Genomic DNA, 56642 nt, shown 5'->3' on the forward strand with positions numbered 1-56642 from the left:
TCCCCGGCGCCTCCGCCGTCCTGCAGGGCGGCATAGTCGCCTACCAGGTCCCCGTCAAGCAGAACCTCCTGAACGTCGATGCAGGCCTTCTCGCGACGGCGGGCGCCGTCGACCCGCGCGTCGCCGCGGCCATGGCCGACGGCGCCCGCACGGCGCTGTCCGCCGACATCGGTATCTCGACCACCGGTGTGGCCGGTCCTGCGTCGCACGAGGGCAAGCCCGTCGGCACCGTCTTCACGGCGATCTCGACGGCGTCCGGCACCCGCGCCTTCGAACACCACTTCACCGGCGGGCGGGAAGAGATCAGGTGTGCGTCCCGCGACGCGGTGCTCACCGAGCTCCTCGGGGAGTTGTCCAAGGGAACAAACAGTGGCCGGGGGTAGTTATAAACTGTGCCGGCCGTTGATAGGGTGGGCGACTTAGGCTCAAGCAGATCGGGCAGGTCATCATCACGTGGCACGGCCCGACCGGGGCGGTGCCGCATACATGAGGGAGCAAGGCGATACAGATGGTAAAGCAGCCCGTATCCGTAAACGGCGTGGTCCGTTGGCGTGATGTGGGGTTGGTAGAGGATGCACAACGCAAGCCCAAGGAGCGCAAAATGGTAGTTCTTCGCCATGAGATCGGCGACGTCCTCCGTGACGTCCGCCAGCGCCAGGGCCGCACCCTGCGTGAGGTGTCGCACAGTGCGAGGGTTTCCCTCGGATACCTCAGCGAGGTCGAGCGTGGTCAGAAGGAAGCATCCTCCGAACTCCTCTCATCAATCTGCAGTGCACTCGAGGTCCCGCTTTCCTCGATGCTGCGGGAAGTCAGCGACCGCCTGGCAGAAGCAGAAGGCGTGTCCATCCCGGACACCATCCCCCAGGACTTCTCCCGTGAATTCGGGGAAGGCCTCACCGACGAACTGAACGACGACTTCCGTCGGGGACTCGCGGCGACGAACCGATAGTTCCCCACGACAAGGAAGGCCCGTCCCCGAAGGGACGGGCCTTCCTGCTGTCTCCTACCAGTTGTCCTTGGTGTAGGTGTTGTTCAGCTGCGCGATGAGCGTGCCGAGACGCGTCAGGTCCTCGACATCCCAGTCGTCCATGAGCTGGTGGAACGCCTGCTTGCGCGCGGTCTGCGCAGCGACGAGCTGCCGTGTCCCCGCCTCCGTCAGCGAGATGGCCTGGGCCCGCCCGTCCAGCGGATCCGCTTCCTTCTGGACGAGTCCGAGCTGTTCGAGCATCGCGATCTGGCGGCTCACCGAGGGCTTTCCGACACCCACGCTGGCGGCGATGTCCGTCAGGCGCATGGATCCCTCGCGCTGCAGGATCACGAGAAGCCCGTAGGCGGCCGGCTCCATGTCGGGGTGCACGCGGCGCGCCACCTTGTACGAGTTCGATCGGGCCCGTCGCCACAGCATGCTCAGCTGCTGCTCGAGGGCCTCGATGGCGGCGTCGGTGTCGGCATCTTCCCCGGGATAGGCTGCAAGGCCCGGGCCGGGGTCGGTTGTGCTCGGCTTCGCGTTCATGGGCCAATTGTAGGGTTCCGCAGGGGCGGAGACACCATGCAACATCATTCGTTTCCTCGGATCGAGTTGCTTCGTGCAGGAAAGGCCGGTAAAAGGCGTCCGCCGCTGCGCAAGCCGTCGTGGAGTTCGCCGGGCTGACGGACGATGCCGGCCCCAGCACGCAGAATGGAGGGGGCGCGGCGGCACGGATGGTGCACCGCGTCCCGATCGGACGATGAGAGCAGGGACACGACATGCGGTTGAGCGACTTCTGGCGACTGATGGACGACGAGTTCGGTGAAGGGTACTCGCGAACCCTCGCCCGTGACCTCGTCGTGGACCAGCTGGGCGACAGGACCGCAGCCGAGGCCCTCGGTTCCGGCGTGGATCCGAAGGCCGTGTGGGAGGCGGTGTGCCGCGCGCAGGACGTGCCGCGGGAGCGCTGGCTCGGGCGGGATGTGAAGCCCCGCTGAGCGGTATCCCGGGCGCTTCCGGCGCGGCCGTGGACACGCTGGGCTCCCGGTGGATAATCGAATACCTGTTCGGATCGGGATATGATGGTGGTGGAGGCGGCGCGCTCTTGTGCACATAGCGGCGGACCCACCTCAAACTGTCGGCGCAGGCTACTACAGTCGAAATCGAACATACACACCGGCCATTTGGGCCATGAACAACCGAGGTGAAGAATGGCCGCTCCAGACCGCGAGAAAGCCCTTGAAGCTGCTCTCGCCCAGATCGACAAGCAGTACGGCAAGGGTTCCATCATGCGTCTCGGCGACGAGACCCGGGCGCCGATCGAAACCATCTCCACGAGTTCCATCGCCCTGGATGCCGCACTCGGCATCGGTGGTCTTCCGCGCGGCAGGATCGTCGAGATCTACGGACCGGAGTCGTCCGGTAAGACCACCGTCGCCCTGCACGCTGTCGCCAGTGCACAGCGCAACGGAGGCATAGCAGCCTTCATCGACGCCGAGCACGCCCTCGACCCGGAGTACGCGAAGAAGCTCGGCGTGGACACGGACGCGCTCCTCGTGTCGCAGCCGGACACGGGCGAGCAGGCGCTCGAGATCATGGACATGCTGATCGGCTCCGGCTCGATCGACATCGTCGTCATCGACTCCGTCGCCGCGCTCGTACCCCGTGCCGAGATCGAGGGTGAGATGGGTGACAGCCATGTGGGCCTGCAGGCCCGCCTGATGAGCCAGGCCCTCCGGAAGATCACCGGCCGCCTGAGCCAGACCAAGACCACCGCCATCTTCATCAACCAGCTGCGCGAGAAGATCGGTGTGTTCTTCGGAAGCCCCGAGACCACCACGGGTGGCAAGGCGCTGAAGTTCTACGCGTCCGTCCGCATCGACGTGCGCCGCATCGAGACCCTGAAGGAAGGCGTGAACCCGGTCGGCAACCGGACCCGCGCCAAGATCGTCAAGAACAAGATGGCGCCGCCTTTCAAGCAGGCCGAGTTCGACATCCTGTACGGTCACGGGATCTCGCGTGAAGGCGGCCTGATCGACGTCGGCGTCGAGAACGGCCTGGTCAAGAAGTCCGGTGCCTGGTTCACCTACGACGGGGACCAGTTGGGGCAGGGCAAGGAGAATGCCCGGAAGTTCCTCAAGGACAATCCTGATCTGGCCGATGAGCTGGAGCAGAAGATCAGGGTCAAGCTGGGCATCGGAGTGCAGGCTGAAGAGCCGGAAGCTCCCAAGCTCAAGGCCGTCAGCGGCGAGTAGCCCGCGTGTCATCGGATACCGGGCCGGAGCCGGTCGGATGGGGAACCTCGTTCGGCCGGTTCGGTTCGGACAGTTCGGCTGATGCCGCCGGCTCCCAGAAGTCGGCCCGGGGGCCGGCCGCGAAGCGACAGGGACTGACCCGGTCCGCTTCGTCATCGTTCGGTGATCGCCGTGCGAGCGGAGCGGGGTGGGGTTCTCCCCCCACTCCTGGCCGTCGCCGGAGAGCTTCGGGACGCCCGCCTGCGGATGATCCCTTCGGTCCGGTCGTCGGGTCGCCCGCCGACGGCGCTGATGACCCCGACGGCGTCTCGGGCGACTCCCTTCGCCAGGCCTCCCGGCGGGAATCGACCTCGGGCGGCAGGTCCGGGGGCGGGCGGTCCGCGCGCAGCAGGACAGGTGAGGGCACCGCGGGCGGGTCCCGCGCACGGCAGCGCTCCGGCGGACGCAGAGGGTCCCTGCCGGCGGAGTCCCCGTCCGACGGTGCGGGGCCGGAGGGAGCGGAGCAGCACAGGAGCGATGAGGAATGGGCGTCCTTGGCGCGCTCGGTCCTGCTGCGGCAACTGGCTCTCGGCGCACGGAGCAGGCACCAGCTCGACCGGAAGCTCGCCGAGCGGGATGTCCCACCGGCGGTGGCCTCGGCACTCCTGGACCGTTTCGAGGAAGTGCAGCTGATCGACGACGCCGAGTTCGCGCGGATGTGGGTGCGTACCCGCACTGCCGCGAAGTCCCTGTCGCGGTCCTCCATCCGGCGTGAGCTCTCCGAGAAGGGCATCGACGCGGAGCTCGCGGAGAGTGCCCTCCTCCAGATCTCCGACGAGGACGAGCACGACCAGGCGCGCGACGTCGTCCGCCGGAAGCTCCGGAGCGGAGCCGACCTCTCGGATCGTGCAGCGCGGGACAAGGAGGTGCGCCGGCTCGTCGGCGTGCTCGCCCGCAAGGGATACAGCCCCGGAGCTGCCTTCTCCATCGTGAAGGACGTCCTCGCGGATGCCGGGGGGTCCGATGGCTAGGGCCGGCGATTGTGGACGTCCATGCCGCCGGTCGTAGGCTTGGAAGCGTGAGCATGACACTTCCCGTCTCCTCGGATGAGACCACCGGCGCCGAGGGCGCCGGTTCCGCCGACCGGCGCACCTACGAGGTGCGCACCTTCGGCTGCCAGATGAACGTGCACGATTCCGAGCGCATCTCCGGACTGCTCGAGGGTGCCGGCCTCGCGCGCGTCGAGGGCGGCCAGGCGGACGTCGTCGTCTTCAACACCTGCGCCGTCCGCGAGAATGCGGACAACAAGCTGTACGGAAACCTCGGGATCCTCAAGGCGGTCAAGGAAGCACGCCCCGGCATGCAGATCGCGGTCGGCGGTTGCCTCGCGCAGAAGGACAGGGAGACCATCCTCAAGAAGGCGCCCTGGGTGGACGCCGTCTTCGGGACGCACAACATCGGCGCCCTGCCGGCCCTGCTGCAGCGGGCGCGCCACAACCAGGACGCGCAGCTCGAGATCCTCGAATCCCTCGACGTCTTCCCCTCGACACTGCCGACCAGGCGCGAGTCCGTCTACGCCGGCTGGGTCTCCATCTCCGTCGGCTGCAACAACACCTGCACTTTCTGCATTGTGCCCTCGCTCCGCGGCAAGGAGCGGGATCGCAGGCCGGGGGAGATCCTCGCCGAGATCGAGGCACTCGTGGCCGACGGCGCCGTAGAGGTCACGCTCCTCGGACAGAACGTCAATTCGTACGGTGTGGAGTTCGGGGACCGGGGGGCCTTCGCCAAGTTGCTGCGGGCCTGCGGGTCCATCGAGGGCGTCGAACGGGTGCGCTTCACCAGCCCCCACCCGGCAGCCTTCACCGATGATGTCATCGAGGCGATGGCCGAGACGCCGAACGTGATGCCCCAGCTGCACATGCCCCTCCAATCGGGTTCGGACCGCGTGCTGAAGGCGATGCGCCGCTCGTACCGCTCCACCCGCTTCCTGGGTATCCTCGAGCGCGTCCGGGACCGCATGCCCCATGCCGCCATCTCGACCGACATCATCGTCGGGTTCCCGGGCGAGACCGAGGAGGACTTCCAGGCCACGCTCGACGTCGTCGCGGAGTCCCGGTTCGCCACGGCCTTCACCTTCCAGTACTCCCGCCGTCCCGGTACGCCCGCTGCGGACCTGCCCGACCAGCTGCCCAAGGCCGTCGTGCAGGAGCGCTTCGAGCGGCTGACCGCCCTCCAGGACCGCATCGCGCGCGAGGAGAACGCCCGCCAGGTCGGCAGGCTCGTCGAGGTCCTCGTGACCGACCAGCAGGGCCGGAAGGGCGGCGAGACCCACCGGCTGACGGGCCGCGCGCGCGACCAGCGCCTCGTCCACTTCACCGTCCCGGACGGCGCCGACGTCCCGCGGCCGGGCGACTTCGTGACGCTGCCCGTCACGGAGGCGGCGTCGTTCCACCTGCTCTCCGATCCGGCGCTCCACGAGTACGCGCTGCGCCGCTCGCGCGCCGGCGACGCGTGGGACAGGAGCCAGGCGGACTCGTGCGGCGTCCCGGTTGCGACGGAGGGTGGTCCCCGCGCCGTATCCCTCGGCATGCCGGCACTGCCCGTGCGGGGAAGCGCCCTTTGACCCTTCCCGTCGTCGCGGTCGTCGGGCCCACAGGATCGGGCAAGTCCGAGCTCGGCATCGCGCTGGCGCACCGCCTGGGTGGGGAGGTCGTCAACGCCGACGCCCTGCAGTTCTACCGGGGCATGGACATCGGCACGGCCAAGCTGTCCGTGGAGGAGCGGCAGGGCGTCGAGCACCATCTCCTCGACATCCTCGACGTCACCGAGGAAGCCAGCGTCGCGGCCTACCAGGCGGAGGTCCGAAGGATCATCGACGGGATCCGGGATCGGGGACGCGTGCCCATCGTCGTCGGCGGCTCCGGCCTGTACGTGCGGGCGGCGCTCGACCGGCTGGAGTTCCCGCCCACGGATCCGGCCGTCCGGGCCCGCCTCGAGTCCGAGCTCTCCGCCGAGGGCAGCGCGACCTTCCGGGAGCGTCTGCGCGCCGTCGATCCCGCGTCGGCCGAGAGGATCGACGACGACCGCCGGCTCATCAGGGCGCGGGAGGTGTACGAGATCAGCGGGCGCCCGTTCAGCGCCTTCATGCCGCGCCGCGAGTACCAACGGGCCACCGTGCAGATCGGTCTCGCCGTGGACCGCGAGATCCTGCGCGAGAGGCTCGCCGAGCGCGTGCACGCGATGGTCCGGGACGGCCTGGGGGCGGAGGTCGAGCGCCTTGCGGCCGTCGGGATCAGGGATGGCCGCACGGCGTCCCGGGCGCTCGGCTACGGGCAGTTCCTCCAGGTCCTCGATGGTTCCCTGACGGAGGCGGAGGCCGTCGAGGAGACCATCGCCGCGACGCGGCGCTTCGCCAAGCGCCAGCTGACCTGGTTCCGGGGCGATCCGCGCGTGGCGTGGACGGATTGGCGGGCGCCTGGGCTGACGGAACGGGCGGTCGAGCTCGTCCGGCGGCACGGGGACATATCCTAGGACGGTGACCGTCCTCCCTGCCGACACCGCCGTGCCCGCCGTCGAGCCCTCGGGCCTGACCTTCACGAAGGGCCACGGCACGGGCAACGACTTCGTCCTGACGCTCGACCCCGAGGGCACCGGCCCCATCGACGCCGCCTTCGTCTCCGCCCTGTGCGACCGCCACCGCGGCATCGGGGCCGACGGGTACATCCGCGCCGTGCGCTCGTCGACGCTTCCCGAAGGCCGCGCCCTCCTGCAGTCCGAGCCGGCCGCCGAATGGTTCATGGACTACCGCAACGGCGACGGGTCGGTGTCGGAGATGTGCGGCAACGGCGTGCGGGTCTTCGCGCACTTCCTCCTCGCCCGGTCCGTCGCCGAGCTGCCCGAGGGCGGCGAGCTGGCCATCGGCACGCGCGCCGGTGTCAAGCGCGTGACCCGGTCCGGCGACGGCTACGCGGTGGACATGGGGCCCTGGGAGTTCATCTTCCCGGAGGCTGCCGTGGCGCGCGGGATGGATTCCCTCGTCGCCATCGGCGGCCTCGACGTCGACCGCCCCGCGCTGTCCGTGAGCATGGGTAATCCGCACACCGTCGTCGCGCTTGCCGAGCACGCCGAACTCGAACGGACGGAACTGCACCGCGCACCGGCCGTGCAGCCGCTGCCACCCGCGGGAACCAACGTCGAACTCGTGGTCCCGTCCGAACCGCTCGTGGGGGACGACGGCGTCGGGCGCCTCACGATGCGCGTCCACGAACGGGGAGTCGGGGAGACGCAGTCCTGCGGTACCGGGGCGTGCGCCGCGGCCGCGGCCACGAGGTTCTGGGCAGGCCGGGACGCGCCCTCCCGGTGGCTCGTGACCGTTCCCGGTGGCGTCGTCGGAGTGACTTTCTTCGATGGGCCCGAGGGCCGCGAGCACGTGCAGCTCAGCGGGCCGGCCGTCCTCGTGGCGGACGGCATGCTGCTGCCCGCGGGCTGACGGACGCGGGACGGCCCCGGCTCAGCCTGCCCGGTGCACCTCGAGGATGCGGAACGACTTGGAGGTCTCCGCCCGCCGGACGCCGAATCCCTCCGGCAGTTCCTCCGCGAGCCAGCGCTGCAGCGAGTCGGCCCCCAGGTTCTTCTGGACCACGAGCCACGCGCGTCCTCCCGGGGCGAGGCGTGGCAGCCAGCGGAGCAGCAGGGCGTGCAGTTCCTGCTTGCCGATGCGGATGGGCGGATTCGACCAGATGGTGTCGAACTCGAGTTCCTCGTCGACGGCGTCGGGGAGACCGGCGGTGACGTTGCCCAGCCCCAGCCGCGCCGCGTTCTCCGTGGTCAGTGCGATGCACCGCTCGTTCACGTCGACGGCGTACACCTCGGCACCGGGGGACAGCAGCGCCATCGTGAGGGCGATCGGCCCCCAGCCACAGCCGATGTCCAGCAGGCGCTGCCCCTCGGGACGGGGCACGGTGTCGAGGAGGATCGCCGTGCCCTTGTCGACGCCGTCGGGACTGAACAGGCCGGACGACGTCACGAGCTCCCGGGATGCGCCGGCCAGGACGACGGAGAGTGGCCGGCGGGTGTCCGGTCCGGCCGGCTGGGCGCTGAAATAGTGCTGTGGATCCATGGAGGAAAGCCTAGTGGCACCGTCGAAGCACCCAGGGCAAGGCGGTTTTCGCGCTGGGAGAATACGCCGCTGCGCGTCCGTGGTCGGCCGTAGAATTGACGGACATCCATTGAGGGAGACTATGACCACGAACAACGGACATTCCACCGGAGCCGACATGGGCCCGGAGGAGATCCAAGCCGTCATCGACCGGATCCTCGCCAGCGACGAAGCTGCCGTGGCGAAGGCGAAGAACGGGACGACGAAGCCGGAGGCGACCGCCGCGCCGATCGACAGGACCTGGCGATCACGCGCCCTGGCCCTGTCGCAGGATGAGCAACCATCCGAGTCGGACGGCGACCAGCAGGACCTGTCCGAGCGTCGGGCCCTCCGCCGTGTCGCTGGGCTGTCCACCGAGCTCGAGGACGTCACCGAGGTCGAATACCGGCAGCTGAGGCTGGAGCGGGTCGTCCTCGCCGGACTGTGGAGCGAAGGAACGGCGCAGGACGCCGAGAACTCGCTCCAGGAGCTGGCGGCCCTCGCGGAGACCGCCGGATCCGAGGTGCTCGACGGTATCGTCCAGCGCCGCCTCAAGCCCGACCCCGCGACGTTCCTCGGCTCGGGCAAGGCCCAGGAGCTCAAGGAGATCGTCCAGGCGACCGGCGCGGACACGGTGATCGTCGACAGCGAGCTGTCGCCGTCGCAGCGCCGTGGCCTGGAGGACATCGTCAAGGTCAAGGTCATCGACCGTACGGCCCTGATCCTCGACATCTTCGCCCAGCATGCCAAGAGCCGTGAGGGCAAGGCCCAGGTCGAACTCGCACAGCTCGAGTACCTGCTCCCGCGCCTGAGGGGCTGGGGCGAGTCCATGTCCCGCCAGGCCGGTGGCCAGGTCGGAAGCGCCGGCGCCGGTATGGGTTCCCGCGGGCCCGGTGAGACGAAGATCGAACTCGACCGACGCAAGATCCGTACCCGGATGGCCAAACTGCGCCGCGAGATCGCCGGCATGAAGCCCGCTCGCGAGACCAAGCGGTCCAACCGACGGCGCAACCAGGTGCCCTCGGTCGCCATCGCCGGCTACACGAACGCCGGCAAGTCGTCCCTGCTGAACCGGCTCACGGACGCCGGCGTGCTCGTCGAGAACGCCCTGTTCGCCACCCTCGATCCGACGGTCCGCAAGGCCGAGACACCGGACGGGATCGGCTACACGCTGGCGGACACGGTCGGATTCGTCCGTTCCCTGCCCACGCAGCTGGTCGAGGCGTTCCGGTCGACGCTGGAAGAGGTGGCCGACTCCGACCTGATCCTGCACGTCGTCGACGCGTCCCATCCGGATCCGGAGGGACAGATCGCGGCGGTACGCACCGTGCTGACCGAGGTGGACGCCCGCAAGGTGCCCGAGATCATCGTGCTGAACAAGGCCGACGCCGCCGATCCGTTCGTCATCGAGCGCCTGAGGCAGCGCGAACCCAGGTCGGTCGTCGTCTCCGCCCGCACCGGAGCTGGGCTGACCGAACTCCGTCAGCTGATCAGCACGAACATCCCACGCCCCGGCGTGAAGCTGGACATCCTGGTGCCCTACGAGCGGGGCGAGGTCCTCAGCCGCCTCCATGAAGAGGACGTGGAGATCCTCGGCATGGAGCACGTCGACGACGGGACGCGCCTCGAAGTGATGGTCCGGGAGGGCCTGGCAGCCGAGCTGGAGCCCTACGTCCGCAATGACTGACAGCCCGCGGTCCGGCGCCGCCGTCGCGGCGCCGGGCGCGGCGCGCTCCTCCGCAGAGGCCCGGCAGGCCCTCGACCTGCTCGACACCGCCGTGGGGGCGATGGGCGGGGAGATGCGCGCCGGCCAGCACGAGATGGTGCGCCAGGTCAGCGAGGCCATCCGCACGGGCGACCACCTCCTCGTCCAGGCCGGTACGGGAACGGGCAAGTCCCTCGCGTACCTGGTCCCACTGATCGCCCATGCCATGGACAGTGACCGCCCGTCGGTCGTCTCGACCGCGACGCTCGCCCTGCAGGCGCAGATCGTCGGCCGGGACCTGCCGCGCCTCCTCGATGCCGTCCGGCCGGCGCTGGCACGGCCTGTCGACGTCGCGCTCCTCAAGGGCCGCTCGAACTACGTCTGCCTCCACAAGACCGGAGGCGGCTTCCCCGAGGAGGACGCCCCCGACACCCTCTTCAGCCTCGGCGAGGACGCCGCGCCGCATCCTGCTCCGGCGTCGGGCGGTGCGCCCGCATCGGCGCTCGGCCGGGAGGTTGTGAGGCTCCGGGAGTGGGCGGAGGAGACGACGACGGGCGACCGGGACGACCTCGTCCCGGGCGTGAGCGACCGCGCGTGGCGCCAGGTGTCCGTGTCCAGCATGGAATGCCTCGGTGCTGCCCGCTGCCCCGTGGCCCAGGAGTGCTTCAGCGAGAGGGCTCGCGCCGCCGCCGCGGACGCGGACATCATCATCACCAACCACGCGATGCTCGCGATCAGTGCCTTCGAGGGCCTCGCCGTGCTGCCCGAGTACGACGTGGTGGTCATCGACGAGGCGCACGAACTCCACGACCGCGTCACGGGGGCCGTGTCGGGCCAGCTGTCGGCCTCGATGGTGAGCGCCGCGGCCACGGCGCTGCGGCGTCACGCGTCGATCGGCACCGCGGCCCTCGATACCGCCGCGGCGGCCTTCGAGTCGGCATCAGAACTCCTGTCCTCCGGACTGCTGCCGGGCGGCCTGCCGGACGACGTCGAGCAGTCGCTCTCCCAGGTCCGCGACGCGGCGCGCGCTGCGCTCTCCGACACGAAGACGGAGGGCAAGTCGGAGGCCGACGTGGACGGCGGCCGGCAGGTCGCCCGGTCCCGCGTGACCCTGGTCTTCGAGCTCGCGGAGCGGATCCTGGCGGCCTCGGACCTGAACGAGGTGGTCTGGGCATCCCGCCCCAGTACCTTCACGCCCGGCTCGGGGTACGAGCAGCCGGACGAGAGCTCACCCGCGACGCTGAACGTGGCTCCGCTCTCCGTCGCCGGGCGCCTGCGGGAAGGACTGTTCGAGGACCACACGGTGATCCTGACCTCGGCGACGCTCGCGATCGGCTCCGAGTTCGGACCGGTCGCGGGATCGCTGGGCCTCAGCGGTCCCGGCGCGCCCGCGTGGACCGGCGTCGACGTGGGGAGTCCCTTCGACTACCCCCGGCAGGGGGTCCTGTACGTGGCGAAGGACCTTCCGAAGCCCGAGCGCGGCACCTCCGACGCGCAGCTGGCGGAGCTCCTGACGCTGCTCACGGCCTCCCGCGGGGGAGCGCTCGGCCTGTTCTCGTCCAAGCGGGCCGCCGAGGAGGCGGCGGAGGCGCTGCGCCCGAAGGTCGACTTCGAGATCCTGTGCCAGGGGGACTCGTCCCTCAGTGCGCTCGTGACCCGGTTCGCGGACGAGCCGGACACGTGCCTTTTCGGCACCATGTCGCTGTGGCAGGGGGTGGACGTGCCGGGCTCGTCCTGCCGACTCGTGGTCATCGACCGCATCCCGTTCCCGCGGCCGGACGATCCGCTGATGACGGCGCGGACCAGGGCCGTGGCCCGGAACGGCGGCAACGGCTTCATGAGCGTCTCGGCGACGCACGCCGCGGTGCGGCTGGCGCAGGGCGCCGGTCGCCTCATCCGCGCTGCAGGGGACAGGGGGGTGGTGGCCGTCCTGGACAGCCGCCTCGCCAACGCCCGGTACGGCGGGTTCCTCCGGGCGGCGCTCCCGCCGTTCTGGGCGACGACGGACCGCGAGACGGTCACCGGCATCCTGGAGCGGCTTTCGGGACGCTGATGCGCCCGCCGGGCGGGCATGCACTCCGCCGGGCGCGTCGCGATCGACGGTCGGCTGCGCTCGGCGCACCGCCGTCGCCCCGGTCGGCCGTCCGGCCGTCGAACCCGTAAGGGACGCGCTACAGGGCGCGCATCACCGAGACGACCTTGCCCATGATGCTGGCGTGGTCGCCGAGGATCGGCTCGTAGCGCGTGTTCTGCGGCAGGAGCCATGTGTGGCCGTCCCGCTGCCGGAAGGTCTTGACGGTCGCCTCGTCATCGAGCAGCGCCGCCACGATGTCACCGTTCTGTGCACTCTGCTGCTTGCGGACGACGACCCAGTCACCGTCGCAGATCGCGGCATCCACCATGGAATCCCCGGAGACCCTCAGCATGAACAGCTCGCCATGGCCCACGAGCTGCCGTGGCAGGGGCATGACGTCCTCGACGACCTGGTCGGCGAGGATGGGCCCGCCCGCGGCGATCCGTCCCACGAGCGGCACCAGGGCGGTGTCGACGGCGATCTGGTGTTCCCCGGGCTTCCGGTCCGACGACGAGCCGGCCGCATCCGCCGACTGCTCGGAGGCAAGCGTCAGTGGCAGCAGTACCTCCATGGCCCGGGGGCGCTTCGGATCGCGCCGCAGGTAGCCGAGCCGCTCGAGCTGTGACAACTGGTGGGTCACGCTCGACAGGCTCGCAAGCCCCACGGTGTCACCGATCTCCCGCATGGAGGGCGGATACCCCTTGTCGGCGATCGAGCGCTGGATCGTCTCGAGGATCGTCAGCTGGCGGGCGGTCAGGCCCTTGGACACGGAGCGTCCGCGCGGACGTCCGCGGCCCGCGGAGATGGGCACGGCATCGGCCGGACCGGCGGCGGTGTTCGATTCCTGCCGGACTGCCGGGGTTGGTTCCGCCACTGGTGTGCCTTTCGCCTGGGACGTCGATCCCGTCGTGTCCGCCGATCGGCTCCCGGTGGACCGGAAGCCGATATGTCAGTGGCGGGTGGTTGTCTGGAGCACATCGACGGTTCGCCTGCCGCTGGGGAGCGGCTTCCACCGGTGATGCACTCTCCTGCTCACGCTAGGACAGTCCGGGGCAGTTATCAAACATATGTTCGAGCGAGTCTCGACAACGGTCGTTCGTAGGTGCTAGAAATAGGCAGACACGAATTAGAACGTATGTTCGAAAAAGGCTCCAGGCCTGCATCGGACATTCGAAGGGAAAGAGGATACGCAATGGCTGAAGCACTGCACGGCAGCACGGCGCTGTGGGCGCTCACGCCCGCTCGGTCCGGGGCGACCCTTCGGAGCGTCCCCGCCCTCCCGCAGGCCACCGCACCGTCGGGGGACGGGCAGCGGAGCACCCAGCGCCCCCTGACCCTCACCCGGCGGGGCAGGCTGCTGCTGGTCGGTCTCCCGATCGCCCTGGGTGTGGCCGCGCTGATCCTCCTCGGCGCATTCCTGACCTCCCAGGCGCAGGCGGGCGAGTCCGCGCCGACGACCTCGCAGACGCTCGAGGTGAGCATCGCCGCGGGAGAGTCGCTGTGGGACCTCGCGGTCCGGTACGCCCCGGAGCGGGACCCGCGCGACGTCGTCGCGGAGATGGTCGAACTCAACAACCTGGGCACCTCCATCGTCCAGGCGGGGCAGCGTATCTCGGTACCCGCCGAGGGATAGGCGTCCACCTCGTCGACCACGGGAGCAATCTGCCGGTCGGTTCGCGATCCGCCCGGGGGACGGCGCCCGTATTCGCTGGTATTCGCCGCTGAAGTCCGCATCCCTTAAACTGGAGGAGTGCCATCCTCCGTCGACGCCCTTGCGAACCTTCCCCTGCGTGATGACCTCGTGGGACTCCACCCGTATGGTGCCCCGCAACTGGATGTGCCCATCCTGCTGAACGTCAACGAGAACACGCACGGCGTCCCCGCCGACGTGCACGCAGCCATCGTCGAGGCTGTCGCCGAGGCCACCCAGGGCCTGAACCGCTATCCGGACCGCGAGTTCACCGAGTTGCGGAAGAACCTTGCCGACTACCTCGGGCACGGACTGACGCCGGATCAGCTGTGGGCCGCGAACGGCTCGAACGAAGTGCTGCAGCAGGTCCTGCAGGCCTTCGGCGGGCCGGGGCGCACGGCGATCGGCTTTCCGCCCACCTACTCCATGTACCCGCTGCTGGCCAGCGGGACCGGAACACGCTACGTCACGGCGGACCGGGGAGCAGCCTATGCCATGACACCCGAGGCGACCGCCCGTGCCGTCCGCGAGTCCGCGGCGAACGTGGTGTTCCTGTGCTCGCCCAACAACCCGACCGGCACGGCGCTCGGCCTCGACGTCATCGAAGCCGCCTACGAAGCCGGCGAGGCCGCCCGCGCCATCATCATCGTCGACGAGGCCTACGGAGAGTTCGCGCAGAAGGACACGCCGAGCGCCCTGACGTTGCTTGCCGGCCGACCCCGCCTGCTGGTGTCCCGCACCATGAGCAAGGCCTTCGCCCTGGCCGGGGCGAGGATCGGCTACCTCGCGGCCGCGCCGGAGGTCACGGATGCCCTCCGACTGGTCCGCCTGCCGTATCACCTCTCCGCCATCACCCAGGCGGCGGCCAACGCAGCGCTGACCCACGCGGACACCCTGCTCTCGAACGTCGAGGCCATCAAGGTGCAGCGGGACCGCATCGTGCGGGAACTCGAGCTCCTCGGCCTCTCACCGGCGCCGTCGGACGCCAACTTCGTGTTCTTCTCGGGACTCGACGATCCGCGCCGCGTGTGGCAGGGCCTGCTGGACGCGGGAGTGCTCATCCGCGACGTCGGCATCCCGGGTTCCCTGCGGGTGACCGCGGGAACAGAGGAGGAGACGACGGCGTTCCTCTCCGCGTTGGGGAAGTTGCTCTAGCCCCCAGGGGCGGTCCGCCCCAGGGCAACGTCTCCTAGACTTGGAGGGCACGACGCCTGACACACCGCGCCGTGCACCACCTCCAGCCCGCCCGACGCCACGCCGAACCGCGCCCGGATGACCGGTAGCGCACAGAAGGAATGCAATGACAGTTGATGCCGCCCGCGGCCGTACGGCCCGCATCGAGCGCGTCACGAGCGAGTCCAGCGTCCTCGTGGAACTCGACCTCGACGGAACCGGTGTGTCCTCGATCGACACCACGGTGCCGTTCTACGACCACATGCTCACGGCCCTGTCGAAGCACTCACTGATCGACCTGACCATCCGGTCCTCGGGTGACACGCACATCGACGTGCACCACACCGTCGAGGACACGGCCATCGCCATCGGCGAGGCGCTCCGCCTCGCGCTCGGAACGAAGGCAGGCATCCGCCGTTTCGGCGAGGCGACGGTTCCCCTGGACGAGGCACTCGCGAACGCCGTCGTCGACATCTCCGGCCGCCCGTTCCTCGTGCACGGCGGCGAGCCCGCAGGGCAGGAATACCACCTCATCGGCGGCCACTTCACGGGATCCCTGACCCGGCACGTGCTCGAGGCCCTGGCGCTGCACGCCCAGATCTGCCTGCATGTCACCGTCGTCGCGGGCCGGGACCCGCACCACATCGTCGAAGCCCAGTTCAAGGCCCTTGCCCGGGCCCTGCGCGCCGCCGTCGAGCCGGATCCGCGGGTCGACGGCATCCCGTCCACCAAGGGGGCACTATGACACCGCGCACCGTCACGGTCCTGGACTACGGATCGGGCAACGTCCGCTCCGTGGTGCGAGCGCTCGAACACGTCGGCGCCGAGGTGGTGCTGAGCGCCAAACCCGATGACGTCCTGAACGCCGACGGGCTGCTCGTGCCCGGGGTGGGCGCCTTCGCCGCGGTGATGAAGGGTCTCAAGGATGTCGATGCCCTCCGCATGATCGGACGCCGGGTGGCCGGCGGACGTCCCGTGCTCGGCATCTGCGTGGGACTGCAGGTCCTGTTCGACGAGGGCGTGGAGCATGGAGTGCGCACACCGGGTATGGCCGAGTGGCCGGGGACGGTCGAACGGCTGAAGGCCGATGTCGTGCCGCACATGGGCTGGAACACCGTCCAGGCGCCGGAGGACACGGTCCTCTTCGACGGGATCCGCGACGAGCGCTTCTACTTCGTGCACTCGTACGGCGTCCAGGACTGGTCCTTCGACGTCACCCAACCGGCGATGAAGCCTCCGCAGGTCACCTGGTCCGATCACGGTGGTCCCTTCATCGCCGCGGTCGAGAACGGGCCCCTCAGTGCCACGCAGTTCCACCCCGAGAAGTCCGGGGACGCGGGAGCGCAGCTCCTGCGGAACTGGATCGAGGGCCTCCGGTGAGCCGATGCTGAGTGTCGTCCTCATGGGCGTCGCCGGCCTCCTGGTCGGCGGAGCGTTCTCGCTCCGCAGCCAGAAGTTCCCCCGCTGGGTGTGGATCGCCTTCCTCGTGCTGGCCGGTCTGTCCCTCTTCGCCGCGTACCTGTTCACGTTCTCCGGCGGATAGCCGGACCACCCTCTCCCGACCGCCCGGCCATCCCGGCCCCCGCCGCCCGCAAGAAAGCAGACCATGAGTCCCTTCTCCGAATCACCCACCCTCCAGCTCCTTCCCGCCGTCGATGTCGCCGACGGACAGGCCGTCCGGCTCGTCCAGGGGGAAGCGGGCAGTGAGACCAGCTACGGCGATCCGCTCGACGCGGCCCTCGCCTGGCAGGAGGACGGCGCGGAGTGGGTGCACCTGGTGGATCTCGATGCGGCATTCGGCCGGGGCTCCAACCGGGACCTGCTCGAACGCGTGGTCAAGCACCTCGACATCAAGGTCGAACTCTCCGGGGGCATCCGCGACGACGCATCGCTGGACGCGGCCCTCGAACTCGGGGCAACCAGGGTGAACCTCGGCACGGCCGCGCTGGAGAACCCGGAGTGGACCGAGCTGGCCATCGCCCGGTACGGCGATGCCATCGCCGTCGGGCTCGACGTCCGCGGCACCACCCTCGCGGCGCGGGGGTGGACGGAGGACGGCGGCGACCTGTGGGAGGTGCTGCAGCGCCTCGAGGACGCCGGCTGCGCACGCTACGTCGTCACGGACGTGACGAAGGACGGCACGCTCAAGGGACCGAACCTCGCGCTCCTCCAGGAGGTCCTGGCCAGGACCTCGCGTCCCGTCGTCGCCTCGGGCGGCATCTCCAGCCTCGACGACATCGCGGCACTCCGCGACCTCGTGCCGAGCGGTCTCGAGGGCGCGATCGTCGGCAAGGCCCTCTATGCCGGAGCCTTCACCCTGCCCCAGGCGCTGGACGTGGCAGGGCTGCCCGCCGCGGACGCGTGACCGCCAGGCAGCTGCCCGCGCACATCGCAGCGGCACTGGCGGGCAACACCACCGACTCCGCCGGTCGGCCGTGGGCGGGCCGGGACCTGTCCGGTCCGGCCAACCCGCTGCACGCGTTCGACGACGACGACGGCTCGGCCGACGCACGGCTCGCCGCCGCGGTGGCGGGGCTCCTCGGAGCATCCGGCCAGCCGGGCCCGCACGAACAGGCCGTCTTCGCGGCGCTGACGACGGCACGGGTGTTCATCCCCATCGTCGCGCAGCTCAGCCAGGGAGGGGACGCGGCGTCCGGTCTGCAGGCCGACAAGGAAGCCGACATGGCGCTCGTCACGCTCACGGCACCGGACGGACGGAAAGCGCTGCCGGTGTTCTCCTCGACGCAGGCGCTGGCACGCTGGCACCCTGACGCCCGGCCCGTGGCCGCCTACGCGGCACGGGCCGCCCTCGCCGCAGCGGCGGAGCAGGCAGAGCTCCTGGTTCTCGACCCGGGTGCGGAGGTGACCTTCGTCCTCCGGCGTCCGGCCGTCTGGGCCCTCGCCCAACAGGCGAGCTGGACGCCGTCCTACGAGGACCAGGAACTGGCCGCGCTCATCGATGCGGTCGCACGTGGGCAGGAGGGCATCCTGTCGGTGCAGTTGAGGCCCGGCGCGGGAGTCCTCACGCGGGCCGCCGACGGTAGCATTGCCTTCGGTGGGGGACCGGGCCCCGAGCTGCGCATGGATCTCCAGCTCCGCGGGGGGCTTCCTCCGCAGGACGTGCGGGACATCGTGTCCGCCTTCCGTGCCAGGCTCCTCGACCTCACCGAATTCGTGGAACGCGTCGACTCGCTCGACATCAAACTCACCCGCTGACGGAGCCGCCGGCGGAGAAGGACAGTCCGTGAACTTCGCCGTATACCGGGACCTGCTGCGCATCCGGTCCGTCCGGATGCTCCTGCTCGTCGGGATGATCGCCCGCTTCCCGCACTCCGCGGCAGGGGTCCTGTTGACCCTGCACGTGGTACAGACGCTGGACCGCGGCTACGCCGAGGCCGGCGCCGTCGCCGCGGTCGTGACCATCGGGATCGCGGTCGGTGCGCCCTGGCGGGGGCGGCGGATCGACACCGCAGGACTGCGCCGCGCGCTCGTCCCGTCCATCGTCGCGGAGGCGGCCATCTGGTCCGTGGCGCCGCACCTTCCGTACCAGTGGCTGCTGGTCGCCGCGCTGATCGGCGGGCTCTTCACGCTTCCGGCGTTCTCCGTCATCCGCCAGGCGCTCGGCGTCCTCGTGGAGGGCGACCGGCGGCGCACGGCCTTCACGCTCGACGCGATCTCCACCGAGGTCGTCTTCATGGCCGGGCCGGCTGTCGGCGTCGTCCTGGCGACGCAGGTCTCCACGGTGCTCGGCCTGACGCTCGTGGGGCTCGCCACGGCCTCCGCCGGTCTCTTCCTGATGTGGTTCAACCCTCCGACGCGCTCGGAGCAACTGCCCGACGCCGGGACGGTCGCGGCCGCCGCGCCCGCCGGGATCGGCGAGGCCGCAGCGGACCTCATCGGGATCCATGATGCAGGGCAGGAGGGGCGGCGGCGCACCTCGCTGCTCCGACGGGGAGTGCGGCGCGCCTTCCCATGGCTGACGGTTCCGCTGGTGATCGTGATGATCATCGCGGCGGGAGCGGGGCTGGTGCTGTCGGGCTCGGAGGTCGGCATCGTGGCTGCGCTCGAGCACGCCGGCAACGAGGGGCAGCTCGGCCTCGTCTTCGTGGCGTGGTGTGCGGCGTCCGTGGTGGGCGGCCTCCTCTACGGCGCGCTCCACCGGCCCGTCCCGCCGTCGCTCCTCCTGCTCGGCATGGCGCTCCTGACGTTGCCGATGGCTTTCGCCGACAGCACTCTCTCACTGGCAGTCCTGTCGATTCCCGCGGGCCTGCTGTGCGCCCCCGTGCTCTCCGCGGCTTCCGAGAAGGTCGCCGATCTGGTGGCCGAGGATCGCAGGGGCGAGGCGATGGGCTGGTACGGATCCGCGTTGACCTCGGGGGTCGCGCTGGGGGCACCCGTTGCCGGCGTCCTCATCGACGCCACCGGTCCCTGGGGCGGCTTCACCGCGGTGGCCGTCGTCTCATCGGTCATCGGGGCCGCGGGGTTCGCCGCCCGGAACCTCGGCAGCCGCCCCGCGACGGCGGAATCAGCTCGGGCGGCGAGCCGGCCGCACTGACCTGCCGGCAGCGAGCCGGCCGCGCCGACCTGCGGCAGCGAGCTGCGCGGCGGCGATCAGGGGACGGCAGGGGCCGACCGGCGAACACCTGGAACGCGAACGAGCCGCACCGGCCGGTGCGGCTCGTCCATGACCCTTCGACCGGAGGACGGGTGTCGTCGGATCAGTTGACCGGGCCCGTGTACTTCTCGCCGGGGCCCTTCCCCGGGGGATCAGGGATGATCGAGGCTTCGCGGAACGCGAGCTGCAGGGAGCGGAGCCCGTCACGCAGGGGCCCGGCATGCTGGGAGCCGATCTCCGGTGCTGCCGCCGTGACGAAGCCGGCCAGGGCCGTGATCAGCTTGCGTGCCTCGTCGAGGTCCTTGAGCTGCTCGGCGTTCTCCTCGTGGCCGAGGCCGCACTTGACGGCGGCGGCACTCATGAGGTGCACCGCCGAGGTCACGATGACCTCCACGGCGGCCACCTCGGAGATGTCGCGCATCTGCTGGCGGACGTCCTGCTCCGCCGTGTCGGAGGGGCCGGCGCCGTGTTCCTGCTCCTCGGCGAAGCTGCGTCGGGAGGCTGTCGCCGCTCCCTCGTCGGGGGCGTCCTGCGGATTGTCGTGTGGGGTGTTCATACTGGTAAGCTTGGCATAGACCAACCGGTCGAAGTTACTCGCTGTGCCCCTCCCGGGGGTGGTGCGGGAAGAGATCGGTCTGCAAGCGGAGTCCTCTCCCACCCGCGTTTGCCTGGTGCGACCCACGGTCGCATTGCAGGTAGCCGGGTCACCTGGTCGGTCCTGCTGATGAACGCGCAGGAAGCTCGCGCTTCCGCCGACCATCCAGGACCGGTTGACGAGGCCTTCGATTGCGCATGCAATGGGAGGCCTTCTTTCGTTCGCACGCGGTTCCGGTTTGAGAATCCACAGGAGTCACACATTAGCGAGCCAAGAATCAACGATCGTATCCGCGTTCCCGAGGTGCGGTTGGTCGGACCTGCCGGCGAACAGGTAGGAATCGTCCGTATCGAGGACGCGCTCCGACTTGCAGCCGAGTCCGACCTGGATCTTGTCGAGGTAGCACCGCAGGCCAAGCCTCCGGTGGCCAAGCTCATGGATTTTGGTAAGTACAAGTACGAAGCGGCCGTCAAGGCGCGCGAGGCGAGGAAGAACCAGACCAACACGGTCCTCAAGGAGATCCGGTTCCGCCTCAAGATCGACACGCACGACTACGAGACGAAGCGCGGACACGCGATGCGCTTCCTCGGAGCCGGCGACAAGGTCAAGGCCATGATCCAGTTCCGCGGCCGCGAGCAGCAGCGTCCCGAGATGGGCATCCGCCTGCTCCAGAAGTTCGCGGAGGACGTCGCCGAGGTAGGCATCGTCGAGTCCTCGCCGCGGATCGACGGCCGCAACATGGTCATGGTCATCGGTCCGACGAAGAACAAGGCCGAAGCCAAGGCGGAGGCGCGCCGGGAGACCCAGCGGGCCGAGGCGAAGGCTGCCAATGAAGCCGTGAAGGCCGGCGGCGAGGTCAAGCGTGTCGACACCTCCCGTGCCGGCACCGCGCCGCTGACGCAGTCCCTCGCGGACCTGCTGCCCGAGGGCTACTCGATCACGAGCGAACCCGAGGCTCCCGTCGAGGCGGTACCGGCCACCGAGGCTCCCGTCGAGGCGGCACCGGCAACGGAGGCGCCCGCTGCGGAGGCCGCAGCGGCTCCTGCCCCGGTCCAGGCCCCGGCCGTCCAGGCTGAGCCGAAGGCCGCGCCGGCACGCACGTCCTCGGCCCCGCGGTCGACGTCGTCGCGACCCGCCTCCGAGCGCCCTGCGGCTTCGCGCCAGGCTCCGGCTGCTTCGGCACCGAGGCCTGCGACGGCACCGCAGGCGCCACGACCGGCAGCCGCACAGGCGCCGAGGCCCGCAGTGGCACCGGCTCCCCGTCCGGCAGCAGCTGCACCGGCCCCGAAGCCGGCCGTCGCGGCCAAGCCCTCGGCCATGCCGAAGCCCGGAGCGCCGAAGCCGTCGGCGACCCCCAAGCCTGCCGGCAGGACGGCGCCCAAGAGCCCGACCAGCCGTCCCCAGCCCGGAAGCACGGACTAGGGCTCCGGCCCTGTCCTTCCCGGGCACGTTCGAACACCAGCAGGCACCTTCGGGTGCCGACCTCCGGGTGCAACCGCCCCGGCTATCAAAAGGAGATCGGTTCCCATGCCGAAGATGAAGACCCACAGCGGAGCCAAGAAGCGCTTCAAGCTGACCGGTAGCGGCAAGCTCAAGCGCCAGCAGGCCAACCGCCGCCACTACCTCGAGCACAAGTCCTCGACCGTGACGCGCCGCCTCGCAAGCGACCAGATCGTCTCGAAGGCCGACACCAAGGCCATCAAGAAGATGCTGGGCATCTAACCACCAATCCACCCCTCGGGAAAGCGCGCACGTATCGTGCAGCGCTGCGGCTGCGGCCGTGACCGAAGAAGAACAAAAGGAGTACGCACGTGGCACGTGTGAAGCGGGCAGTCAATGCCCACAAGAAGCGCCGGGTCATCCTCGAGCGCGCCAAGGGTTACCGCGGCCAGCGTTCGCGCCTGTACCGCAAGGCGAAGGAGCAGCTGCTCCACTCGTTCGTCTACAGCTACGGCGACCGCCGCAAGCGCAAGGGTGACTTCCGTCGCCTGTGGATCCAGCGCATCAATGCTGCGTCCCGCGCCAACGGCCTGACGTACAACCGCCTGATCCAGGGCCTCAAGGCCGCCGAGATCCAGGTCGACCGCCGTATGCTCGCCGACCTTGCCGTGACCGACGGCGCCGCCTTCGCAGCGCTCGTCCAGATCGCGAAGAACGCCCTGCCGGCCGACACGTCGGCTCCGCTCAAGGCTTCGGCCTAGGCCCGTCGGCTGCAGCGGACCTGCTGGTCCGCGCACCGGTACGCGATGACTGTGAACGGACGCCCCCAGGCACCACTGATGACCAACACCCAGGCAGACCGGGTGAAGGAGGTGGCCCGCCTGGCCGGGCGTCCGTCGCGGTTAAGGCGCCGTGAGTTCCTCGCGGAGGGCCCACAGGCCGTGCGTGAGGCGCTGCGCCTCCATCTCGAGCGACGCGGCGCCGGCAGGGACGGCGTCGTCGTCGATGTCTACGCGACCTCGGAAGCGCTCGAACGGCACCCCGACGTCGCCGACCTCCTCGGTCGGCACGGGGCGCCGGGCGTCCGGGAGGTGACCCCCGAGGTGCTCGCGGCCATGTCCTCGACGGTCACTCCGCAGGGCTTCGTGGCCGTCTGTACCTTCGTCGATTCGTCCCTGGAGGATCTGCTCGCTGCGCGGCCCCGACTCGTCGCCGTCCTGGTCGAGGTACGGGACCCGGGGAATGCGGGAACCATCATCCGGGCCGCGGATTCCGCCGGCGCGGATGCCGTCATCCTGACCGGCGCCAGCGTCGATCCCTACAACCCGAAGACCGTGCGCTCGACGGTGGGTTCGCTGTTCCACCTTCCGCTCGTGATCGGAGTCGAGCTCGACGGGCTGCCGGGCCGTCTGCGGGACGCGGGCATGACGGTCCTCGCGGCCGACGGCTACGGCACCACGAGCCTCGACGATCTCCAGGACGCCAGCGCCGCACGCAGGTTCGGCGCAGTTCCGCCCACCGGAGGGAACCGGCAGGAAGGCGGGGACGCGCACTCCGGGGATCGCCGGGAGGAGTCCGCCGCGCGCCCTGCCGCCGATGCCGAGGCGACCGACGGCATCCGGCTGGAGGACGCCGGCGCCTGGCTGTTCGGCAACGAGGCCCAGGGACTTCCCGAGGACGTGACGTCCGCCGCCGACGCCCGCGTCGCCGTCCCCATCTATGGGAGTGCCGAATCACTCAACGTGGGCACTGCCGCGACGGTGTGCCTCTACGCGTCAGCCCGCGCGCAGCGCCGCAGCTGACTCCGCGTCGGTCGGTGCGGGACTCCGGCCGGCCGTGGCGCGGCGGTCCATCCGCCCGCTGGCGACGGCGACACCGAGCCCGAGTACGGCGAGCCCGGCGCCTACGAGGGCGGGTGCCGTGAAGCCCCAACCCGCGGTGATCACGGCGCCTCCTACCGCCGCGCCGAGCGCATTGGCGATGTTCAGGGCCGAGTGGTTCATCGAGGAGGCGAGTGATGGTGCGCCGGGTGAGACGTCCAGGAGCCGTGCCTGCAGGGGTGGAATGAGGGTCGACCCGCTCGCGCCGACCAGGAACACGAAGAGGCATGCGGTCCATGGAACCGTCGCTGCGAGGGGGAACAGCAGCAGCACGGCGGTGATCGTCGCCATGACGCCGTAGATGCTGCCCATGATGGACTTGTCGGCCAGCCGGCCGCCCAGGATGTTGCCCACCACCATGCCGACCCCGTACAGCGCGACGACGAGGGGCAGCAGCGATGCTTCCAGGCCCGCGACCTCGGTCATGACGGGTGAGATGTACGAGTAGACGGCGAAGAATCCGCCGAATCCCACGATCCCGATCAGCAGCGTCATCCACAGCTGCGGACGGCGCAGCGCTCCGAGCTCGCCGCGGATGCTCGCGTCGGCCCGCACGGGGACCGACGGGACGAAGGCCCTGATCAGCACCAGCGTTCCCGCCCCGATGAGCCCCACGAGCAGGAACATGGATCGCCAACCGAACTGCTGGCCCAGCCACGTGGCGAAGGGAACGCCGACCACGTTGGCGATGCTGAGTCCGAGCATCACCATCGAGATGGCGCGGCCCCGCTTCGCCGGATCTGCCAGGGACGCGGCGAGAACGGCGGCGACCCCGAAGTAGGCGCCGTGCGGCAGCCCGGACAGGAACCGCGAGGCCAGCATCCACCCGAAACCCGACACGAAGAAGGATGAGAGGTTGGCGAGCGTGATGACCAGCATCAGCGCGAGGGCCACCGTGCGCTGGGGCTTCCTGGCTCCGATCGTCGCGAGGACCGGGGCTCCGACGACGACGCCGAGGGCATAGGCGGCGATGACGTGCCCGCCCTGCTCGTAGTCCACGCCGAGGTCGGCTCGCATCTCTTCGAGGAGCCCCATGATGGTGAATTCCGTGGTCCCGATGGCGAAGCCACCGACCGCGAGGGCGCCGATGGCCAGCGTGAGGCGAGGTCCGGTGAGGCGGAGCGGAGGCGCTGACGGGGGAGCGGAGGCGGTCATGGGGTCCTTGCGGCGGATCGTCGAGGGGGGGCAGGTGCCGCCGCCGCGTTCGCACCGTGCAAGGGAGCGCCGTGGCGGCGGATGGGGACGCCGTCGTCTCGTTCAAGCCTAGGTGATCGACAGCTCCTCGCCCGAAATGCAAGGGCGAAGAGCGGACCGGCGGATTTGCCGTGGGATCATCAGCAGACTTACCTTTGGTGGACGACGTTTGGTTGAGCAGCGGCCTGTCGATCCTTCTGCTCAGGAGATCCACCATGGAAGCTACTGTCCGTCCCGCAACGCTGCGGGCTACGACACCACCCGCCCCCGGTTCGGGGGTGACCCCGTGAGGACCTTCGGCGTGGAGGAGGAGTTCCTCCTGGTCGATCCGAGCACAGGGTTCCCCATGCCGCTGGGCCAGGAGGCCTTCGGCCAGTGCCACGACGATCGGTTGACCTGCGAGATCAAGCAGGAGCAGATCGAGACAGGGACCCGCCCGCACCGCGACGTGAACGACCTCGCCATGGATATCGCCCGGTGCCGTGCCCTTGCCGATGAGGCTGCACGTCGCGTGGGAGCACGAGCGGCGGCCCTCGCGACGTCACCGCAGCCCGCGTGCCCGCTGGCGACACCCGGCACGAGGTACGAGGAGATGCAGGACAGGTTCGCGGTGACGGCGAGCGAGCAACTCACGTGCGGATGCGACGTCCACGTCGGCGTGGAGGACGACGACGAGGGCGTGGCCGTCCTGGACCGCATCCGTGCATGGCTGCCTGTCCTGCTCGCGCTGTCGAGCAACTCGCCGTTCTGGAACGGTACCGACACGGGCTATGCCAGCTACCGGTCGCAGGCATGGAGCCGCTGGCCCATGACCGGCCCGTGCGACGTGTTCGGCAGCGCCGAGCGCTACCACGCGGCCGTCACCGGACTGCTCGATACGGCCGTGCCGGTGGATCTCGCCCAGATCTACTTCGATGCGCGCCTCAACCACCACCATCCCACGGTGGAGGTGCGGGTCAGCGACGTCTGCCTGTACTCCGACGATGCCGTGCTGATAGCCCTCCTGACCCGCGGGCTCGTGGAGACGGCAGCGCGTGAGTGGCGCGCGGGCGTCGCTCCGCTCGCGGTGCCGACCGCAACGCTGAGGATGGCTTCGTGGCGCGCCGGCAGGTTCGGCATGGACGGCAAGCTCCTCCACCCCACGGAAGCCGGGCCGCAGGATGCGGGGGCCGTCGCGTTCGCGCTGCTGCAGTACATCCGGCCGGCACTGCTGGACCAGGGCGACGCGGAGATCGCCGAGTCGCTGCTGCGCCAGCTCCTCGCCCGCGGCACCGGAGCGAGGAGGCAGCGCGCCGCCCTGCTGCGCAGGGGAGAGCTCGGCGACGTCGTCTCGGAAGCCGTGCGCGTGACCAACCTCGCCCGGGGCGGGATCGCGGACCACCACGAGGCGGCACCCAGGCCGGTGCGCCGTACCATCGCGGGCATGGCGGGCTGGGGCAGGGCGGCGACGTCGTGAGCGTCGACCGGGCTCGTACGCCTCGCCGCGCCGACAGGGAACTGACCACGATCGACTGAAGGGACCGAATCATGAGCTGGACACCGCATTCGTACCAACTGCCTCAGAGCGAGCACCTGAGGGAGGACATCAACCTGCCGCAGGAGCCGGAAGCCGAGAGCGCCGCGGAGTTCTCGGAGGACAGCTACACCTCCACGGAGCTCAACGCGGGGCAGCAGGTCCCCGGGCTGAGCCCCCACGGCGAGTACCGCCGGGGAGACAATCCGGAGCACCAGACGGCGCCGACGGGTGACCAGCTCGCCTCGCCCGAGGAGAGCTGACCTGCGGGAGGACGCGCCGGAGCGGCCGGACGGCCGTGCCCGGCCGGCGGCGTGCGGTCGATAGACTCGGCGCGTGACACAACCAGGTTCCCACGGGCTCCGCCAGATCGTCGGCGCGGCCGTCGTCGACTCCCTCGACCACCCGACCCGGCTCCTCGTCGCCCGACGGACGGCTCCGCCGCAGTTCGCGGGCATGTGGGAGTTCCCGGGCGGGAAGGTCGAGGAGGGGGAGACGTGCGAGTCGGCGCTGCGGCGCGAGCTCGAGGAGGAACTGGGGATCGAGGCCCGCCTGGGGGCGGAGATCCCTGGGCCCGGTCCGCAGGGATGGCCGCTCACGGCAGCGGCCGCGATGCGCGTCTGGCTGGTCGAGGCAGCGGCGGGCCAGGCGGCACCCCTGCAGGACCACGACGAGCTGCGCTGGGTGCCCCTGCACCCCGCCGGGGAACTCGACGCCCTGCCGTGGATTCCCGCTGATCGGCCCATCGTCGTCGCACTGCGCGCCGCCACGGTCGCGAGCGCCGCGGGCTAGAAGAGCGACGCCTGGACCGGGCCCGGCGAACGCGTGCTGCCCGCAACGGTAGAGGCAACCGGCTCCGCGCCGGCGGTCAGGTTGCGGAGGAAGCCGGCTCCCGCCATGAGGCCGTGCTTCCTGCGGAAGACGCGGATCCGCCCCGTGAGCCACTCCCTGTAGTCCTTCGAGGCGTAGCTCCCGCCGCGGTACAGCGCCTCGTACCGCGGCACGAGATGTGGATGGTGGGTCGCGAGCCACTGCATGAACCACTCCCGGGAGCCGGGCCTCAGGTGGAGGGGGCCGGCGGTCACGCCCGTGGCTCCTGCCGCAGCCAGCTCGCCGAACAGCTGGTCGAGGGATTCGTCGCCGTCGGTGAGCCAGGGAAGGATCGGCATGGCCATCACCCCGCAGGGCAGCCCTGCCTCGCGCAGCCGGGAGATGAGTGCCAGACGCGCCTTCGGCGCGGGGGTGCCGGGCTCGATCGCCTCGGCCAGGACCGGGTCCACCAGCGCGAGCGAGATGCCCATCCCGACGGTGACCGACTGCGCGGCCGCCTTCAGGAGAGGGATGTCGCGGGCGAGGAGCGTGCCCTTGGTGAGGATGGAGAAGGGCGTGCCCGAATCCGCCAGGGCCGAGATGATGCCCGGCATCAGCTTGTACCGCCCCTCCGCGCGCTGGTACGGATCGGTATTCGTGCCCAGGGCCACGTGCTCGCGCTGCCAGGACGGGCGGGCGAGTTCGCGGGTGAGCACCTCGGCAGCGTTGATCTTCACGACGAGCTGGGCGTCGAAATCGAGACCTGTGTCGAGGTTGAGGTAGCTGTGCGTCTTGCGGGCGAAGCAGTACACGCAGGCGTGGGAGCAGCCACGGAACGGATTGATGGTCCAGGAGAAAGGCATCGAGGAGGTGGGTGGGACCTTGTTGAGGACCGACTTCGCCGTGACCTCGTGGAAGGTGATGCCGGCGAACTCCGGAGTCCGCACGCTCCTGACAAGGCCGGCAAGGGGCACCAGCGCCGGCTCCGTGAGCGCGCCGTCGTTCGTGATCTTCTGACCTTCCCACCGCATCGAACAATTAGAACACGTGTACTAATCGGTTGTCGCGGCATTCCTGTGACCGCGTCTAGGCTGGGGTGATGATCCTGCTGACAGGCTTCGAACCCTTCGGGGGAGAGTCGACCAACCCGTCCTGGCAGGCCGCGCGGCGCGCTGCCGAGCTGCTGACCGAGCAGGGCCGGGAGGCCGTCGCCGTCGAGGTTCCCTGCGTGTTCGGGCGGAGCGTCGACGTGCTCGGGGCCGCCCTCGAGCGCCTCAGGCCGGAGATCGTCCTGTGCGTCGGACAGGCCGGTGGGCGCGGGAGCATCTCCGTGGAACGCGTGGCCATCAACGTCGACGACGCGCGCATCCCCGACAATGCGGGACGCCGGCCCATCGACGAGCCCGTGGTGGCGGGCGGCCCGGCGGCGTACTTCTCCACCCTGCCGATCAAGGCCTGCCGCGAGGCCGTGGCCCGACTCGACATCCCCGTCGAGGTGTCGCAGACGGCCGGTACCTACGTGTGCAACCACATCTTCTACGGCCTCATGGACCTCCTCGCAGCCCGTCAGGGCGTGCGCGGCGGCTTCGTCCACGTCCCGTACTCCGCCGAACAGGGCGAGGCGCACGGGCAGCCCGGGCTTCCCGTCGAGGCGATGGCGGCAGCCCTCGTCGCCATCGCGACGACGGCGGCGGGCACCACGACCGACGCGCGGATCACCGCGGGAGCGGAGCACTGACGCACCCTGCCGGCGTCGAGCCGACGGGAGGGCGAGACGGCAGGGAGCCGCCCGGCGGGGACCCGCCCGCGACGGGCCGCACGGGAGGCGGTGCCTACCGCGGACCCCTTGTGGCCCGGGCCGCCCTGAGCGCCGCCCCGATGGGCCGCAACGGCTTCTCGGTATAGCCGCCGTCGGACAGCCCGGCTCCGCGCTCGAACACGTTGCGGGACGCCGGATCGCCGGTCCTCAGGAGCGAATAGCCCGCGGCCAGCAGGTACGCCGGAAGGAAGGGCAGCCCCAGGCATGACGCGTACTGCCGGGCATGGCGCGCCTCGTGCTCGAGCAGCCGGACGAAGCCCGCCGTGGCGCCGTCGGGAACGCGGCCGCGGAGCAGCACCACACTGCCGATCGTGAAGGCCCGGGCCTTCGGCAGGCGGCGGCCGTAGCCCTCCGCGAGCAGGATCCCCGACGGGCCGGCGGAGATGCGGCATCCGGACAGCGCAGCCACGGCCAGGCCGCACGGCGTCGACAAGTTGATCCAGTTGAGGAAGGGCACGAGCCGGGAATGCATGGGGTCATCGTACTGGCGCCGTCACCGGTAGGGGCCCCTACCGGCAGTGGCCCCTACGGGCAGTGGCTCCTGCCGGCAGTGGCTCCTGCCGGCAGTGGCTCCTGCCGGCAGTGGCGGATCCCGGGCGGCGGCCGCTCACCCGGGTTGTCGCGCCCCTGAACGGGTCGCCTAGACTTGACACGCCGGTGCGCCTTCCGCTGCGACCCGGCGTTTTCCTGCCCACGGCGCGGCTTGCCCACAAGCCGCCGCCGCACACCGAGACTGCAAGGTAAGCAACCCCCATGTCCGAAACACCAGAGCACGCCGGGCACGACACCCCCGACGCCCAGGTCCCCGATCCGCTGGACGCCGCCTCCGTCGCCGCCGCCGTCGATGCCGCGCTCGCGGACATCGCGGCCGCCGCCGACCTCGACGGCCTGAAGGCCGTCCGGATCGCGCACACCGGCGAGAAGTCACCGCTGAGCCTCGCCAACCGGGGTATCGGTGCACTGCCGAAGGAGCAGAAGTCCGCGGCCGGCAAGAACATCGGCCCGGCCCGCGGCCGGATCAACCAGGCACTCGCCGCGCGGGGCGCCGAGCTCGAGGCCGAGCGCGACGCCCGGATCCTCGTCGAGGAGGCCGTCGACGTCACGGCGGCTCCACGCCGCCGCAGGACCGGTGCCCGGCATCCGCTCTCCACCCTGCAGGAGCGCGTCAGCGACGTCTTCGTCGGGATGGGCTGGGAGATCGCGGAAGGCCCGGAGCTCGAGTCCGAGTGGTTCAACTTCGACGCCCTGAACTTCAAGCCGGACCACCCCGCCCGCGAGATGCAGGACACGTTCTTCGTCGAGCCCCCCGAGGCGCACCTCGTGCTGCGCACGCACACCTCGCCGGTCCAGGTCCGCTCCATGCTCGAGCGCGAGCTGCCGATCTACGTCCTGTGCCCCGGCAAGGTCTTCCGAACGGACGAGCTCGACGCGACCCACACCCCGGTGTTCCACCAGTTCGAGGGACTCGCCATCGACAAGGGCCTCACCATGGCGGACCTCGTGGGCACCCTCGAGCACTTCACGCAGCAGCTCTTCGGCGACGACGCGAAGGTCCGGCTGCGCCCCAACTACTTCCCGTTCACGGAGCCGAGCGCCGAGCTCGACATCTGGCACCCGGGCGCCAAGGGCGGCCCGCGGTGGATCGAGTGGGGTGGCTGCGGCATGGTCAACCCCAACGTGCTGCGTGCCACGGGGATCGACCCGGAGGTCTACTCCGGGTTCGCCTTCGGCATGGGGATCGAGCGGGCGCTCATGTTCCGCAACGAGGTCGTCGACATGCGGGACATGATCGAGGGCGATGTACGTTTCAGCGAACACTTCGGGATGGAGATCTAGGTGAGAGTCCCACTGTCCTGGCTGCGCGAGTACGCAGCCGTACCCGCGGATGCGACCGCGGAAGACGTGATGGCCGAGCTCGTGAAGGTCGGCCTGGAGGAGGAGGACGTGCATCGTCCCACCGACGAGCTGACCGGTCCGATCGTGGTCGGCCAGGTCCTCAGCCTGGTGAAGGAGCCGCAGTCCAACGGCAAGACCATCAACTGGTGCGAGGTCCGCGTGGTGCCCGAGGGTGCCGCGCAGACGCTCACCGGCGACGGGATCGATCCCTCGGGCGTGCAGGGCATCGTGTGCGGGGCCCACAACTTCGTCGAGGGCGACAAGGTGGTGGTCACCCTGCCCGGCGCCGTGCTGCCCGGAGACTTCCGCATCAGCCCGCGCAAGACCTACGGCCACGTGTCCGCCGGCATGATCGCCTCGGTCCGGGAACTCGGCATCGGCGACGACCACGACGGCATCCTCGTGCTCTCGACCCTCGGCCTCGACCCGGAGGTCGGCGCCGACGCCATGGAGCTCCTCGGCCTGTACGATGAGGCCGCGGAGATCAACGTGACACCCGACCGCGGCTACTGCTTCTCCATCCGCGGCGTCGCACGCGAGTACGCGCACGCCACGGGGACCGCCTTCACCGACCCGGCCGGTGCCGTCGTCGTCCCGGAGGCGAAGGGCGTCGGGTACCCGGTGCGCCTCGAGGACGCCGCCCCCATCTACGGCGCGCAGGGCTGCGACAGGTTCGTGGCGCGCACGGTGCGCGGCGTCGATCCGTCGCGCCCCACGCCGCCGTGGATGTCCGCGCGGCTGCGCCTCGCCGGCATCCGCTCCATCTCCCTCGTGGTCGACATCTCGAACTACGTGATGCTCGAACTGGGCCAGCCGCTGCACTTCTACGACCTCGACAAGCTCTCGGGTGACATCGTGGTGCGCCGGGCGAGCCCGGGGGAGACGCTGCGGACCCTCGACGACAAGGAGCGCACGCTCGACGCCGAGGACCTCCTGATCACCGACGCCTCGGGCCCGATCGGCATTGCCGGTGTCATGGGTGGTGCCGCCACCGAGGTCACCGACGGCACACGCAACGTGCTGATCGAATCTGCGCACTTCGACGACGTCAGCATCGGCCGGTCCCGCCGTCGCCATCGGCTGCCCTCCGAGGCGTCCAAGCGCTTCGAGCGCGGCGTGGACTGGAAAGTCGCGGACATCGCCGCGCAGCGTGCCGTCGGACTCCTCCTCGAGCTCGCCGGCGGCACCGCCGACGACGCCGCCACCGACGTCGGAGAGGCGCCGCAGCCGCGGGTCATCGACCTCGCCGCGGACTTCCCCGCCCGCCTGATCGGACGCGACTTCACGGACGCCCAGATCAGGGGCACGCTGACCGACCTCGGGGCGACGGTCGAGGAGGCCGACGGGGGGTACCGCGTCACCGCTCCGAGCTGGCGCAGCGACCTCGAGACACGCGAGGACCTGACCGAGGAGATCATCCGCCTGCTCGGGTACGACACGATCCCCTCATCATTGCCGGTCGCACCTCCCGGGCGCGGCCTGACGCGCGTCCAGCAGCAGCGCCGGAGGCTCCTCAACGCGCTCGCGGCCGCAGGGCTCACCGAGGTGCTGTCCTACCCGTTCGTCAGCGAACGCGCCAACGCCGTCTTCGGCACGCCGGAGGAGGGAGCGCTCGCCGCGTCGGTGAAGCTCGCGAACCCGCTCAGCGCCGAGCTCGGCCACCTCCGCCGCTCGGTCCTGCCGGGCCTCGTGGAGCTGGCGAAGCGGAACTCCTCGCGGGGCTTCCGCGACCTGGCGCTGTTCGAGGCCGGTGCGGTCTTCCTGCCCGAGGGTCCCCTCGGCACGGAGTCCATCCCGCCGCTGGGCGTCAAGCCCGACGACGACGTCCTGGACGCGCTGTATGCCGGCATCCCGGACCAGCCGCAGGTCGTCGCCGCACTGTTCACGGGCCACGAGGTCCCACCCTCGGCGGGCGTCGTGCCGCGCGCGTGGGACTGGGCGGACGCCGTGGACACCGTGCACCTCATGGCGCAGGTCACCGGCGTCGACGTCGTCGTGCGGCAGGGCAGCCACCAGGCGTTCCACCCCGGGCGCACCGCGGAGTTCTCGCTGCGCAGTGGCGAGGTGCTGGGTTTCGCGGGTGAGCTGCATCCGAAACTGATCGCCGCACAGGACCTCCCCGCGCGCACGGTGGCCCTCGAGATCAACGCGGACCTCCTGTTCGAGGCCGCCGCGGACGTCATCGTCGCGCGGCCGCTGTCCACGTACCCGCCGGCCACGCAGGATGTCGCCCTCGTCGTGGAGTCCTCCGTGGTGGCGGGCGACGTGCTCGAGGCACTGCGCGAGGGGGCCGGCGAACTCCTCGAGGACGTCAGCCTGTTCGACGTCTACACGGGGCCCGGCATCGGCGAGGGGAAGAAGTCCCTGGCCTTCGCCCTGCGCTTCCGCGCACCGGACCGCACCCTGACGGCCGAGGAGGCGAGCGCGGCGCGTGATGCCGCGGTGTCCCTCGCCGCCGGACGGTTCGGCGCCGTGCAGCGCTGATCGCAGCTGCATGGTGACAGGCGGAAGGCTCGCCCCTGTGTGGGGGCGAGCCTTCCCCTTCCTCAGGGACGCGTCCCGGTCCCCGTCGTGGCAGCAGGCGCCGTTGCGCAGTGGTCCGTGAGGTGGGCTCCTGAATGACGCGAGCGGTCCTTCAGCCTCCGCACCAGCAGTACCTTCGCCGAGTGCGGCGCGGATGAGGTCGGCATAGAACTCAGCGACATGCTGAGCACGTCCGAGGGCAATAATCCTGTCGGGTCCGTGGACGCTCCTGCCCCTGGATTCTGGACGATGGCCTTGCTGATCGGTTCCACGGCGATGTCGCACTCGGCAGGCAGGAACGCGCAAGCTACTCGGGTCTGGCGTGGGCGCGAACTCCGACCCTAGGGCAAGAAGTGGAGGCTTGCGGAGTCAGGATCGGGCGCGGTTCGTGCCGGTGCGGCCGTGGACGATGTGGACACTCCGGTCGAAGGCTCCGAGGGTTCGAAGTCTGTTGCGTCGGGCCGTCACGTCTCGTCGAGGGATCGAGACGCGGGTACCCGATGAGCATGCCGGCTCTGTAACGCTCAAGGCACCTTTACAGGGCAATTTCTCGGGCGGGCCATACGGGAATTACCGCGATCGGTGCTCATACAGGCTTCTCCTCCTTGATCGAACCAGGGAGGGGCGTCCCGGTCGCCGACAGGAGTTCAAGCAGTTAGGACTCAGATGGTCTCTGCGTCGGCAACCGTGCGTATTCGAGCACGTGGATACCCAGTTCCGAGGTGAACGACCAGGTATCTCCTACTAGGTGCGCTGCACGATCGAAAAGCTCCTGAGCTCTCGCGGCCTGACCCGCGCTTAGCATTTGATTGGCTCGTTCCAGCGACGTGATGACACCATCCAGTGACTGACTAGAGGCGCCTGTACCGCGTTTGTCCGGCGGTAATCCCAGTTCCTCCTCCGTAGAACTGAGCAGACTCTCGATCCTCACGGCTCTTCCCTCCCGACGGCGACACACAGGACTATATGGCCTATGGCTCTTCGGCTCGACCAGGACCTGCAACATGGGAGCGTTGGACGGGAGGAGGGCGCAGTAGCCGATCTTCCACCGGCACATCGCTTACCGCTAGCGACGTGAGGGTGTCCGGCTCGATGCAATCAGAGAGCTGAGCGTTGACCGAAGGTGGCTGGGTCGACGGGTCGTTGATTCTTGGGCAGTTTTTCGAGGACGAGGAGGTATGACTCGGTCACCAGGTCCTCGACGAGGTCAGCTTCCAGCCCACCGCTCGGGTTGAGGGTGATCCAGTGCTTTTTGTTCATGTGGTAACCGGGCGTGATGGCATCGTAGGCCTCACGGAGTAGGCGCGCGTCATCTGGGGCCGCTTTCAGGATGACAACTGGTTCAGCGGCGACTTCGGTGTGCAGCATGAATACTTTTCCACGCACCTTGTAGACGTCCCAGTCAGCTCCGAACGGGTGGGTGAGTTCGGCGCCTGGAAGTTCACGCACCCGTTCGGCAGCCCGCTGTTGCAGTTTCTTCCCTTGCATGGTGATCGTGGGGTTCCTTCGAGTAGCCATGGTGCGACGACCAGTTTGCCTGCGGTGTGAACGTTCTCGGTGTGCCGGTTATCCTGGTCGATGATTGCCCAAGGGCGAGCAGTTGACGGAGCGTCTATTCGCTGATCCTGTCAGAAAGATGCTGATCCTAAGCCGATCCTGCTTGCGCTCCCAGAAATCCGCACGCTAAGGGTCGATTCCTGCATGGGTGACAAAGAAGGCTTCGAGGACCGCGTTGTCCTCGTAGGCCAACTGCATCCGTGCTGTCTGATGCTCGAGAAACCAGTCAACGCGTTGGCCTTCGGTCAGGACAAGCTTCCGTGGGTCTGCCTCGAGGACGGCGGTGAAGGTGTTCTCGATTCCATAGGATCTTTGTCTTCTTCCGAGGAACCGAATCGAATCGACCGGCAGAGTAACGCCTAGTTCTTCGTGCACCTCGCGTTCGATGCAGGCTCGCGCTGTCTCTCCGGGTTCGAGCATTCCGCCGGGGATGGCCCACATGCCCGGGAACGGGATGCTCGGTTCTTCGTCCCGCAATTGCAGCAGCACTGCGCGGGCGTTGTTCACCAGAATGATTTGGCATCCCTCTGGGGTTCCAGTGCTACTCATGCGACCAGTTTAGGAGGACGGTCCTAGCCGGCTGGAGTGTTCCTAAGACGCGGTGCCCGCCCGATCCTCATGCGGGCGTTGCCCAGAGAGCGGTTCCCCACCGGATCGGTGGACAAGACGCTGTCGCCGTGATGGGGCCCCCGGACAGCCGCTCGAAGCGGCCCTCGAAATGTCGGTGGCGGTTGAGAGAATTCGGTATGGACAGCAGCCGGAATGCTCCACTCGACATCATCGAGAGCGGTGGTGCTGCAGGGCCGGATGCTGTCCCACCTGCGACTGTCCCTGCCACGCGGGTGCGGGACCTGATCGACGCGATGGCCTCCCTTGCCCTCCCGTCGGACGGTTCGGAGCTGATCGATGAGGTGCGTGCCCTGGAGGACCTGAAGTCCGCGATCGCCGGCCGTCAGGCCAGGGCCGAGGTGGCCTTCGATCTGACCGAGCGCCGGTCGCAGGCGGCGGCTGGTGTCCCGGGCGCGGAGCGGGGTCGTGGGGTGGCCGCGCAGATCGCCCTGGCCCGCCGTGAGTCCCCGGCGCGGGGTGGCAGGCTGCTCGGGTTGGCTCGGGCGTTGGTGACGGAAATGCCGCACACCCTGAACGCCCTGGACGCGGGTCTTCTGAATGAGTGGCGGGCGACCCTGCTGGTCCGGGAGACGGCGTGCCTGTCTGCGGCGGACCGGTGCGCGGTCGATGAGGACCTGACAGCTGATACGGGCACATTCGACGGCGCCGGAGATCGGGTACTGGTTGCCGCGGCGCGGGCGGCGGCGTATCGGCGGGATCCGCGCAGCGTGACCGAGCGGGCGAGCCGTGCGGTGGCGGACCGGCGCGTGAGTCTGCGTCCCGCCCCGGACACCATGACCTACCTGACCGCCCTGCTCCCGGTCGCGCACGGGGTGGCGGTGCACGCGGAGTTGACCCGGCACGCGGACGCGGAGCGCGCCAAGGGTGATCCCCGGAGCCGGGGCCAGTTGATGGCCGACGCCCTGGTGGAGCGGACCACGGGCACCCCGGGTGGGTTCTCCCGGGTCGAGGTGCAGCTGATCATGACCGACCGCACCTTGTTCCAGGGCGACAGCGAGCCGGCCCGCCTGCCCGGCTACGGTATCGTCCCCGCAGGCTGGGCCAGAGACCTCCTCAGCACGGGAGAAGCATCAGCTCAAGCCTGCGAGGTCTGGCTCCGACGCCTTTACACCGCCCCCGGAACCGGCGAGCTGATCGCCGCCGAGTCCCGGGCGCGTCTGTTCACCAACGGGCAGCGCCGGTTCATCCAGGCCCGCGACCACGTGTGCCGCGCCCCATACTGCGACGCCCCGATCCGCCACTACGACCACATCATCCCCTGGCACACCCACGGGCCCACCACCCTCGCCAACGGGGCGGGGCTGTGTGAGGCGTGCAACCACACCAAGGAACTCCCCGGCTGGAAAACGACGGCACCACTCCGCAGCGGGTCAGCTTCAGATGCCGGATCCGGAGGAAGGCACGCCCTCGCGATCAGCACGCCCACCGGCCACACCTACCGCTCCACGGCGCCACCCCTGCCCGGCAGCGGACCGCGCGGGAAGGGTCACGAGCTGGAGGCCGAGAGGCGCGCCTGCCCGGCACGCCCGCCCGAAGTGCCTGACCAGGGGCCGGACCACTCGCCGGACGATGAGGGCACTCCGACATACTCCTCCGCGCGACGGAGCCGACGGGCGGAACTGCTCTACGCCTGACCTTCCGGCAGACCGACGTGGCCTGCCGGTGCAGACGACTGCACGAACCGCCACCAGCCTGTCCACGCGAAGGCCTCAGGGAATGAGCAGCACCTTGCCTGTGGTCCGGCGCGCCTGCAGATCTTCGTGAGCGCGGGCCGCGTCAGCGAGCGCGTACCGGGCACCGATGCGCACGTCCAGCTGGCCTGCAGCGACGGCGCCGAAGAGCTCCTCCGACCGCCAGCGCCGTTCCTCGGGGGAGAGCAGGTAGTGCGCGAGCGTGGGCCGCGTGACGAAGAGCGATCCGCCGGCGTTGAGCCGCTGCAGGTCGAAGGGCGGCACGGGGCCGGACGCCGCGCCGTAGAGCACGAGGGTGCCGCGGATCCGCAGCGAGCGCAGCGACCCCTCGAACGTCTCCCGGCCGACGCCGTCGAACACCGCGTCCACCCCGGTTCCCTCGGTGAGGGTGCGGACGGCGTCGGCGAAGCCCTCGTAGCGCAGGACTTCGTCGGCCCCGGCGCCGCGCGCGAGCTCCTCCTTCTCGGGCGTCGAGACCGTCGTGATCACGCGGGCGCCCTTGGCCTTGAGCAACTGGATGAGCAGCAGTCCCACGCCGCCGGCGCCGGCGTGCACGAGGACGGCGTGTCCGGACCGCACGGGGAAGGTCGAGTTGATGAGGTAGTGGGCGGTCATGCCCTGCAGGGGGAGCGCGGCGGCGGTCTCGAGGTCCACCCCCTCGGGTACCGGGAGCGCCCTGTCCGCGTCGACGAGCGCGAACTCGCCGTAGGTGCCCCTGCCCTCCGCGAACGCCACCCGGTCCCCGGGTGCGAAGTCGGCGACTCCCTCGCCCAGGGCCTCCACCGTCCCGGCCGCCTCGGCGCCCGGCGTGAACGGGAGCTCGACGGCATACGCACCGCTGCGCTGGTAGGTCTCGATGAAGTTGACCCCGGCCGCCGCGACCTTCACCAGCAGCTGGCCCGGCCCGGGGTCGGGGCGGTCGACGGCCGCAAGGATGAGGACGTCCGGACCGCCCGGTTCGGAGACGACGATGGCTGAAGGCATGATGCTGGTCCTTTCGGTGGCGTGCCCTCATGCTATTCCGGCCGCGACGGGCACGGCTATGCATAACTATGTGTTGCTACGCATACCTTTGCTGTAGGCTTCTCGCATGACGTTCACCGCAGCAGTATCCGGCGCCAGCGGCTATGCCGGAGGAGAGCTCCTGCGCCTCCTCGCCAACCATCCCGACGTCGAGGTCGGCGCGATCACGGCCCACAGCAACGCCGGTGCGCGGCTCGGCGAGCTGCAGCCGCACCTCCACTCGCTGGCAGACCGTGTGCTGCAGGAGACATCGCCCGAGGTGCTCGCGGGACACGACGTCGTCTTCCTCGCCCTCCCGCACGGCGCCAGCGCGGAGGTCGCCGCGCAGTTGTCACCGGACACGCTCGTGATCGACGCGGGCGCCGACCACCGCCTGCAGGACCCGGCCGCGTGGGAGAAGTTCTACGGCTCGGCGCACGCGGGCACCTGGCCCTACGGCCTGCCGGAACTGCCGGGGAACCGGGCGGACCTGGCAGGGGCGCGGCGCATCGCCGTCCCGGGCTGCTATCCCACCAGCGTGCTCCTGGCGCTCACGCCCGGCTTCGCCGCAGGACTCCTCGAGCCCGACGACGTCGTCATCGTGTCCGCGTCCGGCACATCCGGCGCGGGCAAGGCCGCCAGGACCAACCTCATCGGCTCCGAGGTCATGGGCGGCATGAGCCCCTACGGCGTCGGAGGCGGACATCGCCACACGCCCGAGATGGAGCAGGGTCTGAGCCTCGCCGCCGGCGAGCGCGTCTCCCTCTCCTTCACCCCGACCCTCGCTCCGATGGCGCGCGGCATCCTGACGACCGCGACCGCGAAGGTGCGGCCCGGTGTGGGCTACGCCCGGCTGCGGGAGGCCTGGGAGTCGGCCTACGCACAGGAGCCCTTCGTCCGAGTGCTGCCCGAGGGCCAGTGGCCCACTACGAAATCCGTCCTCGGTTCCAACTACGCGAATCTCCAGCTCGCCTTCGACGACCACGCGGGCCGCGTGATCGTCAGCAGCGTGATCGACAACCTCACCAAGGGGACCGCCGGCGGAGCCGTGCAGTCCATGAACATCGCCCTCGGACTCGACGAGACCGCGGGCCTGACCATCCAGGGGATCGCACCGTGAGTATCACCTATCCGGGCGGGTTCCGTGCCGCGGGCGTCGCCGCCGGCCTCAAGAGCACGGGGAAGCCCGACGTCGCGCTCGTCGCCAATGACGGCCCGCTGCACAACGCAGCCGCCGTCTTCACATCCAACCGAGTGGCTGCCGCCCCCGTGCTCTGGTCCCGCCAGGTCGTCTCTGACGGACGGGTGGACGCCGTCGTCCTGAACTCGGGCGGGGCCAATGCCTGCACCGGTCCCGAGGGATTCCAGAACACGCACCGGACCGCCGAGGTCACCGCCGACCTCCTCGGCGTCTCCGCCACCGACGTCTTCGTCTGTTCCACGGGCCTGATCGGCGAGCAGCTCCCCATGGACGAGCTCCTCGCGGGGGTGGCCGACGCGGCCGGGTCCCTCGGCAGGGGAGGCGGCCCCACCGCGGCCGAGGCGATCATGACCACGGACACGGTGCCCAAGGAGGCCCGCTACCCGGCGACCGCCGACTCTGCGAGCGAAGGCTACGCGATCGGCGGCATGGCCAAGGGCGCGGGCATGCTCGCACCGGGACTCGCCACGATGCTCGTGGTCCTGACCACGGACGCCGCACTGGATCCGGCTGCGCTCGATGCCGCCCTGCGCGAAGCGACCCGCGTCAGCTTCGACCGCACCGACGCGGATGGCTGCATGTCGACCAACGACACCGTGGTGCTGCTCGCCTCCGGCGCGGCGGGCATGGCTCCCGACCAGGCGCAGTTCACCGAGGCCCTGACGAACGTCTGCCTCGACCTCGCGGCGCAGCTCATCTCCGACGCCGAGGGCGCCAGCCACACCATCGCGGTCCGGACCGTCAACGCGGCCTCGGAGCGGGACGCCGAGGTGGTCAGCCGCGCCGTCGCCCGGTCCAACCTCTTCAAGACCGCCATCTTCGGCAACGACCCGAACTGGGGCCGGGTGCTCGCCGCCGTCGGGACCACGGACGCCGTGTTCGAGCCCGATGAGCTGAACGTCTCGATGAACGGCGTGCAGATCTGCCGGAACGGGGGCATCGGGGAGCCCCGCGACCTCGTGGACCTGACAGGGCGCGACATCACGGTGGAGATCGACCTCGCCGCCGGTGCGGCCGCCGCCACCATCTGGACCAACGACCTCACGCACGAGTACGTGCACGAGAACTCCGCCTACTCGAGCTGACGGGAGACGCCATGGCTGATACGACACCCAACAGGACCGGCGCAGCGACGCCCTCGGCCTCCACCCTCAGGGCCCAGGACAAGGCCGCCACCCTCATGGAGGCCCTGCCCTGGATCCAGCGGTTCGCGGGCACCACGATGGTCATCAAGTACGGCGGCAACGCCATGGTGGACGAGAACATGCGCCGGGCCTTCGCGGAGGACATCGTCTTCCTGCACCACGTCGGCATCCGTCCCGTGGTGGTGCACGGCGGCGGCCCGCAGATCAACGCGATGCTGGAGAAGCTGGGCATCGCGTCCGAGTTCAAGGGCGGCCTCCGCGTGACGACCCCCGAGGCCATGGACGTGGTCCGGATGGTCCTCACCGGGCAGGTGGGCCGCGAGCTCGTGGGCCTCATCAACTCGCACGGCCCCTACGCCGTCGGGCTCTCCGGCGAGGACGGCGGGCTCCTCCGCGCCGTCCGCACCGGCACCGTGGTCGACGGCGAGCAGGTGGACCTCGGCCTCGTCGGCGAGGTGACGGCGGTACATCCGGGAGCCATCCTGGACATCCTGCAGGCGGGGCGCATCCCCGTGATCTCCACCGTCGCCCCGGAGTACGATGCCGACGGCGAGGCGACGCAGCAGGTGCTCAACGTCAACGCCGATTCCGCGGCCGCCGCGCTGGCGGCCGCCCTCGGTGCCTCGAAGCTCGTGATCCTCACCGATGTCGAGGGCCTGTACGCCTCCTGGCCGGACCGCTCGTCCCTGATCTCCTCCCTCTCGGTGGCACAGCTCCGCGAGCTGCTGCCCGGCCTCGAGTCCGGCATGATCCCCAAGATGGCGGCCTGCCTGCAGGCCGTCGAGGCCGGTGTCGAACGCGCCCACATCGTCGACGGGCGCCTGGCCCACTCGATGCTGCTGGAGACCTTCACCACCGCGGGCATCGGCACGCAGGTGGTGCCGGATGACACCGCGGCAGCAGCACCAGCAACAGCAACCACCGCAACGCACCCCGACAGTCCAGGAGCACGGGCATGAACGAGACCGGTACGGCCACCACGGGCCGCCATGCCGCCGAGCCCACCGGATCCGCGGTGGGGGACGGTGCGGTGGAGCTCCTGACGGGCGGGGATTCCGGAGCGGCCTGGCTCGCGCGCTACAACGGGGCGCTGATGGGTGTCTTCGGGACGCCGCAGCGCGTGCTCGTCCGCGGCTCCGGCTGCTACGTGTGGGACGCGGACGGCACGCAGTACCTCGACCTCCTCGGCGGGATCGCCGTCAACGCCCTCGGCCACGCGCACCCCTTCGTCACCTCCGTCATCGCGAGCCAGCTCGCCACCCTCGGCCACATCTCCAACTTCTTCACGAGCCCCACGCAGGTGGCGCTCGCGGAGAAGCTGCTCGCCCTCGCGCAGGCCCCCACCGGGTCCCGCGTGTTCTTCACCAACTCCGGCACCGAAGCCATCGAGGCCGCCGTCAAGCTCGCGCGCCGCAACAGCTCGCCCGAGCGGCAGCGCATCCTCGCCCTCGACGGCGCCTTCCACGGACGCACCATGGGCGCTCTCGCCCTCACCGCGAAGAAGGCCTACCGGGAGCCCTTCGAACCGCTCCTGGCCGGCGTCGAGCACGTGCCCTTCGACGACATCGAGGCGCTCCGCAGCGCCATGGACGATTCCGTGGCCGCGCTGGTCCTCGAGCCGATCCAGGGGGAGGCGGGCGTGCGGCCGCTCTCGCCGGAGTACCTGCGGGCCGCGCGGGAGCTGACGCGCCGGCACGGTGCCCTGCTCATCCTCGACGAGGTCCAGTCGGGCATCGCGCGGACGGGCCGCTGGTTCGCGCACCAGGCGGTCGACGGCGTGCTCCCGGACGCCATGACGCTCGCGAAGGGCCTCGGGGGAGGCTTCCCGATCGGTGCGCTCATCACCTTCGGGGAGGACGTGTCCAGCCTTCTCGGCGCGGGCCAGCACGGCACCACCTTCGGCGGGAACCCGGTGGCGACGGCGGCCGGGCTCGCGACGCTGCACGCGCTGGAAGCCTCGGGCGCCCTGCAGCACGTGACCGGTGTCGGCGCCTTCCTGCGGTCGGGTCTCGCCGCCGTCGACGGCGTCGCCACGGTGCGCGGGGAGGGCCTGCTGATCGGCTTCGACCTCGACGGCGAGTACGCGCCGGCGGCGGTGCAGGCGGCCCTCGCGGCGGGCTTCATCATCAATGCGACCGGTCCGGCGACCATCCGGCTGGCACCACCGCTCATCCTCACCCACGAGCAGGCCGCGACCTTCCTCGACGCCCTGCCCTCTATCCTCAGCACCGCCCTCACCACCGCCCGGGAGGCAACAGCATGACGCGCCACTTCCTCGTCGACACCGACCTCTCGCCCGCCGAACAGGCCGAGGTGCTCGACCTCGCCGCCGAGCTCAAGGCGAAGCCCTACTCCCATGCCCCCTTCGCCGGTGACGGCGCGGGCCGCAGGACGGTCGCCGTGATCTTCGACAAGACCTCGACGCGCACCAGGGTGTCCTTCGCCGCCGGCATCGCCGATCTCGGCGGCGTACCGCTGATCATCGGCGCGGGGGACTCCCAGCTCGGGCACAAGGAGTCCATCACCGACACCGCGAAGGTCCTCGAGCGCATGGTCGCCACGATCGTCTGGCGCACCTACGCCCAGGCGGGCCTCGAGGAGATGGCCGCGGCGTCGAGCGTCCCCGTCATCAACGCCCTCTCCGACGACTACCACCCGTGCCAGCTGCTGGCGGACCTGCTCACCATCCGCGAGCACAAGGGGAGGCTCGCCGGCCTGACGATGACCTACCTCGGGGACAGCGCCAACAACATGGCCAACTCCTACCTCCTCGCCGGCGTGACGGCGGGGATGCACGTGCGGATCGCCGGACCGGAGGGCTACCTCCCTGATCCGGCCGTCGTAGCGGCCGCCGAGGCGCGTGCGGCCGAGACCGGCGGGTCCGTCCTCGTGACCACGGACGCCGCCGTCGCGCTGGCCGGTGCCGACGTCGTCGCCACCGACACCTGGGTGTCGATGGGCCAGGAGGAGGAGAAGGCCGCGCGGCAGGACCTCTTCCGCCCGTACGCCGTCGACGCCGCCGCCATGGCGCAGGCCGCTCCCGACGCCGTCGTCCTCCACTGCCTGCCCGCATACCGCGGCTACGAGATCGCCGCCGAGGTCATCGACGGACCGCAGTCCCTCGTCTGGGACGAGGCGGAGAACCGGCTGCACGCGCAGAAAGCGCTCATGACCTGGCTCGTCGCACGGTCGGCCTCCCCGGCCGGACCACACCGGGCGGAGCGCGTCTCATGACCGTGCAGCGGGATCCCGTCCGGCCCACCACGAAGACCGCTCGGCACGCCCGCATCACGGACCTGCTGACAGCGCAGTCCGTGCGCTCGCAGGTCGAACTCGCGGCACTCCTCGCCGCGGACGGCGTACAGGTGAACCAGGGGACGCTGTCCCGGGACCTCGTGGAACTCGGCGTCGTACGCGTCCGGGGAGCCGACGGCGCCCTCGTCTACGCCGTCCCCGTAGAGGGCGGCGGCCGCCACGCGCGGAGCGGCGTCTCCCAGGAGATCCTCGACGCACGGCTCGCCAAGCTGTGCAATGAGCTCTTGGTGACGGCGGAATCCTCGGGCAACATCGTGATCCTGCGCACCCCGCCCGGAGCGGCGAACTTCCTTGCCCTGGCCATCGACCACTCGGTGATGCCGTCCATCCTCGGCACCATCGCGGGGGACGACACCGTGATGCTCGTCAGCCGCGAGCCCGACGGCGGCGCGGCCGTCGCCGAACGGTTCCTCGGCTTCGCGCAGGAGACACAGGGGACCGCCGAGCAGTCCTGACTCCCGCGCCGCTACGCTGGCATGGGCGCGGGTCGACCGCGCACCCTCCGTCCGCACGCACAGGCTTCACCTCCCGGACTCCACGTCCGGACCCAACGAACAGCTGACAAACGGGCGCCCGCCCGGACAATCGAAGGAGCATTTCCCGTGACCGAACGCATCGTCCTCGCCTACTCCGGCGGACTCGACACCTCCGTCGCCATCGGCTGGATCGCCGAAGCCACCGGGGCCGAGGTGATCGCCGTGGCCGTCGACGTCGGACAGGGCGGCGAATCACTCGAGACCATCCGCCAGCGTGCCCTCGGCTGCGGTGCCGTGGAGGCCTACGTCGCGGACGCCCGCGAGGAGTTCGCGACCGAGTACTGCATGCCCGCGCTGAAGGCGAACGCCCTGTACATGGACGCCTACCCGCTGGTCTCGGCGCTGTCGCGTCCCGTCATCGTCAAGCACCTCGTCGCCGCCGCGCGGGAATTCGGCGCCACGACCGTCTCGCACGGCTGCACCGGCAAGGGCAACGACCAGGTGCGCTTCGAGGTCGGCATCCAGACCCTCGGCCCGGACCTGAAGTGCATCGCGCCCGTCCGCGACCTCGCGCTCACGCGTGACAAGGCCATCGCCTTCGCGGAGGAGAAGGGCCTGCCGATCGAGACCACGAAGAAGAACCCGTTCTCCATCGACCAGAACGTCTGGGGCCGCGCCGTCGAGACCGGCTTCCTCGAGGACATCTGGAACGGACCGACCAAGGACGTCTACGACTACACGGCCTCTCCCGAGTTCCCGCCGGCTTCGGACGAGGTGACCATCTCCTTCCGGGAGGGCATCCCCGTGGCGATCGACGGCAACGCCGTCACCCCGCTGCAGGCCATCGAGGAGCTCAACCGCCGCGCCGGTGCCCAGGGCATCGGCCGTATCGACATCGTCGAAGACCGGCTCGTCGGCATCAAGAGCCGTGAGATCTACGAGGCGCCCGGTGCGATGGCCCTCATCGCCGCGCACCGCGAACTCGAGAACGTCACCATCGAGCGCGAGCAGGCCCGCTTCAAGAAGACCGTGGACCAGCGCTGGACCGAGCTGGTGTACGACGGCCAGTGGTTCTCCCCGCTGAAGCGCTCGCTCGACACCTTCGTGGACGACACGCAGAAGTACGTCACCGGCGACATCCGCATGGACCTCCACGGCGGGCGTGCGACCGTGACGGGGCGCCGCTCCGACGTCGCGCTCTACGACTTCAACCTCGCGACCTACGATTCGGGCGACACCTTCGACCAGTCGATGGCCCGCGGGTTCATCGAGATCTTCGGCCTGTCCTCCAAGGTGGCGTCGAGCCGGGACCAGCGGGCAGGCGCCTGATGGTCCCACAGCACGACGGCGGCCCACGAGCGCAGGGGTCCCCGGCTGAGCGGAGCGAGGTCGGGGGGCGCCCGGTGGGCCCACGAGCGCAGGGGTCCCCGGCCGAGCGGAGCGAGGTCGGGGGGCGCCCGGGGACGAACGAGGGGTCGCTGTGGGGCGGCCGGTTCGCCGGCGGTCCCGCCGATGCCCTCGCGGCCCTGAGCAAGTCGACGCACTTCGACTGGCGGCTCGCGACGTACGACATCGAGGGGTCTCGTGCCCATGCGCGCGTGCTCAACCGGGCGGGACTGCTCGACGACGCCGAGCTGGCCGGCATGATCGACGCGCTGGACCGCCTCGACGCCGATGTGCGGTCGGGTGCGTATGTGCCGGCGGACAGCGACGAGGACGTGCACGGCTCCCTGGAGCGCGGCCTGATCGAGCGCGCGGGCCCCGCCCTCGGCGGCAAGCTGCGTGCCGGCCGGTCCCGCAACGACCAGGTCGCCACGCTCGGCCGCATGTACCTGCGGGACCACGCCCGAGTCATCGCCCGCGGCGTCCTCGCGACCATCGGGGCCCTCGTCGACCAGGCGGAGGAGAACCTCGAGGTGCCGATGCCCGGGCGCACGCACCTGCAGCACGCCCAGCCGGTCCTGCTGAGCCACCACCTGCTGGCCCACGCGTGGGCGCTGCTGCGCGACGTGCAGCGGCTGCAGGACTGGGACCGGCGCGCCGGCGTCTCGCCCTACGGGTCCGGTGCTCTCGCGGGATCGTCGCTGGGCCTGGATCCCGAGGCGGTCGCGGCGGACCTCGGGTTCTTCTCCGCGACGCACAACTCCATCGACGGCACCGCCTCGCGGGACGTCTACGCGGAGTTCGCGTGGGTCGCGGCGATGATCGGCGTGGACCTGTCCCGCGTGAGCGAGGAGATCATCATCTGGGCCACGAAGGAGTTCTCCTTCGTCACGCTCGACGACGCCTTCTCCACCGGCTCCTCGATCATGCCGCAGAAGAAGAACCCGGACGTGGCGGAACTGGCGCGCGGCAAGGCCGGCCGGTTGATCGGCGACCTGACGGGTCTGCTGGCGACGCTGAAGGGGCTGCCGCTGGCGTACAACCGGGACCTGCAGGAGGACAAGGAGCCCGTGTTCGACGCCGTCGACACCCTCGAGGTCCTGCTGCCCGCGGTCTCCGGCATGATCGCCACGCTCGTCTTCAACACCGAGCGCATGGCGGCCCTGGCTCCCCTCGGATTCGCGCTGGCGACGGACATCGCCGAATGGCTCGTCCGGCAGGGCGTGCCCTTCCGGGAGGCGCACGAACTGTCGGGCGCAGCTGTCCGGATCGCCGAGCAGCGCGGCGTGGAACTGTGGGACCTGACGGATGATGAGTTCGCGGGGATCTCCGCGCACCTGACTCCCGCCGTCCGCGAGGTCCTGACGGTCGAAGGCTCCCTGGCCAGCCGCGACGCCCAGGGAGGCACCGCTCCGGCCGCCGTCCGGCGGCAGCTCGCGGCCCTGTGCGCCGAGCTCGACGGCGTCGGGGCGTACGGCGCCGCCTGACACGTCACCCCGGGACCCCGTCCTCCCTGGCCTTCGACAGCGTGAAGATCCCGTAGCGCATCGCGCCGGTGCGGTAGGCCAGGATCAGGCGGGGGATGCTCAGGAGGAAGACGCGATTGCGTCCGTCGATCGCGAGGCGACGGGTCTCGCGATCGACGAGCAGGGCCTTCACGACGCGGCGGGCGCAGATCGTCCAGGTCCGCGCGACACGGCGGCTGACGTCCTCGTAGCCCGTTATCGCGAAGCCCGCCGCTCGTGCCATCGCCTCGTACTCCTCGCGCGTGCCCATCGAGGGCAGGCGCCCTTCACGGCAGATCGGCTCCAGCAGGTGACGGACCTTCCACCTGCCGGCGCCGGTTTCGGCGAGCCACGCGCAGATCACCAGGCGGCCGCCGGGTGCCAGCACGCGGTGCGCCTCGGCGAAGAACCTGGACTTGTCGACCATGTGCTCGCTGGACTCGATCGCCCAGGCGGCGGTGGCCGAGCCGTCGGACAGTCCGTTGTCGAGCCAGTCGCGGAGCTGGATGTTTACGTCGGGTGACGGCCGGGCGGCGGCGTAGTCGGCCTGCTGGGCGGACAGCGTGACGCCGGTGACGCGGCCCCCGCGTGTCTCGGCGAGCCGCCGTGCGGTGGAGCCGTAGCCGCAGCCGATGTCGACGCACGCCTCGCCGGCCATGAGGTCCAGCCGGTCGCCGACCGTGTCGACGAGCGCCTCGACGGCTTCGGTGGGCGTCTCGTGCCCCGTCACCCACAGCCCGTGATGCACGTGCTCGCCCCACACCCGGCGATAGACCGGATCGAGCTCGTCGTAGTGGTCGGCGACCGCCACTGCGTTCTGGGAGATGTCCGGGACGATCACGCGGTCACCCTACAGCGCCGATCCGTCCGGAGACACCCCTTGCCCACGCAGGGCGCGCTCCCGGTCCAGGCCGCGACGACCCGCTACGCCCGCCGCGAAGTGCTTTGACAGGCCGTGGAGCCCGGCGCAGTGTGTGTGCATGCAGCCCACCGCGCAGCGCGCCACGCTCCGGGAGTTCTTCCCCTACCTCAGGGGACACGTGCGCGTCCTCCTCCTCGTCGCCGTCGTGTCCCTCGTGTCGACCGGCCTGTCGATCGCCCAGCCGCTTCTGGTCCAGCAACTCGTCAACGCCGTGTCGGCCGGCGAGCCCGCCACGCTCTTCGTCTGGTTCCTCGTGGCGATCACCCTGGGCGGCGCCGTCTTCGGGGCGGCCCAGTCCTACCTCCTCCAGCGGACGGCGGAGTCGGTGGTCCTCGGCGTCCGCCGCTCGCTGGTGGGGCAACTGCTCGCGCTGCCCATCCGCGAGTTCGACCGGAGGCGCGTCGGGGACCTCATGTCCCGCGTCGGGTCCGATACGACCCTGATGCGCAGCGTGATCACGTCGGGACTCTTCGAGATCGTGTCGTCGATCCTGATGTTCTGCGCCGCCGTCGTCCTGATGGTCCTGATCGATCCGCTGCTGTTCGCCATCACGCTGTCCGCCGTCCTCCTGGGTGCCGGCGGTGTCCTGTTCCTCGGACGACTGATCCGCACGCGCAGCCGGGACGTGCAGGACGCCGTCGGGTCGATGACCGCCGCGGTGGAGCGCGGGCTCTCGGGCATCCGGACCATCAAGGCGTCGGTCGCGGAGGAGCGCGAAGCGGCGGTCATCGACAAGGAGGCGACGAAGGCCTTCCACGCCGGCATCGCCATGGCCAGGCTCCAGGCGGCGGTCCAGCCCATCATGTCCATCTGCATCCAGGGCGCGTTCATCGTGGTCCTGGCCGTCGGCGGCATCCGCGTCGCAGCGGGGGAGCTCCGGCTCGGCGACCTCATCGCCTTCATCCTCTACCTCTTCCTGCTCGTGATGCCGATCGGGTCGGCGATGAGCGCGTTCGTGCAGATCCAGTCGGGACTCGCCGCGCTGGACCGCATCCAGGAGATCGCCCGGCTCGAGCCGGAGCGGCGTGACGAAGGGGACCCCGCCGGATCCGACGCCGGGACTGGCCACCCCCAACCTGCCTCCTCCTCCGGGAGCGGCACCATCGAACTGCGCGACGTGAGTTTCCGCTACGCCGTGGCGGACGAGGCAGCGGCGTCGCCCACCGGAGGGGCTGAGGCATCGGCCGTTACGCGGGACCAGCAGGATCCGCGGTGGTCACCGGAGTCCCCGAAGTCGCCGGCGGAGCCGGAGTCACCAGAGTCGCCGGCGGAGCCGGCCGTGCCCGACGGCGTCGGCCGGCTCGTCCTCGAGGGTGTCAGCTTCACTGTCCCCGCGGGCAGCAGGACGGCCCTCGTCGGCCCGTCGGGCGCCGGGAAATCCACCGTGCTGGCCCTGCTCGAGCGGTTCTACGAGCCGACCAGCGGCAGCATCAGCGTCGACGGCGTCCCGCTGCCCCGCATACCGCGGTCCGTCCTCCGGTCCCGCATCGGTCTCGTGGAGCAGGAGGCCCCGGTCCTCAGCGGCACCCTCGCCGACAACCTGAGGCTGGCTGCTCCCGGCGCGACGGACGACCAGCTCCGGCGCGTCCTGGCCGCCGTCGGACTCGACGCCCTCGGCGACAGATCCGACGACGGCCTGGACCTCGACCTCGGGGAGGACGGCATCCGCCTCTCCGGCGGCCAGAGGCAGCGCCTGGCCTGGGCGCGCGTCATCCTCGCCGACCGTCCCGTGCTGCTGATGGACGAGCCGACCTCCGCCGTCGACTCCCGGACGGAGCAGCTCCTGCAGCAGACACTGGGGGAGGCATCACGCGACCGCACCGTCGTCGTGGTCGCCCACCGCCTTTCGACGGTGGCGGACTTCGACCAGATCGTGGTGCTCGACCAGGGGAGGGTCGCCGCCGTCGGGACGCACGAGGAACTCCTGGAGAGCAGTGAGCTCTACCGCGACATGGCAGCCCGCCAGCGCCTGGTGGCCCACGCCTGACCGCGGGCCCGCGTCAGGCGGGAACGGGCAGCCCGGCCTCCCGGTCGAGGAGTCGCTGCTTCACCGGCAGGCCCCAGCGGAAGCCGCCCAGGGAGCCATCGGTCCTGATGATCCTGTGGCACGGGACGAAGAGGGCGGCGGCGTTCCTCGCGCATGCTCCGGCGGCGGCGCGGACGGCGGTCGGGTTGCCCGCCCGCTCCGCGTACTGCAGGTAGGTGACCGGCGCCCCTGGCTCCACCGTGCGCAGGACATCCCACGCGCGGGCCCGGAAAGGGCCGGACACCTGGCGCACCGGCACGGTCCGGACGGCGCCGAAGTCGCCGTCGTAGTAGCGGGCCACGGCGTCGAGGATGGGCTGCACGGAGGAGGCCGCCGGGTCGAAGACCGCCGACCTGATGCTCGGATGGATCTGCCCGGTCAGTTCGGAGGCGAGAGCGGTCCAGCCCGACGAGAGCACGGCACCCTCCGCCTCGATGACGGTGAAAGGACCGTCCGGTGTGTCGACGGTGGTGGTGGTCGCGCCCCGCAGGGCTGGGGAGAGGGCGGGTGCGGTGGTCATGGGGATTCCGTTCGGTGGGTGGGACCAGGGTACGTGGCTGCGTCAGGCGAGGACATCGAGGGGCCTCCCGCCTCTCTGCCCGGTCGGGGCGCTCGCCGTCCTCCAGAGGTGCATCGTCGCGTAGGAGCGCCACGGGCTGACGCCGGCCATCGCGTCGTCGAGCGGTCTGCCCGGATCGCGCAGAGGCGCGCCGGCCCGCTCGGCGAGCCGGGACCAGCCGGTGCGGACGGCGGCGTCGGAGGGGAGCTGGATGTCGGGGTGGCCGAGCACGCGCATGACCACGTAGTCCGCCGTCCATGGTCCGACGCCGTCGAGCCGGAGCAGCTCCGACCGGAGCGCGCCCGCGTCCGAACCGACGCCGACCCCGAGGGTGCCGGACACGAGCGCCCGCACCGCGGCGCGCAGCGCGTCACTGCGACGGCGCGGTCCGCGGAGCAGGGGATCGGGCGCCTCCGAGAGTTCCTGCGCCGTGGGGAACAGCCGGGTCAGGCCGCTACCGGGAGCGTGCACCGGGCTGCCGGCCCCGGCGAGGTGGTTCAGTGAACGGGTCGCCGCAGCGACCGATACCTGCTGGCCGACGATCGCGCGGACGAGGGTCTCATGGGGATCCACCGAACCGGGCAGACGCATGCCGGGCGAGGACGCCACGAGGTCGGCGAAGGACGCGTCGCGTGACAGGGCGGCATCGATGGCGACGGGATCGGCATCGAGGTCGAACAGGCGGCGGATACGGCCGAGGAGTGCGGGGAGGTCGCCCAGCCCGGACACGGACACCGAGACCGGCAGGGCGGCCTGTCCGTCGCCGCGCGGTTCGACGGCGGCGGCTTCGAACCAGGCGGGTCCGGCCGGCAGGTCGACGAGCCGCTCGTAGCTGGAAGCGGTCCCTCGTTCGATGCCGTCCACGGATCGCGCTGCCAGGAAGGCGAAGATCCCGTTGTCGTAGGGAGCCCGCACGGGCAGGGCCAGCGAGATCCTGACGGTGCCGCCGGCGATCGCACCGGTATCGACGGTGCCGCCGGCGGCATCACGCGGCTGCCGGGCAGCCTCGCGAACCTGCCGGGGAGTGAGGTCGAAGACCTGTTGGACGGTGTCGTTGAACTGCCGGATGCTTCCGAAACCGGCCGCGAACGCCACATCGGCGAGCCGAAGCGTCGAGGCGGTCAGCAGGGTCCGGGCGGTCTGGGCGCGCTGGGCGCGCGCGAGCGCGAGTGCGCCGGCGCCCAGTTCCTCCCGGAGGATCCGGTTGAGGTGCCGGGGTGAGTACCCGAGGCGCGCGGCGAGGCCCGCGACGCCGGCCCGGTCCACCTCGCCGTCCGCGATGAGCCGCATCGCCCGGGCCGCGGCATCGCTGCGCAGGTTCCATCCCGGATCCCCGGGGACGGCCTCCGGCAGGCACCGCCTGCAGGCACGGTAGCCTGCCTCGTGCGCGGCGGCGGACGTGCGGTAGAAGGTGACGTTGGACGGCTTGGGCGTGCGGGCCGGGCAGGACGGCCGGCAGTAGATCCCCGTGCTGGAGACGGCAGTCACGAACTGCCCGTCGAAGCGCACGTCGCGGGCATCGATCGCCCGGTACTGCTGCCAGAAGTCCATGCCGCAATCCTGCCACCCTGCCGGACGAGGAACTGGCGGGTTTCGGACATGGCTGTGGGGAGGAGTGGCCGCGGCCTTTGCTACGGTCGACGGGTGGACGAACAGCCCGGGATCGACGAGGACCTTCGCGCGAGGTTGGGTGGGAGCGCCCTCGACGTCGCGCCCCTGCTCCTCGGCGCGCACCTGACGCACCGCCACGGGGACGGGGACGTCACGGTGCGGATCTCCGAGGTCGAGGCCTACCTCGGCCCGGACGATCCCGGGTCCCACGCGTTCCGCGGGAAGACCGCCCGTAACGCCACGATGTTCGGGCCCCCCGGGCACCTCTACGTCTACTTCACCTACGGGATGCACTACTGCGCCAACATCGTCTGCGGCACGGACGGGTGGGCCACCGGCCTGCTCCTGCGGGCGGGCGAGATCGTCGAGGGCGTCGAGCGTGCGCGGGAGCGGCGCTCCCATCCGGCCTCCGATCTCGATCTGGCCCGGGGCCCGGCCCGGCTGGCCCAGGCCCTCGGCCTGGACCGCCGGTTCGACGGCGCCGATGCCCTCGCGGACCCGTTCGGGCTGGTCCTCCCGGACAGCCCGCCGGAGGTCGTCGCGCGGGGGCCCAGGGTCGGCGTGAGCGGTATCGCCGGGAGCGAGCAATACCCCTGGCGTTTCTGGCTCCCGCAGGACCCCACGGTGTCCCGGTACCGTCCGGGGAAGCCGCGCTGAGCCCGTAAGGTTGATCCGTGAGAATCAGCGGAGCGAACGCCGGCAATACACCGGGCGCAGGAGCAGGACCATCCGAGATCTCGGCCCGGGCGGGCGAAGCGATCGACCGCCTGTGCGCCGTCGTCCCCGATTTCCCGTCACCCGGCATCATGTTCCGTGACCTCACCCCCGTCTTCTCCGACGCCTCCGCCTTCCGGGCCGTGGTCGACGCCGTCACGGAGCCCTTCGCCGGATCCTTCGACGCCGTGGCCGGAGTCGAGGCCCGCGGCTTCGTCCTTGCCGCCGCCGTCGCCTACGCGACGGGCACCGGCGTCGTCACCGTGCGGAAGGCGGGCAAGCTGCCCCGTGCCGTGTATCGGGAGTCGTACGACCTGGAGTACGGCCAGGCGGCGCTCGAGATCCACCAGTCCGATCTGCCCGCCGGGGCCCGCGTGCTGGTGCTCGACGACGTCCTCGCCACCGGCGGAACACTCGTCGCGGCATGTGCGTTGCTCGAAAGGGCAGGAGCGGCCGTCGCCGGTTGCGGGGTGGTCCTCGAACTCGGTGACCTCGGCGGACGTGACAGGCTGGCCGGTCGGCCGGTCCACGCGCTGCAGATCGTGTAGCTTCCCGTCGCGCTAGACTTGACGGTCCGCCTTTCATGGAAGGAACTCTCCGATGCACGAGACGTCGCAGGCCAACGCCGAGCTGGAACACGAGCGCGACTACGTCGACGGCCTGTACTCCCGCCTCGACGAACTCCGCGCCGAGAAGGCCCAGCAGCTCGCAGAGGTACGGCGTACCCAGGCAGCCGGATCGCACCAGAACAGGTCGGAGCGGGACGCCTTCGCGACCATGTACGAGGACCGCCTGGCCCAGCTGAACGCCGTCGACGACCGCCTCGTGTTCGGGCGCCTCGACCTGGACGACGGCGACAAGCGGTACATCGGCCGGATCGGCCTCTCCGACGACGAGCTCCGGCAGCTCATGGTCGACTGGCGGGCACCCGAGGCGGGCACCTTCTACCAGGCCACGGCCTTCGAGCGCATGGGCGTCCGCCGCCGCCGCCACCTGATCCTCTCCCGGCGCGACGTCGTCGCGATCGAGGACGACGTCCTCGACGCGGGCCTGCTCGGCGACGACGACTCGCTGCAGGGCGAGGGCGCGCTGCTCGCGGCCCTCAACACCCGGCGCACCGGCCAGATGTCCGACATCGTGGGGACCATCCAGGCCGAGCAGGACCGCATCATCCGGGCACCGCTGCCCGGGGTGACCGTCGTCCAGGGCGGTCCCGGTACCGGCAAGACCGCGGTGGCGCTCCACCGCGCCGCCTACCTCCTCTATACCTACCGCGACCGCCTGAAGTCCGCGGGCGTGCTGCTGGTCGGACCCACGGATGCCTTCATGAAGTACATCGAGCGAGTCCTCCCGTCCCTCGGGGAGACCGGCGTGGTCATGGCGGGCATCGGCACGCTGATGCCCGGCATCCAGACCGTCCAGGAGGGCGACGAGAAGGCCGCCGCGGTCAAGGGCTCGCTCGACATGGTGCAGATCCTGAGGAATGCCGTCGCCAACCGTGAGCGGGTCCCGGCGGAGAACAAGCGCCTCAACGTCGAGGGGACGATGCTCACCCTGACGCCCCGGCAGGTCGCCCGTGCCCGCGAACGCGCCCGCGCCACCGGCAAGCCCCACAACGAGGCCCGCGTCACCTTCGTCAAGATCCTGCTCCGCGAGCTCACCGAGCAGCTGCTGGACAAGCTCGAGGAGTCCTCGGGCGGCGGGAACAACGCCGACCGCTCGTACCTCGCCGAGGACGTCCGCAGTGCACGCGACGTGCGGATCGCCCTCAATCTCGCCTGGATGCCCCTCACGCCGCAGAAGCTGGTGTCGGAGCTGTTCGCGCGTCCCGAACTGCTGCGCGCCGCTGCTCCCACCCTGGCCGAGGACGAGCTGGCCGCACTCGCCAGGCCGGCCCACGCCCCGTGGACCGAGGCCGACGTGCCCCTGCTCGACGAGGCCGCCGAACTGCTGGGGGAGCTCGATGCATCCGCCGGCCGCGACAGTGCAGCGCGTGACCAGGAACAGAAGCGCGATCTCGCCAATGCCGAGCGCGCCCTGGAGAACGTCAACGCCTCGCTCGAGGACGCCGGGGTGGACGGCGTGCTCACGGCGGAGGACCTCGCGCAGCACAACGCCGTTTCCGCGACCCGCCTGACGGCCGCCGAGCGTGCGTCCGGCGACCGCACGTGGGCCTACGGGCACGTGGTGGTGGACGAGGCCCAGGAACTGTCCCCGATGCAGTGGCGCCTGCTGATGCGCCGCTGCCCGGTGAAGTCCTTCACCATCGTCGGTGATATCGCCCAGACGAGTTCGGCGGCGGGGTCCCGGTCCTGGCAGCAGGCGCTCGAGCCGTTCGTGGGGGAGCGCTGGCAGCTGGAGGAACTGACGGTCAACTACCGCACGCCCTCCCAGATCGCCGAGGCCGCCGTGCGGATGGCCAATGCGGCGGGTCTCGTGGTCTCCGCGCCGAAGGCCGTGCGGGAGGGTCGTTTCCCGCCGATCCTGGACACCGTGCAGGAGCTCGTGCCGGCGCTGGTGAACGCCCTGCCCGAGGAACTGTCGGCGATCGACGGCGGACTGCTCGCCGTCATCGCTCCCGAAGACCTCCTTCCGGCGGTCCGCGCAGCGTTGGCGCCCGTCTACGGAGACCGCATCGGCACCGGCGCGGGCGGCCCCGCCCAGGACATCGTGGTGATCAGCCCGCGTGAGTCCAAGGGACTGGAGTTCGACGGCGTCGTCATCCTCGAGCCACAGGAGATGCTCGATTCCGCGACGGCCCGGGTGGGTGACCTCTACGTCGCGATGACGCGTCCCACACAGCGCCTCCGCGTCATCTCGACCGGCAGAATTCCGGCTGGTATCGCCGACTGATAATTTGGAGGGGTGTCCCAGCAAACAGATATCCCCGTCAGTGGCCTCGCAGGCCAGCGCAACGATCCTTCGTTCTCGAGCATCTACGACGAGCTGGTGTGGCGCGGGCTGGTCTATGTGTCCACCGACGAGGGTGAGCTGAGGGAACTGCTGGCAGGTCCGTCCATCACGTTCTACTGCGGGTTCGATCCCACGGCGCCGAGCCTGCACCTGGGCAACCTCGTCCAGCTCCTGACCATGCGCCGGCTCCAGCTCGCCGGGCACCGGCCGCTCGGCCTCGTCGGCGGGTCCACGGGCCTCGTGGGAGATCCGCGACCGACGGCGGAGCGGACCATGAACACCAAGGAGACCGTCGCCGAGTGGGTCGGCTACCTCCAGGGCCAGGTGCAGAAGTTCCTCGACTTCGAGGGAGGCAACGCTGCCCGCATGGTCAACAACCTGGACTGGACCGGTCCGATGAGCGTCATCGACTTCCTGCGCGACGTCGGCAAGTTCTTCCGCGTCGGCACGATGATCAAGAAGGAGACCGTCGCCAAGCGGCTGAACTCCGACGAGGGCATCAGCTACACGGAATTCAGCTACCAGATCCTGCAGGGCATGGACTACCTCCAGTTGTTCCGCGAGTACGGGTGCGTCCTGCAGACCGGTGGCTCCGACCAGTGGGGCAACCTCACGAGCGGCACCGATCTGGTGCGCAAGGTCGAGGGCAAGGGTGTCCACGCCATCGGCACACCGCTGATCACCAACTCCGACGGCACGAAGTTCGGCAAGAGCGAGGGCAACGCTA

The 56642-nt window shown here is 70.4% G+C and carries 55 protein-coding genes (2 of these 55 only partly in view); 42 read left to right on the forward strand and 13 right to left on the reverse strand.

The features are described 5' to 3' along the window. Both ACIQCY_RS07420 and ACIQCY_RS07425 read left to right on the forward strand, forming a co-directional pair. Positions 1-383, forward strand: the 3' portion of a protein-coding gene (locus tag ACIQCY_RS07420; protein ID WP_400483252.1) for a CinA family protein. 115 nt of this gene lie to the left of the window's left edge; the window shows 383 of its 498 coding nt (coding positions 116-498); its start codon lies beyond the left edge, outside the window; the stop codon is at positions 381-383. Between the two features lie 125 nt (positions 384-508). After that, on the forward strand, positions 509-949 hold the full coding sequence (locus ACIQCY_RS07425) for a helix-turn-helix domain-containing protein (RefSeq protein WP_400483253.1): 441 nt from the start codon (positions 509-511) through the stop codon (positions 947-949). Positions 950-1003: 54 nt separating this feature from the next. Here the strand turns inward: ACIQCY_RS07425 and ACIQCY_RS07430 are convergent, their stop codons facing one another. Further along, complete coding sequence (locus ACIQCY_RS07430; protein WP_400483254.1) at positions 1004-1513, reverse strand: MarR family winged helix-turn-helix transcriptional regulator; 510 nt, start codon at positions 1511-1513, stop codon at positions 1004-1006. Positions 1514-1746: 233 nt separating this feature from the next. On the opposite strand from ACIQCY_RS07430, the gene ACIQCY_RS07435 reads away from it, so the two are divergent. The 6 genes from ACIQCY_RS07435 (at position 1747) to dapF (ending at position 7690) form a co-directional block, all read left to right on the forward strand. Next, on the forward strand, positions 1747-1965 hold the full coding sequence (locus ACIQCY_RS07435) for a DUF3046 domain-containing protein (RefSeq protein WP_400483255.1): 219 nt from the start codon (positions 1747-1749) through the stop codon (positions 1963-1965). A 213-nt stretch (positions 1966-2178) separates the two neighbouring features. Next, entirely contained in the window at positions 2179-3222 is a 1044-nt protein-coding gene (gene recA / locus ACIQCY_RS07440; RefSeq protein WP_400483256.1) for a recombinase RecA, read from the forward strand. Between the two features lie 533 nt (positions 3223-3755). Continuing rightward, positions 3756-4232, forward strand: a complete 477-nt coding sequence (locus tag ACIQCY_RS07445; RefSeq protein ID WP_400483257.1) for a regulatory protein RecX — start codon at positions 3756-3758, stop codon at positions 4230-4232. A 53-nt stretch (positions 4233-4285) separates the two neighbouring features. Then, the gene (miaB, locus tag ACIQCY_RS07450; protein WP_400483311.1) at positions 4286-5824 is read left to right on the forward strand and encodes a tRNA (N6-isopentenyl adenosine(37)-C2)-methylthiotransferase MiaB; all 1539 of its coding nucleotides are present in this window, start codon (positions 4286-4288) and stop codon (positions 5822-5824) included. Further along, positions 5821-6732, forward strand: a complete 912-nt coding sequence (gene miaA, locus ACIQCY_RS07455; protein WP_400483258.1) for a tRNA (adenosine(37)-N6)-dimethylallyltransferase MiaA — start codon at positions 5821-5823, stop codon at positions 6730-6732. The genes miaB and miaA overlap by 4 nt, the downstream gene beginning before the upstream one ends. Positions 6733-6736: 4 nt before the next feature. Then, positions 6737-7690, forward strand: coding sequence for a diaminopimelate epimerase (gene dapF / locus ACIQCY_RS07460; protein ID WP_400483259.1), 954 nt, complete (start codon positions 6737-6739; stop codon positions 7688-7690). A 21-nt stretch (positions 7691-7711) separates the two neighbouring features. Here the strand turns inward: dapF and ACIQCY_RS07465 are convergent, their stop codons facing one another. Then, positions 7712-8320, reverse strand: a complete 609-nt coding sequence (locus ACIQCY_RS07465) for a class I SAM-dependent methyltransferase (protein WP_400483260.1) — start codon at positions 8318-8320, stop codon at positions 7712-7714. A 121-nt stretch (positions 8321-8441) separates the two neighbouring features. Between ACIQCY_RS07465 and hflX the strand changes: the two genes are divergently transcribed. Further along, positions 8442-10025, forward strand: a complete 1584-nt coding sequence (hflX, locus tag ACIQCY_RS07470; RefSeq protein WP_400483261.1) for a GTPase HflX — start codon at positions 8442-8444, stop codon at positions 10023-10025. Then, the gene (locus tag ACIQCY_RS07475) at positions 10018-12096 is read left to right on the forward strand and encodes an ATP-dependent DNA helicase (RefSeq protein ID WP_400483262.1); all 2079 of its coding nucleotides are present in this window, start codon (positions 10018-10020) and stop codon (positions 12094-12096) included. The genes hflX and ACIQCY_RS07475 overlap by 8 nt, the downstream gene beginning before the upstream one ends. A 118-nt stretch (positions 12097-12214) precedes the next feature. On the opposite strand, the gene lexA is transcribed toward ACIQCY_RS07475, so the two are convergent. Then, a complete protein-coding gene (gene lexA / locus ACIQCY_RS07480; RefSeq protein ID WP_400483312.1) occupies positions 12215-12928 on the reverse strand; it encodes a transcriptional repressor LexA in 714 nt (237 codons plus the stop codon). Between the two features lie 381 nt (positions 12929-13309). Between lexA and ACIQCY_RS07485 the strand changes: the two genes are divergently transcribed. The 8 genes from ACIQCY_RS07485 to ACIQCY_RS07520 all read left to right on the forward strand — a co-directional run bounded on the left by ACIQCY_RS07485 (position 13310) and on the right by ACIQCY_RS07520 (position 19535). Continuing rightward, on the forward strand, positions 13310-13750 hold the full coding sequence (locus ACIQCY_RS07485; protein WP_400483263.1) for a LysM peptidoglycan-binding domain-containing protein: 441 nt from the start codon (positions 13310-13312) through the stop codon (positions 13748-13750). 117 nt (positions 13751-13867) lie between these two features. Further along, positions 13868-14962 carry a histidinol-phosphate transaminase gene (locus ACIQCY_RS07490; RefSeq protein ID WP_400483264.1) on the forward strand — a complete coding sequence of 365 codons (1095 nt, stop codon included), beginning with the start codon at positions 13868-13870 and terminating at the stop codon, positions 14960-14962. Between the two features lie 145 nt (positions 14963-15107). Next, positions 15108-15725 carry an imidazoleglycerol-phosphate dehydratase HisB gene (gene hisB / locus ACIQCY_RS07495; RefSeq protein ID WP_400483265.1) on the forward strand — a complete coding sequence of 206 codons (618 nt, stop codon included), beginning with the start codon at positions 15108-15110 and terminating at the stop codon, positions 15723-15725. After that, complete coding sequence (gene hisH / locus ACIQCY_RS07500; RefSeq protein ID WP_400483266.1) at positions 15722-16360, forward strand: imidazole glycerol phosphate synthase subunit HisH; 639 nt, start codon at positions 15722-15724, stop codon at positions 16358-16360. The genes hisB and hisH overlap by 4 nt, the downstream gene beginning before the upstream one ends. A gap of 4 nt (positions 16361-16364) precedes the next feature. Next, positions 16365-16523: a hypothetical protein gene (locus ACIQCY_RS07505; protein ID WP_400483267.1), complete on the forward strand. Its 159-nt coding sequence runs from the start codon at positions 16365-16367 to the stop codon at positions 16521-16523. A 63-nt stretch (positions 16524-16586) separates the two neighbouring features. Then, entirely contained in the window at positions 16587-17345 is a 759-nt protein-coding gene (gene priA, locus ACIQCY_RS07510) for a bifunctional 1-(5-phosphoribosyl)-5-((5-phosphoribosylamino)methylideneamino)imidazole-4-carboxamide isomerase/phosphoribosylanthranilate isomerase PriA (RefSeq protein WP_400483268.1), read from the forward strand. Beyond that, on the forward strand, positions 17342-18196 hold the full coding sequence (locus ACIQCY_RS07515; RefSeq protein WP_400483269.1) for an SseB family protein: 855 nt from the start codon (positions 17342-17344) through the stop codon (positions 18194-18196). Before priA ends, ACIQCY_RS07515 begins: the two co-directional genes overlap by 4 nt. 28 nt (positions 18197-18224) lie before the next feature. After that, positions 18225-19535, forward strand: coding sequence for an MFS transporter (locus tag ACIQCY_RS07520; protein WP_400483270.1), 1311 nt, complete (start codon positions 18225-18227; stop codon positions 19533-19535). Positions 19536-19698: 163 nt separating this feature from the next. Here the strand turns inward: ACIQCY_RS07520 and ACIQCY_RS07525 are convergent, their stop codons facing one another. Beyond that, positions 19699-20151 (reverse strand): DUF1844 domain-containing protein, encoded by a 453-nt coding sequence (locus tag ACIQCY_RS07525; protein ID WP_400483271.1) that lies wholly within the window; start codon positions 20149-20151, stop codon positions 19699-19701. Between the two features lie 342 nt (positions 20152-20493). On the opposite strand from ACIQCY_RS07525, the gene infC reads away from it, so the two are divergent. The 4 genes from infC to ACIQCY_RS07545 all read left to right on the forward strand — a co-directional run bounded on the left by infC (position 20494) and on the right by ACIQCY_RS07545 (position 23432). Further along, positions 20494-21612 (forward strand): translation initiation factor IF-3, encoded by a 1119-nt coding sequence (gene infC / locus ACIQCY_RS07530; RefSeq protein ID WP_400483272.1) that lies wholly within the window; start codon positions 20494-20496, stop codon positions 21610-21612. A 105-nt stretch (positions 21613-21717) separates the two neighbouring features. Continuing rightward, complete coding sequence (rpmI, locus tag ACIQCY_RS07535; RefSeq protein ID WP_087030491.1) at positions 21718-21912, forward strand: 50S ribosomal protein L35; 195 nt, start codon at positions 21718-21720, stop codon at positions 21910-21912. Positions 21913-22001: 89 nt separating this feature from the next. After that, positions 22002-22391, forward strand: a complete 390-nt coding sequence (gene rplT / locus ACIQCY_RS07540; RefSeq protein WP_055772447.1) for a 50S ribosomal protein L20 — start codon at positions 22002-22004, stop codon at positions 22389-22391. Between the two features lie 45 nt (positions 22392-22436). After that, positions 22437-23432, forward strand: coding sequence for a TrmH family RNA methyltransferase (locus ACIQCY_RS07545; protein WP_400483273.1), 996 nt, complete (start codon positions 22437-22439; stop codon positions 23430-23432). Here ACIQCY_RS07545 and ACIQCY_RS07550 read toward each other — a convergent pair. After that, complete coding sequence (locus ACIQCY_RS07550) at positions 23406-24665, reverse strand: MFS transporter (RefSeq protein WP_400483274.1); 1260 nt, start codon at positions 24663-24665, stop codon at positions 23406-23408. The two genes, ACIQCY_RS07545 and ACIQCY_RS07550, sit on opposite strands and share 27 nt — an antisense overlap. Before the next feature lie 325 nt (positions 24666-24990). Here ACIQCY_RS07550 and ACIQCY_RS07555 point away from each other — a divergent pair, with 325 nt between their 5' ends. The 3 genes from ACIQCY_RS07555 to ACIQCY_RS07565 all read left to right on the forward strand — a co-directional run bounded on the left by ACIQCY_RS07555 (position 24991) and on the right by ACIQCY_RS07565 (position 27009). Further along, complete coding sequence (locus tag ACIQCY_RS07555; RefSeq protein WP_400483275.1) at positions 24991-26160, forward strand: glutamate--cysteine ligase; 1170 nt, start codon at positions 24991-24993, stop codon at positions 26158-26160. A 71-nt stretch (positions 26161-26231) separates the two neighbouring features. Next, entirely contained in the window at positions 26232-26480 is a 249-nt protein-coding gene (locus ACIQCY_RS07560) for a hypothetical protein (RefSeq protein ID WP_400483276.1), read from the forward strand. 73 nt (positions 26481-26553) lie between these two features. After that, positions 26554-27009, forward strand: coding sequence for a (deoxy)nucleoside triphosphate pyrophosphohydrolase (locus ACIQCY_RS07565; protein WP_400483277.1), 456 nt, complete (start codon positions 26554-26556; stop codon positions 27007-27009). Here the strand turns inward: ACIQCY_RS07565 and ACIQCY_RS07570 are convergent. Further along, entirely contained in the window at positions 27006-28058 is a 1053-nt protein-coding gene (locus ACIQCY_RS07570) for an Rv2578c family radical SAM protein (RefSeq protein WP_400483278.1), read from the reverse strand. The genes ACIQCY_RS07565 and ACIQCY_RS07570 overlap by 4 nt on opposite strands. Positions 28059-28126: 68 nt before the next feature. On the opposite strand from ACIQCY_RS07570, the gene pcp reads away from it, so the two are divergent. Next, a complete protein-coding gene (pcp, locus tag ACIQCY_RS07575; RefSeq protein WP_400483279.1) occupies positions 28127-28765 on the forward strand; it encodes a pyroglutamyl-peptidase I in 639 nt (212 codons plus the stop codon). 94 nt (positions 28766-28859) lie between these two features. On the opposite strand, the gene ACIQCY_RS07580 is transcribed toward pcp, so the two are convergent. Beyond that, positions 28860-29318: a hypothetical protein gene (locus ACIQCY_RS07580; protein WP_400483280.1), complete on the reverse strand. Its 459-nt coding sequence runs from the start codon at positions 29316-29318 to the stop codon at positions 28860-28862. Positions 29319-29599: 281 nt separating this feature from the next. Between ACIQCY_RS07580 and pheS the strand changes: the two genes are divergently transcribed. Both pheS and pheT read left to right on the forward strand, forming a co-directional pair. After that, complete coding sequence (pheS, locus tag ACIQCY_RS07585) at positions 29600-30682, forward strand: phenylalanine--tRNA ligase subunit alpha (RefSeq protein WP_400483281.1); 1083 nt, start codon at positions 29600-29602, stop codon at positions 30680-30682. Next, entirely contained in the window at positions 30683-33226 is a 2544-nt protein-coding gene (pheT, locus tag ACIQCY_RS07590; protein ID WP_400483282.1) for a phenylalanine--tRNA ligase subunit beta, read from the forward strand. It abuts the gene before it with no gap. Between the two features lie 1137 nt (positions 33227-34363). Here the strand turns inward: pheT and ACIQCY_RS07595 are convergent. Further along, positions 34364-34753, reverse strand: a complete 390-nt coding sequence (locus ACIQCY_RS07595; protein ID WP_400483283.1) for an MmcQ/YjbR family DNA-binding protein — start codon at positions 34751-34753, stop codon at positions 34364-34366. 195 nt (positions 34754-34948) lie between these two features. Continuing rightward, on the reverse strand, positions 34949-35371 hold the full coding sequence (locus ACIQCY_RS07600; RefSeq protein WP_400483284.1) for an NUDIX hydrolase: 423 nt from the start codon (positions 35369-35371) through the stop codon (positions 34949-34951). Positions 35372-35568: 197 nt separating this feature from the next. Between ACIQCY_RS07600 and ACIQCY_RS07605 the strand changes: the two genes are divergently transcribed. Further along, positions 35569-37086 carry a DUF222 domain-containing protein gene (locus ACIQCY_RS07605; RefSeq protein ID WP_400483285.1) on the forward strand — a complete coding sequence of 506 codons (1518 nt, stop codon included), beginning with the start codon at positions 35569-35571 and terminating at the stop codon, positions 37084-37086. 75 nt (positions 37087-37161) lie between these two features. On the opposite strand, the gene ACIQCY_RS07610 is transcribed toward ACIQCY_RS07605, so the two are convergent. Continuing rightward, complete coding sequence (locus ACIQCY_RS07610) at positions 37162-38127, reverse strand: quinone oxidoreductase family protein (protein WP_400483286.1); 966 nt, start codon at positions 38125-38127, stop codon at positions 37162-37164. A gap of 106 nt (positions 38128-38233) precedes the next feature. On the opposite strand from ACIQCY_RS07610, the gene argC reads away from it, so the two are divergent. The 8 genes from argC to argH all read left to right on the forward strand — a co-directional run bounded on the left by argC (position 38234) and on the right by argH (position 47152). Then, a complete protein-coding gene (argC, locus tag ACIQCY_RS07615; RefSeq protein WP_400483287.1) occupies positions 38234-39265 on the forward strand; it encodes an N-acetyl-gamma-glutamyl-phosphate reductase in 1032 nt (343 codons plus the stop codon). Continuing rightward, the gene (gene argJ, locus ACIQCY_RS07620) at positions 39262-40431 is read left to right on the forward strand and encodes a bifunctional glutamate N-acetyltransferase/amino-acid acetyltransferase ArgJ (RefSeq protein ID WP_400483288.1); all 1170 of its coding nucleotides are present in this window, start codon (positions 39262-39264) and stop codon (positions 40429-40431) included. Before argC ends, argJ begins: the two co-directional genes overlap by 4 nt. An 11-nt stretch (positions 40432-40442) precedes the next feature. Further along, positions 40443-41450 carry an acetylglutamate kinase gene (gene argB, locus ACIQCY_RS07625; protein ID WP_400483289.1) on the forward strand — a complete coding sequence of 336 codons (1008 nt, stop codon included), beginning with the start codon at positions 40443-40445 and terminating at the stop codon, positions 41448-41450. Next, positions 41447-42754: an acetylornithine transaminase gene (locus ACIQCY_RS07630; protein ID WP_400483290.1), complete on the forward strand. Its 1308-nt coding sequence runs from the start codon at positions 41447-41449 to the stop codon at positions 42752-42754. Before argB ends, ACIQCY_RS07630 begins: the two co-directional genes overlap by 4 nt. After that, positions 42751-43725 carry an ornithine carbamoyltransferase gene (argF, locus tag ACIQCY_RS07635; protein ID WP_400483291.1) on the forward strand — a complete coding sequence of 325 codons (975 nt, stop codon included), beginning with the start codon at positions 42751-42753 and terminating at the stop codon, positions 43723-43725. The genes ACIQCY_RS07630 and argF overlap by 4 nt, the downstream gene beginning before the upstream one ends. Beyond that, positions 43722-44261, forward strand: coding sequence for an arginine repressor (locus ACIQCY_RS07640; RefSeq protein ID WP_400483292.1), 540 nt, complete (start codon positions 43722-43724; stop codon positions 44259-44261). The genes argF and ACIQCY_RS07640 overlap by 4 nt, the downstream gene beginning before the upstream one ends. A 147-nt stretch (positions 44262-44408) precedes the next feature. Then, positions 44409-45611, forward strand: a complete 1203-nt coding sequence (locus ACIQCY_RS07645; RefSeq protein ID WP_400483293.1) for an argininosuccinate synthase — start codon at positions 44409-44411, stop codon at positions 45609-45611. Continuing rightward, positions 45611-47152 carry an argininosuccinate lyase gene (argH, locus tag ACIQCY_RS07650; protein WP_400483294.1) on the forward strand — a complete coding sequence of 514 codons (1542 nt, stop codon included), beginning with the start codon at positions 45611-45613 and terminating at the stop codon, positions 47150-47152. Before ACIQCY_RS07645 ends, argH begins: the two co-directional genes overlap by 1 nt. Positions 47153-47156: 4 nt before the next feature. On the opposite strand, the gene ACIQCY_RS07655 is transcribed toward argH, so the two are convergent. Then, a complete protein-coding gene (locus tag ACIQCY_RS07655) occupies positions 47157-48011 on the reverse strand; it encodes a class I SAM-dependent methyltransferase (RefSeq protein ID WP_400483295.1) in 855 nt (284 codons plus the stop codon). Positions 48012-48150: 139 nt separating this feature from the next. Between ACIQCY_RS07655 and ACIQCY_RS07660 the strand changes: the two genes are divergently transcribed. Next, positions 48151-50079 carry an ABC transporter transmembrane domain-containing protein gene (locus tag ACIQCY_RS07660; protein ID WP_400483296.1) on the forward strand — a complete coding sequence of 643 codons (1929 nt, stop codon included), beginning with the start codon at positions 48151-48153 and terminating at the stop codon, positions 50077-50079. Between the two features lie 13 nt (positions 50080-50092). Here ACIQCY_RS07660 and ACIQCY_RS07665 read toward each other — a convergent pair whose 3' ends face one another. Together ACIQCY_RS07665 and ACIQCY_RS07670 are read right to left on the reverse strand one after the other, a co-directional pair. Continuing rightward, positions 50093-50638 (reverse strand): methylated-DNA--[protein]-cysteine S-methyltransferase, encoded by a 546-nt coding sequence (locus ACIQCY_RS07665; RefSeq protein ID WP_400483297.1) that lies wholly within the window; start codon positions 50636-50638, stop codon positions 50093-50095. 42 nt (positions 50639-50680) lie between these two features. Next, positions 50681-52228 carry an AlkA N-terminal domain-containing protein gene (locus tag ACIQCY_RS07670; RefSeq protein WP_400483298.1) on the reverse strand — a complete coding sequence of 516 codons (1548 nt, stop codon included), beginning with the start codon at positions 52226-52228 and terminating at the stop codon, positions 50681-50683. A gap of 93 nt (positions 52229-52321) precedes the next feature. On the opposite strand from ACIQCY_RS07670, the gene ACIQCY_RS07675 reads away from it, so the two are divergent. The 4 genes from ACIQCY_RS07675 to tyrS form a co-directional block, all read left to right on the forward strand. Then, complete coding sequence (locus tag ACIQCY_RS07675; protein ID WP_400483299.1) at positions 52322-52945, forward strand: DNA-3-methyladenine glycosylase; 624 nt, start codon at positions 52322-52324, stop codon at positions 52943-52945. A gap of 77 nt (positions 52946-53022) precedes the next feature. Next, a complete protein-coding gene (locus ACIQCY_RS07680; protein ID WP_400483313.1) occupies positions 53023-53550 on the forward strand; it encodes an adenine phosphoribosyltransferase in 528 nt (175 codons plus the stop codon). A gap of 52 nt (positions 53551-53602) precedes the next feature. Beyond that, positions 53603-55855, forward strand: a complete 2253-nt coding sequence (locus ACIQCY_RS07685) for a HelD family protein (RefSeq protein ID WP_400483300.1) — start codon at positions 53603-53605, stop codon at positions 55853-55855. 12 nt (positions 55856-55867) lie between these two features. Continuing rightward, positions 55868-56642: the 5' portion of a tyrosine--tRNA ligase gene (gene tyrS, locus ACIQCY_RS07690; RefSeq protein ID WP_400483301.1), read on the forward strand. 548 nt of this gene lie beyond the right edge of the window; the window shows 775 of its 1323 coding nt (coding positions 1-775); its start codon is at positions 55868-55870; its stop codon lies off the right edge, out of view.

The organism is Arthrobacter sp. NPDC092385 (genome assembly GCF_044755105.1).
In the GTDB taxonomy this organism is placed as follows: Bacteria; Actinomycetota; Actinomycetes; order Actinomycetales; family Micrococcaceae; genus Arthrobacter_D.

Coding starts and splice junctions, on each gene's coding strand:
- argC (WP_400483287.1), top strand. CDS start 38,234: ATGACGTTCACCGCAGCAGTATCCGGCGCCAGCGGCTATGCCGGAGGA.
- ACIQCY_RS07665 (WP_400483297.1), bottom strand. CDS start 50,638: ATGACCACCGCACCCGCCCTCTCCCCAGCCCTGCGGGGCGCGACCACC.
- ACIQCY_RS07580 (WP_400483280.1), bottom strand. CDS start 29,318: ATGCATTCCCGGCTCGTGCCCTTCCTCAACTGGATCAACTTGTCGACG.
- hisB (WP_400483265.1), top strand. CDS start 15,108: ATGACAGTTGATGCCGCCCGCGGCCGTACGGCCCGCATCGAGCGCGTC.
- rpmI (WP_087030491.1), top strand. CDS start 21,718: ATGCCGAAGATGAAGACCCACAGCGGAGCCAAGAAGCGCTTCAAGCTG.
- ACIQCY_RS07430 (WP_400483254.1), bottom strand. CDS start 1,513: ATGAACGCGAAGCCGAGCACAACCGACCCCGGCCCGGGCCTTGCAGCC.
- hflX (WP_400483261.1), top strand. CDS start 8,442: ATGACCACGAACAACGGACATTCCACCGGAGCCGACATGGGCCCGGAG.
- ACIQCY_RS07660 (WP_400483296.1), top strand. CDS start 48,151: ATGCAGCCCACCGCGCAGCGCGCCACGCTCCGGGAGTTCTTCCCCTAC.
- ACIQCY_RS07465 (WP_400483260.1), bottom strand. CDS start 8,320: ATGGATCCACAGCACTATTTCAGCGCCCAGCCGGCCGGACCGGACACC.
- ACIQCY_RS07425 (WP_400483253.1), top strand. CDS start 509: ATGGTAAAGCAGCCCGTATCCGTAAACGGCGTGGTCCGTTGGCGTGAT.
- ACIQCY_RS07670 (WP_400483298.1), bottom strand. CDS start 52,228: ATGGACTTCTGGCAGCAGTACCGGGCGATCGATGCCCGCGACGTGCGC.
- ACIQCY_RS07435 (WP_400483255.1), top strand. CDS start 1,747: ATGCGGTTGAGCGACTTCTGGCGACTGATGGACGACGAGTTCGGTGAA.
- hisH (WP_400483266.1), top strand. CDS start 15,722: ATGACACCGCGCACCGTCACGGTCCTGGACTACGGATCGGGCAACGTC.
- argF (WP_400483291.1), top strand. CDS start 42,751: ATGACGCGCCACTTCCTCGTCGACACCGACCTCTCGCCCGCCGAACAG.
- ACIQCY_RS07610 (WP_400483286.1), bottom strand. CDS start 38,127: ATGCCTTCAGCCATCGTCGTCTCCGAACCGGGCGGTCCGGACGTCCTC.
- ACIQCY_RS07630 (WP_400483290.1), top strand. CDS start 41,447: ATGAACGAGACCGGTACGGCCACCACGGGCCGCCATGCCGCCGAGCCC.
- ACIQCY_RS07595 (WP_400483283.1), bottom strand. CDS start 34,753: ATGCAAGGGAAGAAACTGCAACAGCGGGCTGCCGAACGGGTGCGTGAA.
- argH (WP_400483294.1), top strand. CDS start 45,611: ATGGTCCCACAGCACGACGGCGGCCCACGAGCGCAGGGGTCCCCGGCT.
- ACIQCY_RS07605 (WP_400483285.1), top strand. CDS start 35,569: ATGGACAGCAGCCGGAATGCTCCACTCGACATCATCGAGAGCGGTGGT.
- miaB (WP_400483311.1), top strand. CDS start 4,286: ATGACACTTCCCGTCTCCTCGGATGAGACCACCGGCGCCGAGGGCGCC.
- ACIQCY_RS07550 (WP_400483274.1), bottom strand. CDS start 24,665: ATGACCGCCTCCGCTCCCCCGTCAGCGCCTCCGCTCCGCCTCACCGGA.
- ACIQCY_RS07640 (WP_400483292.1), top strand. CDS start 43,722: ATGACCGTGCAGCGGGATCCCGTCCGGCCCACCACGAAGACCGCTCGG.
- ACIQCY_RS07485 (WP_400483263.1), top strand. CDS start 13,310: ATGGCTGAAGCACTGCACGGCAGCACGGCGCTGTGGGCGCTCACGCCC.
- ACIQCY_RS07600 (WP_400483284.1), bottom strand. CDS start 35,371: ATGAGTAGCACTGGAACCCCAGAGGGATGCCAAATCATTCTGGTGAAC.
- recA (WP_400483256.1), top strand. CDS start 2,179: ATGGCCGCTCCAGACCGCGAGAAAGCCCTTGAAGCTGCTCTCGCCCAG.
- pcp (WP_400483279.1), top strand. CDS start 28,127: ATGATCCTGCTGACAGGCTTCGAACCCTTCGGGGGAGAGTCGACCAAC.
- ACIQCY_RS07545 (WP_400483273.1), top strand. CDS start 22,437: ATGACTGTGAACGGACGCCCCCAGGCACCACTGATGACCAACACCCAG.
- pheS (WP_400483281.1), top strand. CDS start 29,600: ATGTCCGAAACACCAGAGCACGCCGGGCACGACACCCCCGACGCCCAG.
- ACIQCY_RS07525 (WP_400483271.1), bottom strand. CDS start 20,151: ATGAACACCCCACACGACAATCCGCAGGACGCCCCCGACGAGGGAGCG.
- ACIQCY_RS07505 (WP_400483267.1), top strand. CDS start 16,365: ATGCTGAGTGTCGTCCTCATGGGCGTCGCCGGCCTCCTGGTCGGCGGA.
- ACIQCY_RS07570 (WP_400483278.1), bottom strand. CDS start 28,058: ATGCGGTGGGAAGGTCAGAAGATCACGAACGACGGCGCGCTCACGGAG.
- argB (WP_400483289.1), top strand. CDS start 40,443: ATGGCTGATACGACACCCAACAGGACCGGCGCAGCGACGCCCTCGGCC.
- ACIQCY_RS07685 (WP_400483300.1), top strand. CDS start 53,603: ATGCACGAGACGTCGCAGGCCAACGCCGAGCTGGAACACGAGCGCGAC.
- ACIQCY_RS07475 (WP_400483262.1), top strand. CDS start 10,018: ATGACTGACAGCCCGCGGTCCGGCGCCGCCGTCGCGGCGCCGGGCGCG.
- ACIQCY_RS07560 (WP_400483276.1), top strand. CDS start 26,232: ATGAGCTGGACACCGCATTCGTACCAACTGCCTCAGAGCGAGCACCTG.
- priA (WP_400483268.1), top strand. CDS start 16,587: ATGAGTCCCTTCTCCGAATCACCCACCCTCCAGCTCCTTCCCGCCGTC.